This window comes from Candidatus Darwinibacter acetoxidans, assembly GCF_041936445.1.
Classification (GTDB): Bacteria; Bacillota; Limnochordia; order Darwinibacteriales; family Darwinibacteriaceae; genus DTU010.
Genome location: NZ_JBHGXH010000293.1, coordinates 1 through 43,172 on the forward strand (window position 1 = coordinate 1; position 43,172 = coordinate 43,172).

42 protein-coding genes and 1 other RNA gene are annotated in these 43,172 nt (G+C 59.9%); 35 read left to right on the forward strand and 8 right to left on the reverse strand.

What is annotated here, in order from left to right; translation table 11 throughout:
* Nucleotides 1-244 precede the first annotated feature (244 nt).
* Nucleotides 245-595, reverse strand: an RNA gene (rnpB, locus tag ACE4YL_RS11270) — RNase P RNA component class A.
* Nucleotides 596-734: 139 nt separating this feature from the next.
* Entirely contained in the window at nucleotides 735-2,159 is a 1,425-nt protein-coding gene (locus ACE4YL_RS11275) for an ISLre2 family transposase (RefSeq protein ID WP_461368734.1), read from the reverse strand.
* 390 nt (nucleotides 2,160-2,549) lie between these two features.
* Between ACE4YL_RS11275 and ACE4YL_RS11280 the strand changes: the two genes are divergently transcribed.
* Together ACE4YL_RS11280 and ACE4YL_RS11285 are read left to right on the forward strand one after the other, a co-directional pair.
* A complete protein-coding gene (locus ACE4YL_RS11280; protein WP_461358032.1) occupies nucleotides 2,550-4,058 on the forward strand; it encodes a DUF1538 domain-containing protein in 1,509 nt (502 codons plus the stop codon).
* Nucleotides 4,036-4,707 (forward strand): P-II family nitrogen regulator, encoded by a 672-nt coding sequence (locus ACE4YL_RS11285; protein WP_461358031.1) that lies wholly within the window; start codon nucleotides 4,036-4,038, stop codon nucleotides 4,705-4,707. Before ACE4YL_RS11280 ends, ACE4YL_RS11285 begins: the two co-directional genes overlap by 23 nt.
* 150 nt (nucleotides 4,708-4,857) lie before the next feature.
* Here ACE4YL_RS11285 and ACE4YL_RS11290 read toward each other — a convergent pair whose 3' ends face one another.
* Nucleotides 4,858-5,235 carry a hypothetical protein gene (locus ACE4YL_RS11290; RefSeq protein ID WP_461360537.1) on the reverse strand — a complete coding sequence of 126 codons (378 nt, stop codon included), beginning with the start codon at nucleotides 5,233-5,235 and terminating at the stop codon, nucleotides 4,858-4,860.
* Between the two features lie 150 nt (nucleotides 5,236-5,385).
* Between ACE4YL_RS11290 and ACE4YL_RS11295 the strand changes: the two genes are divergently transcribed.
* The 10 genes from ACE4YL_RS11295 (at nucleotide 5,386) to ACE4YL_RS11340 (ending at nucleotide 16,129) form a co-directional block, all read left to right on the forward strand.
* A complete protein-coding gene (locus ACE4YL_RS11295; protein ID WP_461358029.1) occupies nucleotides 5,386-5,679 on the forward strand; it encodes an iron-sulfur cluster repair di-iron protein, ric in 294 nt (97 codons plus the stop codon).
* 29 nt (nucleotides 5,680-5,708) lie between these two features.
* A complete protein-coding gene (locus ACE4YL_RS11300) occupies nucleotides 5,709-7,562 on the forward strand; it encodes a heavy metal translocating P-type ATPase (protein ID WP_461358028.1) in 1,854 nt (617 codons plus the stop codon).
* 82 nt (nucleotides 7,563-7,644) lie between these two features.
* Nucleotides 7,645-7,872 (forward strand): heavy-metal-associated domain-containing protein, encoded by a 228-nt coding sequence (locus ACE4YL_RS11305; RefSeq protein ID WP_461358027.1) that lies wholly within the window; start codon nucleotides 7,645-7,647, stop codon nucleotides 7,870-7,872.
* A gap of 177 nt (nucleotides 7,873-8,049) precedes the next feature.
* Complete coding sequence (locus ACE4YL_RS11310; RefSeq protein WP_461358026.1) at nucleotides 8,050-8,607, forward strand: NUDIX hydrolase; 558 nt, start codon at nucleotides 8,050-8,052, stop codon at nucleotides 8,605-8,607.
* Nucleotides 8,607-9,251: a hypothetical protein gene (locus ACE4YL_RS11315; protein ID WP_461358025.1), complete on the forward strand. Its 645-nt coding sequence runs from the start codon at nucleotides 8,607-8,609 to the stop codon at nucleotides 9,249-9,251. Before ACE4YL_RS11310 ends, ACE4YL_RS11315 begins: the two co-directional genes overlap by 1 nt.
* Before the next feature lie 98 nt (nucleotides 9,252-9,349).
* Nucleotides 9,350-10,555, forward strand: a complete 1,206-nt coding sequence (locus ACE4YL_RS11320; RefSeq protein ID WP_461358024.1) for an ROK family transcriptional regulator — start codon at nucleotides 9,350-9,352, stop codon at nucleotides 10,553-10,555.
* Nucleotides 10,556-10,610: 55 nt separating this feature from the next.
* On the forward strand, nucleotides 10,611-11,897 hold the full coding sequence (locus ACE4YL_RS11325) for a C4-dicarboxylate ABC transporter (RefSeq protein WP_461358023.1): 1,287 nt from the start codon (nucleotides 10,611-10,613) through the stop codon (nucleotides 11,895-11,897).
* A 56-nt stretch (nucleotides 11,898-11,953) separates the two neighbouring features.
* A complete protein-coding gene (locus tag ACE4YL_RS11330) occupies nucleotides 11,954-14,083 on the forward strand; it encodes a hydantoinase/oxoprolinase family protein (protein ID WP_461360538.1) in 2,130 nt (709 codons plus the stop codon).
* Between the two features lie 17 nt (nucleotides 14,084-14,100).
* Nucleotides 14,101-15,438, forward strand: coding sequence for an FAD-dependent oxidoreductase (locus ACE4YL_RS11335; RefSeq protein WP_461358021.1), 1,338 nt, complete (start codon nucleotides 14,101-14,103; stop codon nucleotides 15,436-15,438).
* Nucleotides 15,439-15,451: 13 nt separating this feature from the next.
* Nucleotides 15,452-16,129 (forward strand): hypothetical protein, encoded by a 678-nt coding sequence (locus ACE4YL_RS11340; RefSeq protein ID WP_461358020.1) that lies wholly within the window; start codon nucleotides 15,452-15,454, stop codon nucleotides 16,127-16,129.
* A gap of 271 nt (nucleotides 16,130-16,400) precedes the next feature.
* On the opposite strand, the gene ACE4YL_RS11345 is transcribed toward ACE4YL_RS11340, so the two are convergent.
* Nucleotides 16,401-16,766: a Na-translocating system protein MpsC family protein gene (locus tag ACE4YL_RS11345; protein WP_461358019.1), complete on the reverse strand. Its 366-nt coding sequence runs from the start codon at nucleotides 16,764-16,766 to the stop codon at nucleotides 16,401-16,403.
* A gap of 590 nt (nucleotides 16,767-17,356) precedes the next feature.
* Here ACE4YL_RS11345 and ACE4YL_RS11350 point away from each other — a divergent pair.
* From ACE4YL_RS11350 to ACE4YL_RS11435, 18 genes are all read left to right on the forward strand, one after another.
* On the forward strand, nucleotides 17,357-18,445 hold the full coding sequence (locus ACE4YL_RS11350) for a hypothetical protein (RefSeq protein WP_461365178.1): 1,089 nt from the start codon (nucleotides 17,357-17,359) through the stop codon (nucleotides 18,443-18,445).
* A gap of 45 nt (nucleotides 18,446-18,490) precedes the next feature.
* The gene (locus tag ACE4YL_RS11355; RefSeq protein WP_461358017.1) at nucleotides 18,491-18,955 is read left to right on the forward strand and encodes a molybdopterin-binding protein; all 465 of its coding nucleotides are present in this window, start codon (nucleotides 18,491-18,493) and stop codon (nucleotides 18,953-18,955) included.
* Nucleotides 18,952-19,506, forward strand: a complete 555-nt coding sequence (locus ACE4YL_RS11360) for an ECF transporter S component (RefSeq protein ID WP_461360539.1) — start codon at nucleotides 18,952-18,954, stop codon at nucleotides 19,504-19,506. Before ACE4YL_RS11355 ends, ACE4YL_RS11360 begins: the two co-directional genes overlap by 4 nt.
* On the forward strand, nucleotides 19,507-20,958 hold the full coding sequence (locus ACE4YL_RS11365) for an alkaline phosphatase family protein (RefSeq protein WP_461360540.1): 1,452 nt from the start codon (nucleotides 19,507-19,509) through the stop codon (nucleotides 20,956-20,958). It abuts the gene before it with no gap.
* Nucleotides 20,955-21,485, forward strand: coding sequence for a molybdopterin-dependent oxidoreductase (locus ACE4YL_RS11370; RefSeq protein WP_461358014.1), 531 nt, complete (start codon nucleotides 20,955-20,957; stop codon nucleotides 21,483-21,485). Before ACE4YL_RS11365 ends, ACE4YL_RS11370 begins: the two co-directional genes overlap by 4 nt.
* A complete protein-coding gene (locus tag ACE4YL_RS11375; RefSeq protein ID WP_461366827.1) occupies nucleotides 21,482-22,156 on the forward strand; it encodes an energy-coupling factor ABC transporter ATP-binding protein in 675 nt (224 codons plus the stop codon). The genes ACE4YL_RS11370 and ACE4YL_RS11375 overlap by 4 nt, the downstream gene beginning before the upstream one ends.
* On the forward strand, nucleotides 22,153-22,806 hold the full coding sequence (locus ACE4YL_RS11380; RefSeq protein ID WP_461358012.1) for an energy-coupling factor ABC transporter ATP-binding protein: 654 nt from the start codon (nucleotides 22,153-22,155) through the stop codon (nucleotides 22,804-22,806). The genes ACE4YL_RS11375 and ACE4YL_RS11380 overlap by 4 nt, the downstream gene beginning before the upstream one ends.
* On the forward strand, nucleotides 22,803-23,534 hold the full coding sequence (locus ACE4YL_RS11385; protein ID WP_461358011.1) for an energy-coupling factor transporter transmembrane component T family protein: 732 nt from the start codon (nucleotides 22,803-22,805) through the stop codon (nucleotides 23,532-23,534). The genes ACE4YL_RS11380 and ACE4YL_RS11385 overlap by 4 nt, the downstream gene beginning before the upstream one ends.
* A gap of 13 nt (nucleotides 23,535-23,547) precedes the next feature.
* Nucleotides 23,548-24,300, forward strand: a complete 753-nt coding sequence (locus tag ACE4YL_RS11390; protein ID WP_461358010.1) for a molybdopterin-guanine dinucleotide biosynthesis protein MobB — start codon at nucleotides 23,548-23,550, stop codon at nucleotides 24,298-24,300.
* A gap of 47 nt (nucleotides 24,301-24,347) precedes the next feature.
* The gene (locus ACE4YL_RS11395; RefSeq protein WP_461365181.1) at nucleotides 24,348-24,950 is read left to right on the forward strand and encodes an RIO1 family regulatory kinase/ATPase domain-containing protein; all 603 of its coding nucleotides are present in this window, start codon (nucleotides 24,348-24,350) and stop codon (nucleotides 24,948-24,950) included.
* Nucleotides 24,931-25,458, forward strand: coding sequence for an NADH-quinone oxidoreductase subunit NuoE family protein (locus ACE4YL_RS11400; protein ID WP_461360545.1), 528 nt, complete (start codon nucleotides 24,931-24,933; stop codon nucleotides 25,456-25,458). The genes ACE4YL_RS11395 and ACE4YL_RS11400 overlap by 20 nt, the downstream gene beginning before the upstream one ends.
* Nucleotides 25,459-25,461: 3 nt before the next feature.
* A complete protein-coding gene (locus ACE4YL_RS11405) occupies nucleotides 25,462-25,959 on the forward strand; it encodes a hypothetical protein (RefSeq protein WP_461360541.1) in 498 nt (165 codons plus the stop codon).
* A gap of 2 nt (nucleotides 25,960-25,961) precedes the next feature.
* Entirely contained in the window at nucleotides 25,962-26,357 is a 396-nt protein-coding gene (locus tag ACE4YL_RS11410; RefSeq protein ID WP_461360542.1) for a hypothetical protein, read from the forward strand.
* Between the two features lie 25 nt (nucleotides 26,358-26,382).
* Nucleotides 26,383-27,642, forward strand: a complete 1,260-nt coding sequence (locus ACE4YL_RS11415; protein WP_461359143.1) for a complex I 51 kDa subunit family protein — start codon at nucleotides 26,383-26,385, stop codon at nucleotides 27,640-27,642.
* Nucleotides 27,642-30,317 carry a formate dehydrogenase subunit alpha gene (gene fdhF / locus ACE4YL_RS11420; protein WP_461359144.1) on the forward strand — a complete coding sequence of 892 codons (2,676 nt, stop codon included), beginning with the start codon at nucleotides 27,642-27,644 and terminating at the stop codon, nucleotides 30,315-30,317. Before ACE4YL_RS11415 ends, fdhF begins: the two co-directional genes overlap by 1 nt.
* Nucleotides 30,318-30,326: 9 nt before the next feature.
* Nucleotides 30,327-30,926, forward strand: coding sequence for a molybdenum cofactor guanylyltransferase (gene mobA / locus ACE4YL_RS11425; protein WP_461359149.1), 600 nt, complete (start codon nucleotides 30,327-30,329; stop codon nucleotides 30,924-30,926).
* Nucleotides 30,913-31,605 (forward strand): formate dehydrogenase accessory sulfurtransferase FdhD, encoded by a 693-nt coding sequence (locus ACE4YL_RS11430; RefSeq protein WP_461359145.1) that lies wholly within the window; start codon nucleotides 30,913-30,915, stop codon nucleotides 31,603-31,605. Before mobA ends, ACE4YL_RS11430 begins: the two co-directional genes overlap by 14 nt.
* A 91-nt stretch (nucleotides 31,606-31,696) precedes the next feature.
* The gene (locus ACE4YL_RS11435) at nucleotides 31,697-32,731 is read left to right on the forward strand and encodes a threonine aldolase family protein (RefSeq protein ID WP_461359146.1); all 1,035 of its coding nucleotides are present in this window, start codon (nucleotides 31,697-31,699) and stop codon (nucleotides 32,729-32,731) included.
* Nucleotides 32,732-32,760: 29 nt separating this feature from the next.
* Here the strand turns inward: ACE4YL_RS11435 and ACE4YL_RS11440 are convergent, their stop codons facing one another.
* The 4 genes from ACE4YL_RS11440 to ACE4YL_RS11455 all read right to left on the reverse strand — a co-directional run bounded on the left by ACE4YL_RS11440 (nucleotide 32,761) and on the right by ACE4YL_RS11455 (nucleotide 37,165).
* A complete protein-coding gene (locus tag ACE4YL_RS11440) occupies nucleotides 32,761-34,383 on the reverse strand; it encodes an amidohydrolase (protein WP_461365184.1) in 1,623 nt (540 codons plus the stop codon).
* A 41-nt stretch (nucleotides 34,384-34,424) separates the two neighbouring features.
* Nucleotides 34,425-35,204 carry a polysaccharide deacetylase family protein gene (locus ACE4YL_RS11445; protein WP_461360544.1) on the reverse strand — a complete coding sequence of 260 codons (780 nt, stop codon included), beginning with the start codon at nucleotides 35,202-35,204 and terminating at the stop codon, nucleotides 34,425-34,427.
* Between the two features lie 190 nt (nucleotides 35,205-35,394).
* Nucleotides 35,395-36,588 (reverse strand): anaerobic nitric oxide reductase flavorubredoxin, encoded by a 1,194-nt coding sequence (locus ACE4YL_RS11450; protein WP_461359066.1) that lies wholly within the window; start codon nucleotides 36,586-36,588, stop codon nucleotides 35,395-35,397.
* Between the two features lie 70 nt (nucleotides 36,589-36,658).
* Nucleotides 36,659-37,165, reverse strand: coding sequence for a 2'-5' RNA ligase family protein (locus ACE4YL_RS11455; RefSeq protein ID WP_461359065.1), 507 nt, complete (start codon nucleotides 37,163-37,165; stop codon nucleotides 36,659-36,661).
* 139 nt (nucleotides 37,166-37,304) lie between these two features.
* Between ACE4YL_RS11455 and ACE4YL_RS11460 the strand changes: the two genes are divergently transcribed.
* From ACE4YL_RS11460 to ACE4YL_RS11480, 5 genes are all read left to right on the forward strand, one after another.
* Nucleotides 37,305-37,880 (forward strand): TetR/AcrR family transcriptional regulator, encoded by a 576-nt coding sequence (locus ACE4YL_RS11460; protein WP_461359064.1) that lies wholly within the window; start codon nucleotides 37,305-37,307, stop codon nucleotides 37,878-37,880.
* A gap of 5 nt (nucleotides 37,881-37,885) precedes the next feature.
* Nucleotides 37,886-40,171 (forward strand): efflux RND transporter permease subunit, encoded by a 2,286-nt coding sequence (locus ACE4YL_RS11465; protein ID WP_461369654.1) that lies wholly within the window; start codon nucleotides 37,886-37,888, stop codon nucleotides 40,169-40,171.
* A gap of 5 nt (nucleotides 40,172-40,176) precedes the next feature.
* The gene (locus ACE4YL_RS11470) at nucleotides 40,177-40,947 is read left to right on the forward strand and encodes an outer membrane lipoprotein-sorting protein (protein WP_461359062.1); all 771 of its coding nucleotides are present in this window, start codon (nucleotides 40,177-40,179) and stop codon (nucleotides 40,945-40,947) included.
* Nucleotides 40,948-40,980: 33 nt separating this feature from the next.
* Complete coding sequence (locus ACE4YL_RS11475) at nucleotides 40,981-42,252, forward strand: hypothetical protein (RefSeq protein WP_461359061.1); 1,272 nt, start codon at nucleotides 40,981-40,983, stop codon at nucleotides 42,250-42,252.
* Nucleotides 42,253-42,372: 120 nt separating this feature from the next.
* Nucleotides 42,373-43,020, forward strand: coding sequence for a bifunctional 4-hydroxy-2-oxoglutarate aldolase/2-dehydro-3-deoxy-phosphogluconate aldolase (locus ACE4YL_RS11480; RefSeq protein WP_461359060.1), 648 nt, complete (start codon nucleotides 42,373-42,375; stop codon nucleotides 43,018-43,020).
* Nucleotides 43,021-43,172: the final 152 nt, after the last annotated feature.

Here is a 43,172-nt window from a genome sequence, read left to right on the forward strand (position 1 = left end):
CAATATCAACAAGTTGCATGCCAAGATACAGAGCGGGCGAACCGGAATGGCGCTACACCCTTTGAACCAAGCTGCTTAAGGCACACCACTGACCCTAGGGAGTCTTTTTCGCGCGCCCAAAAACACTCGTATGTGTCTGCCATCTCAAGATCTGTCCAACTCTGGGCGCATTTTCAGGCCAAGAGACACAAAAAGGAGCGTTGCTCCTACTCAATCGAGTAGTTCTGCAACGCCCCCGCTCATCGGTCTGAGTGAACCTATAAGCCGAGTTCTGTCGAGGATGATCATCTATCTAGGGCTCTAGTTGCCTAAAGCCTCTTGCGGTCAACCCGAAAGTCAAGCGAGACGGGCCGCCTCTCCTTTCCTATTTGACCTTGCTCCGGATGGGGTTTACCTAGCCGGTTAGTCACCTAACCGCTGGTGAGCTCTTACCTCACCGTTTCACCCTTACCCTAGCTGAAAGCGTCAGCCAAGGCGGTATATTTCTGTGGCACTAGCCTTAGAGTCACCTCTACTGGGCGTTACCCAGCATCCTGCCCTGTGGAGCTCGGACTTTCCTCAAAGGGTATCCCTTCGCGATCATCCGGTTCACTCAGCATTCCCTCTATAGTATACCACGTTCAGCTGGAACTGCAAATCTGTCGCTGAAAACAGTAAGTGTCAACGTTTAGTAGGTTGAGACCTCGCAGTTGCTTGTTTCACGGACCCAAGACCAGGATGGGGCGGTTGCGCTTCTAGGTACTGGCCAGGCCAGCTAATGCCCGAAGCGCGATTTTCCACGGCCGAGTCGGCCCGTTCAAACTCGGAATACAAACGTGCCGCCAAGTCGGGTCCTGCAGCAGAGTTCTAGATGCGATTCTCTTCCGAATGGTGGCCTCTTTGACAGGATTCTGGATGTCTTCGTGGGATGTCTCCTCCAGCCACTGGTGCAGCTGACCGTTCGCTCTCAGCATAAGCAGGAGCGCCATGCACCAAGCACCCTCTCTGCTCCATCTCATCCCGCGCTTCTTCATTCGGTTGGCCAGCTTCTTGTCTACCATGGTCTCCGCAACGCCCAACCCGCTGAAGAAATAACCTTGTCTTTGCTCCTCACGCAACCGGCTCCTGTAGTCCACCAAATGGCTAGGATACTTCCGGCACTGCCTCAAAAGCTTGTTGAAAAGCTTTCGCTTCTTCTCTGGAACCTCGGGCTCCAATGACTCCAGAGTATCCATGAATACTTGAATGTCACCCGTCTCCAGAACAGACATGAGCTCCTTGGCTTTGTTTCTAAAAAGCAAGCGGAGATCTCGCATCAGATGGAACCTGTCCAGTTGAACTATGCAACCTTTAAAGTAGACTCCAGCCTGTTCTTGAATCCATCGTGCCCCATCGCCGTTGACGATCACCTGGATGACTGAAAAGTCATACCGCTCACTTAAGCAGGCGGAAAAGCTCTCCCAGAAATCATCTCCATTCTCGAAAGCTCCCATCATGACCGTAGCGTTCTGCAGCTTACGCTGTTTACCCTGGATTTCCCAACCCTCGTAAGCTACTCCAAGCTTGATCTCCTGTTTCCTACCATGTCCCCCCTGCAGCCCGACCAAAAGCCCATCGACTTCCAGAATCAAAAAAGGTACCTTTTTCTTACCGGTGGGCGAGGATAGCTCCTGCCCAAACTCAAACACTAGCCTGCGTTGATTCTCCAGCCGCTTCTTCACAAGCTCACCATAGCGGCGAACTTCCGCATGCACAGTAGCATGACTGACTCGAGGAAAGCCTGCTTCTTCCAAAACCTCAGCTGATTCGCGAAAGGAAAGCCTGGTACTCAGGGAAACCATCAGCCTAAGCAAGCCATGCGTAACTCTCCGCCTGGGCTGAATCTTGAGCGCCTCATCAAGGAGAAACCTACAACGGGCCTTCTTCCCGTTCGTGGCCTTCCTGTACAGTCTTCGCGTAATTCGGATTTCGCCTATCTTTGTGAGAATCGTCCTCGAACGTTTTCCCACACACACTAATCCTTCCGCACGGTGCTTCAGCAGCTCATCATCGAGCGTCTGGAGCACCACCATGAACAGCTCCCGAGCAAAGGCCAAACACGCCTCTTCAAGAGTATTGATATCTACTGTATCTTCAAGTAAACTAAGGATGAGAGCGGTGTTGCTAACATCGCTTCTCATGAGACCTCGCCTCCTAACTGCTACTGATTTGTGTGCGGGGTCTCTTTTTTTATGTCTACACCAGGAACTCCTTCCAAACCCCTACTAAAACCTTACACTAACACTTCAGGCCGTGTCCTCTAAACGACCGTCCCAGCTTGTCCCGGGGCAATTCCGGGATTAAGCCGAGAACTTTCCCAAAAATGTTGCGAAATTTTTAAGGGAAAGGCAGGAACTGGGCTTACTGTGGGAGAAAATATCCTGCAAAGCAGACAGCTAAAGCGTTCACCCCTTAGCTGATGCGGCGTTGAGATGCTTTAGGCGCCCCGGCGCTGTATGCGCTCGGGGCGCAATTTAGATCAGGGACCATAGATATAGAAGGGTGCAGGCACGGGGAAGGCAGGTGGTCGCTTGCATATACTCGGCAATCTCTTTAGGGACAACATTAAAACGGTGATTCCCATTGTAGCGGTGGTCTTAGTGCTCAACTTCACCCTGGTGCCCTTGGGGTTTACGGCGATGGCGAGGTTCGTGGTTGGTTCCGTTTTGATCGTCATCGGCCTGTCTCTCTTCCTCTTCGGGGTGGAAATCGGGATCACCCCCATGGGCAGCCTCACGGGTTCCTCCTTGGTGAAGACCAACAACCTCCCGGTGGTTCTTTTGGCCGGGCTCCTCCTTGGCTTTTTCATTTCCATCGCGGAACCCGGATTGATGGTCCTGGCCTATCAGGTGGATTTTGTAACCTTGTCGGCCATTTCTTCCTGGACGCTGCTCGTGGTGGTATCCACTGGCCTGGCCATCATGGTGTCCCTGGGCTTTCTGCGGGTCGTTGTGCACATGTCTTTGAAGCTCTTTTTGCTCATTTCCTACCTGATCATTTTTGTCCTGGCGTTGTTCACCCAGCCGGAGTTTTTGGCCATTGCCTTTGATTCCTCGGGGGCCACAACGGGCATTTTGGCTGTCCCCTTTCTCTTGGCCCTGGCTGTGGGCATCTCCCGCCTGCGCAAGGACAGCGTGGCCTCGGAGGCAGATAGTTTCGGCCTGGTGGCCATCGCCTCTGCCGGCGCGATCATGAGTGTGCTGGTTTTGAACATCATCATCGGCACCCAAGAGTACGCTGTGGCCAGTCTGGAGCCCATAGAACTGGGCAATGCAGCCATCCTCAAGCCCTTCTGGGATTTCATCCCCACCGCCCTGCGGGAAGGTTTTGTCAGCCTTTTGCCTTTGACCGTTTCCCTGTTTGTGCTGCAGAAGCTCCTCTTCCATCTGGAGCGGAAGCAGTTTGCCCGGATGGTCAAAGGGTTTGTTTACGCCTTCATCGGGTTGATTGTCTTCCTCACTGGTGTGTACGGCGGGTTTATGGAGATCGCCAGTGAGATCGGTCTGCGCTTGGCGGGGCTGGAGAACAAGGTGTGGCTGATCGTCACCGCATTTGCTTTGGGCTTTTTCACCATTTTGGCGGAGCCTGCGGTGTATGTGCTGACCCACACGATTGAAGATGTGACCAGCGGGTACGTTAAGCGTAAGGCCGTGGGCGCGGCCTTGTCCATCGGCGTGGGCTCAGCGGTGGCCATGGCTGTGATCAGGATTCTAACCCCCGCGATTCAACTGTGGCATATTCTGCTGCCCAGTTATATAATTGCAGTCAGCATGATGTACTACGCCCCTAACCTGTTTGTAGGCATCGCCTTTGATGCCGGTGGGGTAGCCACCGGGCCCATGACGGCCACTTTCATTTTGGCCTTTGTCCAGGGGGCGGCCAGTGCCTTCGAAGGAGCTAATCTGCTGCGGGACGGCTTTGGCATGATCGCCCTGGTGGCTACAGCTCCCATCATCACATTACAGATACTTGGCTTCATTTTCCAGGCCAGGTCGAGGAAACAAGGAGTTGATACTGGTGCAGAAGGAGAACTCGGCTGAGAAGCAATATGAGCTGATCTGTGTCATCGTGAACCACGGCTTGGGAAGCAAGGCGCTCAGCGCGGCGAAGAAAGCTGGAGTAGCCGGCGGCACGATTATGCTCGGCCGAGGGACTGCCGACAATCGTTGGCTGAAACTGCTGGAGTTAACCGATATTCGCAAAGAGGTAGTGCTCATGGTCTGCGAAGAATCGGTTGGGGAACGAGCCCTTGCCGAAATCGATCGCGTGGTCAAATTCAGCCGCCCCAAGCACGGGATAGCCTTTACCATGCCGGTGGGTGCCTTCATCGGGTCGGGCGGCACCTATGATTACAAGTTCAGTGTGCAAAACGGAGGCGGAGACAGCATGTATCGTGCAGTATTTGTCATAGTGGACAAGGGCAAGGGAGAAACGGTCATGGACGTGGCCAGAGAAGCGGGGGCCCGCGGAGGGACCATTGTCAACGCCCGCGGCTCGGGGATCCACGAGACGGCGGTCTTTTTGAACATGGAGATCGAGCCGGAGAAAGAGATCGTGCTGATGCTCACTCCGGTGGATCTAACGGAGCGCATCGTCACCGCGGTGCGGGAGGGTCTGCGCATCGATGAGCCGGGTAACGGCATCATCTGGGTGCAGCCGGTGAACGAAACCTACGGCATCCTCAGATAAAAGATGGGCGGCCCTCTGCCCTGGCGGTCGCCTAAAGCTGCAGGGAACAGAAAAAGTGAGCTCGAATACCTTGAGCTCACTTTTTTGCTCCCTTTCTGCCTGGCCGGGGACCGGGTTTACAGTTGGCAAGGGATTGTCAGTGATGGCCTGCTAGTTGGTTTTGAGACCCGTGAACTGGAAAACGTTCTCGCCTGCCCGCAAGGTCCGCCCCACTTCCTCCCGGATGGTTAAAACGCCGCCCCCTTGAGGGATCACCAGCTGCACCTTGACCGAGGCGAAGGCTACCGGCAGATCCGTGAAGGTAAACGGGTTCTCCAGAAGATCCACTGTCTTGGCCGTCCCAGAGTGGGTGAGGGTCACCTCCATGGGGCCGTACCGGCCATCGTAGAGTTCACCATCGAGATACACGTAGGAGACGATGTAAGCCTTGTCTCCCCCTCCACCGCCCCCAGGCGTACAGCCGATCACCAGCAAAGCTCCCACAAGCAGCGTCCACAGCAACAGTGACTTGCTCCAAGATCTGGTCATGGTCATCTTCCTTCGTATAAGTGGCATTATATAACAAATCCCCCCGGGGCGATAGTAGCCGGCGTAATTTGATCTAGATCATTTTTTCCCCGGGGGGTGCCATGCTAAAATGAAGCCGCAAACGATGAGATATCTAGGAAGGGGATAGAGATGACCAGATTTCAGGAAACCATGGAACGCACTTTTAAGCTTCTAGACACCTACGTGCCGGTGGTGGCCCGGGTGCACGGTGCACACCATCCCGAGTTCCACGAAGTGCGCAGGCTCTTTGAGGAGATCAAGGCCAAGGTGGAGGCAGCGGGAGGCGGTCAGGCGGATCTTGCCCGGGAGTTCGCCCAGCTGCGCGAGCTCACAGATAACTACAAGGTCCCCGGGGATGTCTGCGAAAGCTACGCCGCGGTGTACGAAATGCTGGCTGAACTGGATGCGGCCTACCAAGCTTAAGCGGGCAGTGCAGGGAAGGGGTGAAACACATGCAGAGATTGATCCTGGGTGCCAAAGATAAACTCGCGCTGGCGAGCGGGCTCCTCATCGCCCTGGCCTTTCTCAACCGCTGGACGGTGGGGAGCGGGCCCCTTTTTGAGTGGGCCCTGATCCTTGCTTCCATTATCGGCGCACTACCCATCGCCATCCAGGCTTTCCAGGCCCTGCGGGTTAAGGTGGTCACCATTGACCTGCTGGTGACCATCGCTGTCTTGGGCGCCTTTGCCATCCGCAACTTCGAAGAGTCGGCCATCGTCACTTTCCTCTTTCTTTTTGGCGCCTATCTGGAACAGCGCACGCTGAACAAGACCCGTTCAGCCATCAAGGAGCTGGTGGAGCTGGCTCCCGAGACTGCCCTGAAGCAGATGGAAGATGGCGAGTTTGTGGAAGTAGATGTGGAAGATGTGGAAGTGGGCGACATTCTCCTGGTGAAAACCGGCGCCAAAGTGCCGGTGGACGGCACGGTGGTTTCCGGCGAGGGGAGCGTCAACGAGGCCAGCATCACCGGGGAGTCCCTGCCTGTGGCTAAGGAGCAGGGCTCCACAGTCTATGCCGGCACCATTTTGGACAACGGGACGCTGCAGATCGCGGCTGATCGCGTCGGTGAAGATACCACCTTCGGCAAGATCATCGAGCTGGTGGAAGAGGCCCAGGATTCTAAGTCAGAGGCAGAGCGCTTCATCGACCGCTTCGCCAAGTACTACACTCCAGCCGTTTTGGTTATCGGTTTTGCAGTCTGGCTGTTCAGCAAAGATCTGGAACTGGCCATCACCATCTTAGTCCTGGGCTGCCCTGGGGCCTTGGTGATCGGGGTTCCCGTGTCCAATGTGGCCGGGATCGGCAACGGCGCGCGCCACGGGGTGCTCTTTAAGGGCAGTGAAGTGATCGGTGATTTCAGCAGGCTGGACACGGTGGTTTTCGACAAGACCGGGACCCTGACCGCGGGCGTCCCTGCGGTCACCGAGACCAAGTACTACGGGGAAGACAGCGCAGAAGCCTTGGGCTATCTGGCCAGCATCGAGCGGGAGTCTGATCACCCCCTGGCCAAGGCGGTCTTGGAGGCCATTGGGGACGTTCGGGTCTTTCCTGTGGAAGCAACTGAGGTGGTCAAGGGCGCGGGCGTTGTGGCCACGGTAAACGGCCGGCGGGTGGCCGTGGGCAATGCCGCCCTCATGGAGAGGGAAAACGTCAAGCTCAGCGCTGAGGCCGAAGATGACCTGGCCCGCTTGGAAGCACAGGGGAACTCCCTCGTGCTCACCGCGGTGGACGGGGAGCTCAAGATCCTCATGGGGGTGCGCGATCAAATCCGCCCCGGCGTTAAAGCCGTGCTGAACAAGCTCAAGAGACTGAAAGTGAAAAACCTGGTTATGCTCTCCGGCGACAACCAGGGTACGGTGGATGCGGTCAGCCGTGAGTTGGGCTTAACGGAAGCCCACGGGAACATGCTGCCGGAGGAAAAAGCCGGGTATATCAAATCCCTGCTGGAGCAGGGACGCATCGTGGCCTTTGTCGGCGATGGGGTGAACGACAGCCCCTCCCTGGCTTTGGCGCAGATCGGCATCGCCATGGGGGGCGGCACAGATGTGGCTGTGGAAACTTCCGATGTGGTCTTGATGAACTCCAACATCGGACGCCTGCCCCATGCCTTGGGCCTGGCCAAGGCCACCGCCAGGAACATGAAGCAGAATATCCTCATCGCGGTGGGCGTTGTTCTGGTCCTGCTGGCCAGCGTGCTGTGGAGCGATTGGATGAACATGTCCATCGGCATGCTGGTTCATGAGGGCAGCATTTTAGCGGTGATCCTCAACGGCATGCGGCTGCTCCGCTACCGTTTGAGGGACTGAAGCAAAGAACTTGATCTGGATCAAGGATGCCTGCAAAAATGACAGGTATGATCATCTTAGAACCAAGAGAGGGGAGAACGCCATGAGAACTGCCACCATCCAGCTAGAAAGCCTAACCTGCCCATCCTGCATGCAGAAAATCGAGGCTGCTGTGAAAGCCGTGCCGGGTGTGGATACCACCACGGTACAGGTACTGTTCAACTCCAGCAAGGTGAAGCTGGACTTCAACGAGGCGGAGGTTTCCGTGGAGGAGATCGAAAACGCCATCAGGCGGGTTGGCTATGAGGTGCAGAAAACCAGGGTGAAATAGGTTGAGTAAGTGAAAGAGCCTGGCAGCAGGCTCTTTTTTTGATCAATACTGACCGGCAAGGATTTGGGCCTTGACCGTTGAATACAGAAAAAAACCGGGGCGGGGTAACCGAGAACAGAGATGGAGTCCTCGCTTGCGCCGCTCAGTGGGGGCATGAGGTAGTGGGGGGGTAAACAGATGCGCTTGTTAGCGGAGATCGACCGTCACAAAGGAGTTAACCGCACAGGCAAGGCGGTAAAAAGGGAAGCGGTACGGGCCATCATCCTCCGTGGAGGCGAAATCCTCCTTCTTTATGCAAAGGCAACCGGAGATTACAAGTTTCCCGGTGGGGGCGTGTTCCTGGGGGAAAGCCACGAGGAGGCGCTCTCCAGGGAACTTAAGGAGGAGTGCGGCGCTGAGCTGCTGCAGATACACCGGCCCTTCGGGAAAGTGGTGGAGTATGCCTTTCCCCGGGAACCGGATTTCGAGGTCTTCCGCATGACCTCCTACTACTACTTCTGTGCCATAGGCGCGGAGCTGGGCCAGCAGCATCTGGAAAGGTATGAGCTGGATCTCGGTCTGGAACCCCACTGGACAACCATACCCGAGGCCATTGCCGCCAACAAAGAAGCTTTAGGCAATGGCCGGGCGCCCAACTGGACCAGGCGGGAGACCACTGTGCTGAAACTGCTCTGGGAAGCGCTCCAAAGGGGCAGCGGAGTGCCGGGGGGTGCGGCGAGGGGAGTTCAAGGCTGATGGACTGGGAACCAGCTAAGCAGCTTTTGCTCTCTAAAGCCGCTGAGGATCGGATCTGGGCCTACCTGGAACTCCAGCAAGACTTGGTGTTTCCCAAGCTGGCACGGGAGCAGCGCTGGGTCTATGCGGCCGGTGCCTTGGAACTCGGCGCCCAGTGGGCCGCGGACTTCAAGGGCGTAGACCTGCTGGCGGCTGTGGGCCGAAGGGGCCTGGTCCTAACCACCGGTGATCTGGGACAAAGACTGCGGGCCGCCTATGCCCCGGGCTCCATCACCATCAACCGTCGGGCTTTGGAGCGGATCTGTCAGGCGCTGCCTGCCCATTTCCTCACCTACCAGCAGCTGGAGCGGGCCACCATTGCCCACGAGTTCTTCCACGCCCTGGAGGAGGAGAGGGGTTGCGTGGACCGCTGTTTTCCCGCGGTGACCATCTGGAAGCTGGGCCCCTGGCGGGTCAGAACGGCTAGGGTGCGTGCGGTGCGGGAGATCGCCGCGCACCGTTTTGCCAAGGAACTAGCCGCCCTGCCCTGTCTGCCCATTTTTTTTGATTGGTTTCTCCTGGCCGAAAGCTCCCCGGATTTCCGCAGCTCGCTTCCCCAGTTGATTGGGGAAGTTGAGGATTTGTTAAAGAATTCCGCAACCTAAAGCAGGAATATTTTGCCTAACGTAGAATAACCTGTAGGGAATTATTTCACATACTAAATTTAGAAGATGAAATAACCGGAAAGGATATCAGAGTAGCGATGCTGCGAGACTTATCCCACTACGAACAGGTAAAGGTGGCGAATCAGAGCAAGCTGCTGCGCGTCCTGTGCCAGAAGCCCGCGACCCGCAGTGAGCTGGCCAGGCTCACGGGATTGAGCCCGGCGACGGTCACCAACCTCACCAAAGAACTGATCGCGCAGGGACTGGTCCAGGAATCCCGGACGCTGGAATCCGTGGGCGGCCGGCCCCCTGTGCTTCTGGAGTTCAACTCCATGGCGGGAAAGGTGATCGGCGTGCGCATCTCCCGGACGCGGGTCCAGGCTGCCCTGGTCAACCTGGGGGCGGACGCTTTGGCCTGGTCAGAAGAGCTCCTGCCGGACCACAGTCCCGAAGCTGTGCTGCAGGCCGCCTTGGCGGTGGTGGGCAGGCTCTGTGTGCGCAACCGGGTCAACCTGGAGGAGCTGGTGGGCGTGGGTGTGGCGGTGCCGGGGATCGTGCAGGAAGCCAGCGGAACCGTGCGCTTAAGCACCTTCCTCAACTGGCGGGAAGTTCCCCTGGGGAGCCTTCTCCAGGAGGCTCTAGGCGTGCCTGTTTTGGTGCAGCGCAATGGTAATGCTTCCGCCCTGGCCGAGTGTTACCTCAGCGGCGAAGGGACCGTAACCGATCTGCTCTATGTTCACCTGGGGGATGGCATCGGCGCTGGCCTGGTGCTGGATGGCCGCATTTACTCTGGACGCACAGGGCGGGCGGGGGAGATCGGCCACAACATCGTGGATCCCCACGGGCCTCCGTGCCTCTGCGGCAACCGGGGCTGCCTGGAAGCGCTGGTTTCCGGCAATGCCCTGGCCAAGCAGGGCCAGCAGCTCGCGGCCAGCGGGAAAAGCCCCTATCTGCAGGCGGCGGCCCAAGAGTCCCCCCTGACCGCCGGGCACCTCATCGCCGCGGCGCTGCAGGGGGATGCCGCCGCGGGGGAGCTTCTCGTTAACGCCGGACAGTACATAGGAAAAGCGGTGGCCGGCATAGTTAATCTACTGGACATGGATGAAGTGGTGTTGGGCGGGGATCTCCTGGAGGCTGGAGAGATCCTCTTGGATTCCCTGGAGCGGAGCTTCTACAGTGCTCTGCTGCCCTTTAGGGTTCCCGAAGTGAGGCTGCGGGTTTCCACCATCGGGCCGAAGGCCGGCGTGCTGGGCGCAGCCACCGTAGTGATTCAGCATTTCCTATCCAAAGGGGGTCGATATTAGGCTGCTGCAAGTAAGTTGGTGTTGGCGCTGAGAAAACTCGGAAAGGAGAAGAGAGATGTTTCAAGCAGTGCTGATGATCATCTTTTTCTTGGTGATCGCGGTGTTGATGATCACCCGCAAGCTGCCCAGTCTCATCGCTCTGCCCCTTCTGGCCATCGGCATCGCCCTCATTGCCGGCGTGCCCCTGAAGGGTGTGGATGAAACGGGCAAGGACATCGGCTTGATCTCGAACATCATTGAGGCAGGTTCCATCCGCCTGGCCTCGGCCTTCACCGCGGTGATGTTCGGCGCTTGGCTCGGTGTGGTCATGGAACAGACGGGGATCGCCCAGCGCATCATCAAAATCGCCGCTGAACTGGGTGGAGACCGTCCGTTTTGGATCGCCTTGGCCATTTTGGTGGCTCTGACCATTCTCTTCACATCCATGGGCGGCTTGGGCGCCGTGATTATGCTGGGTTCCATTGTCCTTCCTATCCTCATCTCCGTGGGCATCGCTCCCTTGGCGGCCGCCTGCATCTTCTTGTTCGGCATGGCGGGGGGCTTGGCCTTGAACGTTTCCAACTGGGCGTTCTTCCAGGCCACAACCGGAGTACCCCTGGAGACCATCAGGAACTTCGCCTTGATCATCATGGCCCTCACCTTCATCACCGCGGTGATCTTCCTCTCCATGGAACTGCGCCGCGGTAAGGCTAAGGCGTTTTGGGCAGTGAAGACGGTGCAGGTTCCGGAAAAAGAAGTGGGCCTTGTGGCCTTGATCACGCCGCTGCTGCCCCTGCTGCTGATCACCATCTTCAAATGGCCCATCATCCCCGCTCTGCTGGTGGGTATCCTCTACGGGCTGGCGGTGACCCAAAGGAGCTGGAGCAGCTTCATCAACCTGCTCACCAAATCCGCCTTTGAGGGCATCGGTCAAGGCGCTCCCGCCATTATCCTCATGGTGGGGATCGGCATGGTGCTCAATGCGGTCTTCCATCCCCAAGTGGCGCAGACCATCGGTCCCTTACTGGAGCGGGTGGTTCCCAAGGGCCCCGCATCCTACTTCCTCTTCTTTACCCTCCTGGCACCGCTGGCTTTGTATCGCGGTCCCCTGAACCTTTTTGGGCTGGGCAGCGGTGTAGCCGGCTTGATGATCGGCCTGGGGCTGCTTCCGGCCACCGCGGTCATGAGCGCCCTCTTGGCGGTGGAAAGGATGCAGGCCATTGCCGACCCGACGAACACCCACAACGTGTGGCTGGCTGGTTATGCTGATGTGGACGTGAACCAGATCACCGCTAAGCTCCTGCCCTACGTCTGGCTGCTGGTGGCCGCCGGTGTGCTGGTGGCAACAATCATGTTCGTTTAGCTTATCCCGAGGGGGTGCCCCCTCGGCGGACTTATACATTTCATGGGGTGTTGGTAGTGAGAGTAAGGATTGGCATTGATGTCGGCGGCACGTTCACCGATGCAGTTGTACTGGATAGCGAGAGCTACGAACTTCTGGGCCAGGTCAAAGTGCCCACCACCCACTCCGCACCGGAGGGAGTGGCCAAGGGAATTGTGGAGGCCCTGCACCGGGTGTTGGAGGAGCACCAGATCGATCCCGGAGAGGTGGAGTTCATCGCCCACGGAACCACGCAGGCCACCAATGCGCTTTTGGAGGGCGATGTGGTCAAAGTGGGAGTGGTGAGCTTCGGCCAGGGTATGGAAGGGCGCAAGGTGCGCCTGGACACCCAAATCGAACCCATTGAACTGGCCCAGGGCCGCTACCTAACCTCTGTCCAGCGCCACGTGGAGGAGCTCCAGGCGGCGGGCCAGGCCATTTGCGAGCTGCGGCAGGAAGGGGCAGAGGTCATCGTTGCCGCCGCGTCCTTTTCGGTAGATGATCCCAGCCAGGAACAGGCCATTATGGAGCAGGCGGTGCAGGCCGGTTTGCCGGCGGTGGGCACCCATGAGATCTCCAAACTCTACGGCTTGAAGACCCGGACCAAGACGGCGGTGATCAATGCCAGCATCCTCCCGAAGATGATGGAGGCTGCTTCCCTGACTGAGCAGTCGGTGAAAGAATCGGGGATCGCCGTTCCCCTCATGGTCATGCGCTGCGATGGGGGGGTCATGAACATTGACGAGGTGATGCGCAGGCCAATTCTAACCATGCTCTCCGGCCCCGCTGCGGGGGTGGCGGGAGCCCTCATGTACGAGAAGGTTTCCCACGGCCTGTTCCTGGAGGTGGGGGGCACTTCCACCGACATTTCCGCCGTGGTGAACGGGCGGGTGATGGTGGACTACGCCCAAGTGGGGGGACACAAAACCTACGTTAACTCCCTGGATGTGCGCACAGTGGCTGTGGCCGGCGGCAGCATGGTGAGGTTAGGGGACGGCAGGATCAAAGACGTGGGGCCCCGCAGCGCCCACATTGCCGGCTTTCCCTACGCCGTCTTTTCAGATCCGGAGAGGCTCACCAAATTGAACGTGGTCACGGTGCGGCCCCGCCCGGAAGATGCCCTGGACTACGCAGCGGTGGAAAACGAGTATGGTGAGAGGTTTGCCATCACGGTGGCCTGCGCCGCCAACTTCCTGGGCTTTGTTCCCGAGGGAGACTACGCCAGGGGCAATCGAGAGTCGGCCCGCCTGGCCTTGGAAGCTTTAGGGAAGGCTGTGGGCTTGAGCGCTGAACAGGCGGCAGAAAGGATCCTGGAGCTGGCCTCGGCCAAGTGCCTTCCCCTGGTCCGGCAGCTGCTCAAAGACTACGCTATGGACAAAGACCAGACTGTGCTGGTGGGTGGAGGAGGCGGCGCAGCCGCGGTGGTCCCGCACCTGGCAAAAACCCTGGGCATGAAGCACCGGATCGCCAAGAATGCCCAGGTCATCTCGCCCATAGGTGTGGCCCTGTCTTTAGTGCGGGATACGGTGGAACGCACCATCCCCAACCCCAGCCAGGAAGACATCCTCCGCATCCGGGAAGAAGCGGAGCGCCAAGTGATCAAAGCGGGTGCCAAGCCCGATACAGTGGAAGTCCATGTGGAGATCGATGCCCAGCGCAATTTGGTGCGGGCCGTGGCCACGGGAGCTACGGAGCTGAGGACTAAAGAGCGGGGAGTGCGGCTGGCCCGGGAAGAGCTCAGGCGGAAAGCGGCAGAAGCTGTGGGCCTGCCCCAGGAACTGCTCCGCTGGAAGGGCGGGACGGAACTTCTGGAAGTGTTCACCGGGGAGCAGGAAGTGAAAAAGCTCTTCGGATTAGTCCGCCGCAGCCGGCAACCCCTGGTGGTTTTAGATCGGGAAGGGGTTATCCGCCTGCAGCTGCCCCACGGCTTGGTTCTGGAAACCACCGCGGCCCAGGTGCAGGCAGATCTGCAGACGGCCCTGGAAAAGCATTCCCAGTACGGGGATGCGGGGATCGAAATGCCCAAGCCCTTTTTGCTGGTTGGAGGAAGGGTGATCGACCTCACGGGATTGGTCTCCCCTGAGCAGGTGGCTTCTCTGGCCGCAGCGGAACTGCAGCACCTGCCGGAAAAGGAGCGGGTGATCATCCTGCTGGGGAAGAGGGTTTAGATTGGAGGAGGGATCCAGTGTACAAGTTTGATGTAATTGTGGTGGGCGGCGGCCCCTCGGGAACCTGTGCGGCCATTGCTGCCGCACGGAACGGGGCGCGCACCCTGTTGATTGAACGTTATGGTTTCCTGGGCGGTATGGGCACAGCTGCCCTGGTGGGGCCCTGGATGACCTTTCACGATGAAGCTGGGAACCAAGTTATTCAAGGCCTCGGGCAAGAGATCGTGGAGAGGCTGCAAGAGCTGGGCGGCAGTCCGGGCCATGTCCGGGATACCACCGGTTATGTGCATACGGTGACGCCCTTCGATGCGGAGCTGGCCAAGATGGTCTACCTCGATCTCTGCCTGGAAAGCGGGGTTGAGCTGCTTTTGCATACCTGGGTAACCGCGGCCATCATGGAGGGCAGGTGCATCAAAGGCGTTCAGGTGTGGAACAAAGCCGAGCGGCAAGAGCTCTACGCCGATGTGGTGATCGACGCCACCGGAGATGGCGATGTGGCCGCCTTTGCTGGAGCCGAGTTTCAGGTGGGGCGCAGCTCCGACGGGCTCACCCAGCCCATGTCGCTCATGTTCGTGTTGGGCAATGTGGACTTGGGACGGGTTAGGCAGTACATGCGGGAACACCCCAACGAGTTCTACGAAAAAACCCACTTCGACTTGCTGGAGGGAGAACATCTCTCCGTGAACGGGTTTTACACCCTGCTGCGGCGGGCCAAAGAGCGGGGCGAGCTGCATCTGGACCGGGACATGGTGCTCTTTTTCCAGACGGCCCGTCCCGACCAGGTCACGGTCAACATGACCAGGGCCACCAAGATCGATGCCACGGACGCCTGGCAGCTCACCAAAGCAGAGATCGCCCTGCGCAGGCAGATGATGGAGCTTTGGAGGTTCTTCCAAAAGGAGATCCCCGGTTTTGAGCAGACTTACATCGTCACCTCCGGTCCCCAGGCAGGGGTGCGGGAGAGCCGCCGGATCGTGGGGGACTATGTGCTCCAGGCCAGTGACATCGTTGAAGGGGTTGAGTTTCCCGACACCATCAGCCGCAACGCCTACCCCATCGACATCCACGCCCCCGATGGCCAAGGGGTCCAGACCATCAATCTCCAGGCGCAGTCCTACTGCCTGCCCTACCGGGTCCTTTTGCCCAAGGGTATTGAAGGGCTCCTGGTGGTGGGCCGCTGCATCTCCTGTACCCATGAGACTCTGGCCGCGGTGCGCACGCAGCCGTCGGTTATGGCCCTGGGCCAGGCCGGGGGAACGGCCGCTGCCTTAGCTGTGCAGGCTGGGCAGAGCCCCCGGGAAATCAGCATTGAGGATCTGCAGCGCAGGCTGCGCAGCCAAAACGTGCTTATTTGAGAGGTGTCCAGTGATGAACTTGTTTCCAAAAAGCTTAAACCTGTGGGTGAGCCTGCCCCGCAACGATGTGGAACTGGCCCAGGCGGCCCTGGAAGCGGGGGCAGATGCACTGAAGGTGCACATTTCTGCGGATCACTTCGCTTCCGGGACCCGCTTTGGCACCCTGGAGGAAGAGGGAGAGAAGATCGCGCAGATCATCGCCGCGGCCAAGGATAAGCCGGTGGGCATAGTCCCCGGCGATTCCCTGGAAGCGCTGCCCGGCGACCTGGAGGTTCTGAGGGATTTGGGCTTGTCCTTTGTTTCCGTTTACGCCCACCACCTGCCGGCGGGCTGGCTGAGGCCCAGGCCTTTGCTCCCCATTGCCGCGGCGCCCAGCTTTCAGTTTCCCCGGGAGCTGATCCCCGCCCTTTCCCGCACGGGGGTGGCCATGATTGAGGCCGCGGTCATGCCCCGGGAAAGGTACGGGCAGCCGGTAACGGCCCAGGATCTAGCTGTCTACCACTATCTGCGGCGCCAAACGGGCCTGCCCATTATCGTACCGACACAGCTTAAGTGGGAGCCCGAGGACGTTCCCGCCCTGGCTGCCACCGGTGTCAATGCACTGATGATCGGTGCAGTGGTCACCGGCCACACCAGTGCAAGCCTCCACAAGGCCACAGAGAGCTTCAGAAAAGCCATTGATGCCCGTTAAAGGAAGAGCGCTGGCTAAGGGGCCCACGGAAGTTTGAGGAAAAAGACAATAGCCAGCGCTCTTCAAAATGTCTGCCCCTAAAGACTGCTTTAAGGGCGTTTTTCACCTGGGAGAGGGGCGGGGTATGGGATGATCGGCGACCTCGCCCCAAAAAAGAGACCAACTTTCCAACGCCCCTGCATATGTGGGGCTTGAAACATGGTCTATCTCAGGGCCGCTTTGTTTCCCCTCGATCTACCTTGCTATCTTGTCAGCATCTCATCAAAGACCATCACATGCATCCAAAAGTCCTTTTCAGCATCCACCAAAAAGGCTTCATGAATGACCTTAGCCTGGAATAGCTGTTCGAAATAGGGGACGTTGTCCCGGGAATGCCGCTTGGCCACATGCATGCGGCGGAGCTGACCAGTTCTTGGCCTTCCGCTGTGTTGACGATGTATTTCTCCGGCTCCGTGAGGAAGCCTTCGCCCCGGATCACCAGGAGATCTTCCCAGATGGTGACTTCGGTGTGGTCTACCCCTTTGCCCAGTTTGCTCTTGAAGTACTTCTCCATGTAGATCTTCAGCTCGTGCTGCAGCTGCCGCCTCTCGCGCTCGCCCAGCGGTCTGGTGACTCCGCTTTTGGCCACGGAAGCCATGGCGCTCCCTCCCGTTTTTGAGCTGGGAATCATGGAAAACAAAACCAGTATCCCGTGGGCCTGGATGGGCCGGCTGGACTTACTGGTCTGTCGCGGAGCGGTGAATGGCGTCTTGTGTAGTCCCCCAGATCCCGTGCGGTTTGTACCGCTGAAAGATCGTTGTAAAATTATCATATTCCGGGATGCCCTGCTTGTCAATATGGCTTTTCCACGGGAGAACGATTCCGCTCCGAGGTGGAGTATGCTGGAGGCGGAAGCTGCCGCGGTCCAGCTCAGGTCGGGGGCCTTTTGTGCGAATTTCGAACCAACGCGCACCTTTTGCCCTGCCGGGAGGGCAGAAACAACTGCTTAACCAATGTTGTGTCAGTGCGGGTGTTTGCGAAAAAATTATCATTGAATTTTCTAATTCCATAATGTATAATGAGGCAAACAGTGGAAACCACGGCTCTTAAGGTGCCGTAACAGCTGAATCTATCCCCATATTCTCCGCACCCCATCTAGCTCAACTATGACAAAACAAGTGCAAGCTGATGTCGAAAACAGGTACCTTGATCGGCCTGGATTTCCAGAGTCTCCGAGGGGGTATCGTGTTGAAAAGATCGAGGCTAGCTGCACTTGTTTTCTTGTTTTTAGCCGCCGCTGCCTGCTTTCTTGCCGCTGGAACCGCCTTAGCTCAACCCAGCTTGTCCCTGGCGCCCGATACCCAGCTGGAAATTGTCGGTGCAGGCCTCCAGCTGGTCCTCGATGGGAGTGGATTGCTGGAGCGTCCCTTGGAAACCTTCACCTGCTGGCATGTGAGCTCCTCTGGAGAAGTCTTTGAAACAGAGGTGACCGGGTTTTCCCTGGGCGGGCTGCTCGCGGAAAACGGGCTGGCTTTGGAGCACCTGGCTTCCCTCAATTTCATTGCTTCCGATGGATATGTCATGGCTGTCCCCGCGGAAATTTGGGCCGGCCACGGGGTTTACATCATGCTGGCCAGGGACGGGGAGGGTTTGGAGTATCCCCGGAGCTGCATCCCCGAGCAGCGCTCCATGTACTGGGTGAAGAACCTGACCAAAATTGAGCTGGTTCCCGCTGAAGAATTTGCCTCTCAGCTGCAGGTTCCCGTAAAGCGCCTCACGTTTTTCCGGGAAGCGGTGCAGCAGCTGGAGCCGGAGGTGCTGAACAACCGGGGCCAGATGGTAAGCGCCTACGGCATGGAAGCTTACTTCGCCGCCTTTGCCCGGGCCCTTCCCCAGGCACCTGTGATGATGCGCGCCAGGGATGGGCTGGAGAAGCTGGAAAAACCGGAGATCTTCTTGGGTAGCTACGTCACCCTGGAGTCCGAACCGGGGCGTGCAGAAGATGTCCCGCTCTACTTCGCGGAAGATCTGAGCCTGGGGATGCGGGTGAAGCAGCTGGATGTGGTCATTGCCGGCGAAGACGCCATCTACTTCGGCAGCGAAGCGCCCCTGGCCGAACTGTTTGCCCAGGTGGGCATGGTGGAGGCCGCCAGCTACACGTTCCGGGCCAGTGACGGCTTTGAGGTGCAGATCCCGGCGGAAGCCATACCCTATGGAGTTCTCTATCCCGATGAAAAGGCGGGTTATTTGAGGATCAAGTTTGAGGGCTATGATCTGAGCGGAGTCCAAGGCGGCGGGAAGGTCAAATACGTTATCGCCGTGGAAGCCGGGGAATAGCGCCGCGGGCAGCCCTTGCCAGCGGCGCATCAAAGGGGGAGCAGTGTGAAAAAAATAACTATAGTCTGTTTGGCAGTCCTAATTGGGCTCTCCTCAGCTGGTTTGTGCCAGGCTGCGGAAGGCGAGATTCTCCTCACCTTCGAAGGGGCAGCGGTGGACGCTCTGACCCTGGAGGAGTTTTTGAGCCTGCCGCAGATGACCGTCAAGCTCACCCGCACAAATTCCCGGGGCAAGACCACGACCGGCCACTACACCGGGGTGCACTGGAAGGTTTTGGCTGAAGCCATCGGCGTCCAGGGAGCCCGCAGTGTTCAGGTGATTGCCTCCGACGGCTTTGAGCAGGTTTATCCCCTGGAAGTTCTGGAGGCTGAAGACTCCGTCTTCGCCCTGTACAAAGATGGCCAGCCCATCACCGAAGAGGAAGGTAACGGCAAGGTTTGGTTTTGCGCCAGTGAAGCCTATACCGCGAATTTTTGGACCAAGTTCATCGTAAAGATCGTGATAAGATGAGGAGCCGCCATTTTAGCCTCGTGGACTACCTGGTCTTTGCCGTGCTGGCCGCCAGCGGCCTGGCCATTAAGACTGTGGTTGTTCCCCTGGCCCAGATGATTACCGGCCCTCTGCTGATACCCGGCGGGGTTGTGGCGGGCGGCTTCTACATGCTTTTTCTGGTTTTGGCCAGCGCAATTACGGGCAAAAGGGGCGCAGCCCTTGTGGTGTCTCTGCTGCAGGCTGTTTTGGTGACGATCACCGGGACACTGGGTTCCCATGGAGCAGCGAGCCTGTTCACCTATTCTCTGTCCGGCTTAGCGGTGGAGATCTGGCTGCTGATCAGCGGTCACCGGGGCTGCTGCGCCCTTTGCTGTTTTGGAGCGGGGTTGGCGGCCAATGTGGCGGGAAGTCTCGCCGTAAACCTGGCCCTGTTTAGGCTTCCTCCTGTCCCCCTGCTGCTCTCCCTTTCCGCGGCGGCGTTCTCGGGGGGTCTGGGGGGCCTGGTTGCCCATCTGGCCGCCCGCAGCCTCAAGAGGTCCGGGATTTTACGGTCCGCGGGGGGATTTTAGATGAAACGGAAAGGCACAAGCGTTCTAACTGCTTTACTGCTCTGCGCCTTAGCGCTGCTGGGGGCCCTTAACCCACCGCGGGCCCACGCCAGCGGGCTGCCTTCCCTAGTTGTCACCGGTGATGTGGTGCGGGAAGTGGTGCTCACCGGCTGCGAGGGCTGGGAAACAGTGAAGATCGAGTACCGCGGCGCGGTTTACGACGGGGTTCCACTTTTGTCCGTCCTTGCCCAGGCGGAAGTGTGTGGGGAGCAGGTTCAGATCCTCCTGGCCGCGCACGATGGCGTTGTCGCGGCGCTTTCCCTGGACGAAATCACCCAGGACTGCTGCCTGTTTTGGCATCCGGAAAACCGCTGGCAGTTCACGGCCCCGGACCATCCTCCCCAGGCCAGGGTGAAAGACCTGGAATATGTGGTGGTGATAGGCACAGGGCCAGAGGTGCCGGGAGTGCGCTTTATCCACGGCCTGGAGGAAAGCACGGTCACTTACGGCACACTGTTTACCGCGGACGCGCTCCAGCGTCTGATCAAGGAAGGGGAAGCCCGGCGCGGGGATTGTTCCGTCACCGCCTTCACCAAGCGCAGCCTCATTCCCCTGGGCCAGTTTGTGGGGGGAGCGGAGCTGCCGGCCGCCCTAGCCTATTTTGCCGACGGCAGCCAGCTGGAGGTTCCCCTCGATGGTTTTCTGGAGTGGCGCGGCCGCTCCGGGGATTACCTGGGGCCGGACGGGCGCACCCGCAGGCCAGATCTCAAGGGCCTCTGGCTGGACCCTCCCGAGCTTTCTGTCACCCAGCTTCTGCCCGCAGCACTGCAGGCCCTGGAGACAGGCCGGGTGCTCATTGTCCTCCTGGATGGTCTGGGGTACTACGAACTCATTCAGGTTCAGCCGCCCTTTCTCGGCAGCAAACAGGTGCAGAGGGCCCGTACAGTTTTCCCTTCCATCACCCCTGTGGCCCTGGCCTCACTGCTCACAGGCGAGCTGCCCCCCAGGCACGGGATCACCGCCCGGGGCCAGCGGGAGCTGCAGGTGCCCGATCTCTTTGCCCGCGCCGCTGAGCTGGGCAAAGATTCCGTTATGGTGGAAGGAACAACTAAAGTGGTGAATACCAGTATAAGCCCCGTGCTCAACGCCGATCTAGATGGCGATGGCACCACCGACGGCGAAATTTTCCGGGCAGCCCAGGAAGAGCTGGCCCGGGGGGCCGATCTGGTCTTCGTCCATTTCCACGGCTACGATGATGTGGCCCACAGCTGCGGGCCCTTCTCCCCCGAGGCCGCGGCGAAGCTCTTGGAACTAGATGCCTATGTTGAGGATCTCTGCCAGGGCTTTACGGGGACGGTTTTCGTCCTGGCTGATCACGGCCAGCACCCAGCGGCAGGGGATAAACTGGGAGATCACGGCCAGTTCTCCCTGCTGGATCTGACCATACCCTGGCTGAAGTGGGAGCAGCCATGAGCAGCGCCACCAAGCGGGGCAACCGCATTGTCGCGGGCAGCATCGTCTTCCTCTTGGCCTTAACAGGGGTGCTGGCCTACCTCAATGCAGGCGATCTGGCCCTGAAAAAGGAATTGGAAATGAATGCCGAGTTTGTGCTCACGGCGGGGGAAACCAGCCAGCGTATCACCATGTCCCAGATCCTGGCGCTGCAGCCGGTGGAATTCGAGGCCATCATGGATACCAGCATCACCGACCCCACGCCCGTCACCTTCACGGGGGTGGAGTTGAGTAATATCTGTGCCAGCTGCGGCATCCAGCTGGAGCCCCATTCCCTGGTGCAGGTGCATGCCCTGGACGGCTATGCCTCGGTGGTGACGGGGGCCGAGGCCCTGGAGCCCGGGAATGTGTATATCTGCATAGCTATGAACGGCGAAGTGTTGAAGCCCAAAGCCCAAGGGGGCTTTGGACCCTACATGCTGGTGATCAAAAACGTGGTGTTCGCCCAGCGCTGGTGCAAGTACGTAGAGGAGATTGTGGTCCGATGATGGCCCTTAAGGCGCGGCAGCTCACTTTTGGCCATCTGGAAGGTCCCCCTCTGCTGGAAAAAGGGGAGCTGGAGATCGGCAAAGGGGAGTGCGTGGCCGTCACCGGCCCCTCCGGTGCTGGGAAATCCACCCTCTGCCATGTGCTGGCGGGGGTTATACCCCGGTCTCTCCCCGGCAGGGTGTCTGGGGAAATCCTGCTCTTCGGGGATCGGCTTTGGGATCTGCCCCTCGCGGAAACGGTGCGCCGGGTGGGGGTGGTGTTTCAGGATCCCGATGCCCAGCTTTTCTTCCCCACGGTGGAAGCGGAGGTGGCTTTCGGACTGGAAAATCTGTGCTTTCCCGAAGAGGAGATGGCCAGGCGCATCGGAGCGTCCCTGGATCTCGTAGGCTTGAGCCGGTACCGCTGCCAGGCCACGCAAGACCTCTCCCAAGGCCAAAAGCAGCTGGTGGCCTTGGCGGCGGTGTTGGCTTTGGAACCGGGCCTGCTCATCTTAGACGAAATCTTCGCTTCCCTTGATCAGCAGGGAGCCGCGGTGGTCCAGGGAGTGATTGCAGATTACAAAGCAAAAGGCCGGGCGGTCCTTCTGGTGGAACATGACCCTGAAAATTTGCCGGTGGTGGACCGCATTTTGCACCTAGCCCAAGGGAAGCTGCGGGAGGTGGTCCCGTGACTGCCATTGCCCTTTCTGATGTCGTGTACCGCTACAGCCGGGGCGGATTCACTTTACGGTGCCCCGCCTTGGAGCTGGCTCCCGGCGAACTCACCTTGATTACCGGCCCCAATGGCAGCGGCAAGACCACCCTTTCCAAGCTCATGTGCGGCATCCTCCGCCCCCAAGAGGGTCAGGTGCGCATCTTTGGCCATCCCGCGGAGGAACTCTCCTTGGGGGAAATCGGAGGGCGGGTGGGCTACCTCTTTCAAAACCCATCCCGCCAGCTCTTTGCTTCCACCGTCTGGCAGGAGATGCTCTTTGTCCCGGAGCTGCTGGGGGAAGATCTGCCCCGGGCCTGCGGAAGGGCCCAGGAGCTTCTGGTCAGGTTTGGCCTAGGAGAGCTCAAGGAACGGCCCGTGCAGGTCCTCAGCCGCGGCGAGAAGCAGCGGCTGGCCATCTGCACCATGCTCATGGGGGGAGCGGAGTTTTTCATCCTGGATGAACCCACGGCCGGACTGGACCGGACCAGCCGGGAACAGCTCTACCGCCTCCTGGACGAGCTGCTCGCCCAGGGGAAGGGTCTGGCCGTGATTTCCCACAGCCAGGAGCTGGCCTCCCGCTGGAGGGCCCGGCGGGTGAGGCTGGCGGAAGGGCGGGTGGTGGCGTGAGCAGGGTGGATCCCAGGGTGAAGCTGCTCTGGGTGGTGCTTTGTACCAGCGGGGCGGTGCTCTTTGCCAGGCCCCTGTGGATGTTGGGGCTCACCCTCTTTACCCTTGGGGGAGCGCTGCTTCTTGGTGCAGACTTTTTGGGTTTGGGCCGGCGCCTCAGAAGATTCCTGCCGGTTTTGGCCATGCTCACCGCAGTGCAGATCCTGTTCGTGCGCACCGGAACTCCCCTGCTCACCCTGGGAGGGAGGGTCTTGGTGACCGGGGAGGGACTGTGGAAAGGGCTGGCGGCGGGCCTGCGCCTGGTGATTGTCTTCTGTGCCAGCGCTGTGATGATGCGGGAGGACAGCCGCCGGGTGATCAACTCCCTGATCCAGATGGGCGTACCGTACTTATTCTGCTTTAGTCTCTTTGCAGCCCTGTGCTTTCTGCCGCTGCTCAGCGAGGCCTTTGCCCAGGCCCTTACCGCCCTCCAGCTGCGGGGGGTGAACCTTAAGGCGGTCCCTTGGGGGCAGAAGCTGCGCCTGTATGCGGCCCTGATCGTACCTGTCTTAACCGAAGCGCTGGCCAGGGTGGAAAAACTGGCTGCGGTCATGGAGGCCAGGGGTTTTGGCGCTCTGCCCAGGCGGACGATTTACGGGCGGGCCAGCATGGGCGCTGCGGATTGGGCTGCGGTTTGTTTTCTGCTGGTCGCGGGCTTAACTGCCCTCCGGTTTTACCTGGCATCCTGAAGGAGTTGTCAAGATGAAAGCTGTAGCCGTTAACGGGCTGAGCAGGTCCGGCAAGACCACGGTCTGTGAAGCGCTCATCAGCGGCCTGCGCCGCAGGGGTTACAAGGTCGGGTCGGTGAAGGAGATCCATTTCCAAGGGTTCGCCATCGATCCGGATCCCGCCACCAACACCAGGCGGCACAGGGCGGCGGGGGCCGATCCGGTGACCGCGAGGGGCCTTTATGAAACCGATGTTCTTTACGGCACAAAGCTGCCCATAGAGGAGATCCTCCGCCACTACGACCATGACTTCGTTATCCTGGAAGGCGTTTCCGACTGCAATGTACTTTCCATCGTCACCGCCCACACCGTGGAGGAAGTGGAGCAGCACCTGGATGAAAGGACAGGGGCTGTTTCCGGTGTGGTGGCCAATCTCGGGGTAAAGGAGGTTTACGGCCTCCCTGTCTTTAATGCTCTCCAGGAGCCGGAAAGCCTGGTTGATTTCGTGGAGGAGCGGGCCTTTGCACCGCTGCCCTCCTTTGACCCGGAGTGCTGCTCGGCCTGCGGCCGCAGCTGCCGGGAGCTCACCGGGCTTGTGGTCCAGCAAAAAGCCAAGAGGGAAGACTGCCTGCTCTGGCGGCCGGAAGTGGAGCTTCTGGTGGATGGAGCGGCGGTGCCTATGGTGCCCTTTGTGCAGAACATTCTGCGCAACGCGGTGCTGGGTGTGGTCAAGGAGCTGCGGGGCTTTAAGGCGGGGAGCAGGATCGAGGTCCGGCTGAGGTCATGAGGTTCTTCTCCCGCAGAAATGATGTAAGGTTGGAAGCGGGCGTGGTGGTGAAGCGCAGTCAAGACCCCCTTGCCCTGGAGAGGGAAGCTGCCGCCCTGGTGGAGCTGCGCCAGGCTGGCCTGGCCGTTCCAAAGCTTTTGGGCAAAAACGAGCACGCCCTCTTTTTGGAGTACATCCCCGGCCCGGTCTATGCTGATCTGGTGGACTTCCTGGACTGGCCCCAGGCCCTAGAGCTGGCCCGCTGGCTGGCGGAGCACCACCGCCTGACGGGGCAGCTGAAAGGGGATCTCAACCTGCGCAACTTCCTCTGGACAGGTAAAAGGTGTGTGGGCTTAGACTTTGAAGATCCCCCCCTCCCTGGAGAGCTGGCCGTGGATTTCGGCCGGGCCGCCGCCTTTGCCGCCACCTATTACCCGGCCCTAAGCGAGGAAAAGGCCAGGTGTGTCCAGCTGCTGCTGGGGGCCTTTTTCCACCTAGGGGCGGAAGCGGAGCAGATCCGCGCCGGTTATCTTCAGGAAGTCGCGGCCATGCACAGGCGCAGAAGGCGGCCGGTTGGTTTGGGAGAGGCCGCAGCGTTTTTCGATAGCTGTCTAGAACGGGTGCGCTTAGAACAGAGAGGAGGTGCGTTTGATGCAAGGAGCAGCCCGTGAAGAGTTGAGACCGCAGATCGATGAGGAGGTTTTGAGGAAAGTAGCCGAGATCGCCGGCAGGTGGAAGGGCAGACCTGATATGCTCATCCCGGTCCTGCATGAAGTGCAGGAAGTGGCGGGTAACGGCATCCCCAAAGAGGTGGCTAAAACCGTATCTGAAGCCATGGGCGTTCCCCTGGCCCAGATCTACAGCGTCCAGACGTTTTACTCTTTCTTCTCCAAGGAACCCAGGGGCAAAATCCTCATCCGCCTCTGCAAGACGGCCCCCTGCCACATCAAGGGTACGAAAAGAATACTGGAGGCCTTTGAGAGGGCTCTGGGGATCCAGGCGGGGGAAACCACGGAGGATGGGCTGTTTACCCTGGAAACCTGTGAATGCATCGGGGCTTGCGACGTTTCACCGGCTGCCTTGGTGGACGATACCGTTTACGGGCACCTGACCGAGGAAAAAGTGGTGGAACTGGTCCAGGCGTTGCGAGAGCGTGCAAATTTGGATGGAGGCGCATAAGAAATGTGGTACCAACTTCTCATTTTCGTGCCGCTGGTGGCGGCGGTTTTGGACATCTTTAACCTGCTTTCCACCGCCTTTGGCCGCATCTTGGTTCTGGCGGTTTTGGTGGTGGGCGTGTTTGCGGCCTTAAGCCGCCCGTCCTTCAAGCTGACCACCGCGCTGGTGCGTTCGGCTGTGCTCAGCTGCCTGGCGGCGCTGCTCACCTTCCTGCTCAGCACCCGCCTGGGGCTGGGGGCCGTGGTGGCCTCGGCCTTGGTGGGTCTGGTGGGAGCCCAGGTGCTCAAGGGCAAGGACCAGCTGGTCATGTACATGGGCACCTTTGTGGGCATGAGCTCGGCCCTGCGTTTTCCCACCTTAGGCCCTCTGCTGGTCGCGGGGCTGTTGGGCGGCGTCCTCTTTGAGCTGACCGATGAATGCTGGGTGGGAGTGGGAGGCCGCCTGGGCACCATTGCGGCTGCCGCGGTGGTCGTGGTTTTGGCACTGATTGGAGGTATCTAGCGGTGACTCTCTTGCTGAACATTGTAATCGCATTAGTTTGCGGAGCAGCGGGTTTTTGGCTCAGGCAGAACACTAAACTGAGCGTGGTGGAGGTCTCGGCCATCCTGGCCCTCACGGCCGGCCTGGTACTGCCGCCCCTTTTGCAGGAAGGGGCTTTGTTTGCCCTGACCTGCACTGCCGTTTCCTATGCCGCCATGTGCAGCAGCGAGCGCTGCTGCAGCTACAGAGAAATGCTGATCATCAGCGCCATCTGTTCTTTGGTCATCTATTTTGGCCAGAGCGTCTTGGTGGGTATCGGGGGCAGGCTGGGCACCTCCGCCGCGGTCTCGGTGCTGCTCTGCCTCTTAGCTAAGCGGTTCTTGAGCCCGGACCAAGCCCAGAAGGCAGCCAAGGGCTAGCCTGCGGGCCGAAAGGAGTGGAAGCATGGAGGAAACCAGGGTGGTACTGGATAAAGCAGGCGAATTCCTACCCACCAGCGCCCGGGCCTACGAGGCGGTGGGCGGCTACACCGGGTTGAGGAAGGCCTTGGCCGATCCAGACCAGATCGTGGAGATCATCAAAGCTTCCGGCCTGCGGGGCCGGGGTGGAGCCGGGTTCCCCACGGGACTGAAAATGTCCTTCACCAAGGCCGCCGCTGCTGATCACAAGTATGTGGTGTGCAACGCGGACGAGGGAGAACCTGGAACCAACAAGGACAGGGTGATCATGGAGGAGGTTCCCCACCGGCTCATTGAGGGCATGATCATCGCCGCTTTGGCCGTGGGGGCAGATCAGGGTTATATCTACCTGCGGGCCGAGTATCCCCATGTGAAAAAGGTCCTGGAAAAGGCGCTGGAGGATGCCCGCCAGCATGGGTTTCTGGGCACTGACATCCTGGGCAGCGGCTTCGCCTTTGATATCCAGCTCTTTATCGGTGCCGGTGCCTACGTCTGCGGCGAGGAAACCGCCCTTTTGGACTCCTTAGAGGGAAAAAGGGGTGAGCCGCGGGTGAAGCCCCCCTATCCCGGCGTTGCCGGTCTGTGGGGGAAGCCCACTTTGGTAAACAATGTGGAGACCTTGGCTAACCTGCCGGCCATCATGGAGCACGGCCCGAAGTGGTATCGCCGCTTGGGTACGGAGCGCTTCCCAGGCACCAAGCTCTTTACCCTTTCGGGTAATATCACCAATCCCGGGGTTTACGAGTTTCCAGTGGGCGTCACCATCCGCCAGCTCTTTGAGGAAGTGGGAGGCGGCTGCCCCAACGGCAAGCGGCTCTACGCCATCCAAACCGGCGGTGCTTCCGGTAACATCATCCCCGCTTCGCTTTTGGACACCCCCTTGGATCCGGAAAGCTGCGATGGGGTGGGGGCCACCTTCGGCGCGGGCGATCTCATGTTTATGGATGAGACCTGCTGCCTGTTGGACGTTTTGGAAAACCTCACCGAGTTTTTCGTCAAGGAATCCTGCGGCAAGTGCTGTCCATGCCGGGAAGGCAATCCCCAGCTCCTGCACTTAGTGCGCAAGTTCAGGCACGGTACCGCCCAGGAGGGGGACCTGGATCTTTTAGTGGAGCTGGGCAAAGCCATGACCGTGGGCTGCCTGTGCGGACTGGGGCAGATGGCACCCAATCCCATCCTTTCTGTGGTGCGCTTCTTCCCGCAGGTCTTCGCCGTGAACAACGCCTACGCAAGGGAGGTTAGCTGATGCTGAAACTGACCATTGATGGACGGCCTGTGGAAGTGAGCGAAGGCACGACGATCCTGGAAGCCTGCCAGTTTTTGGGCATTGAGATCCCCACCCTCTGCCACTTGGAACAGCTCAAGGCGGAGGGTTCCTGCCGCATGTGCGTGGTGGAGGTGGAGGGGGTCAAAAACCTGCAGGTCTCCTGCGCCACGCCCTGCTGGGACGGGATGGTGGTGCAGACCAAGAGCGAGCGGGTGGTCTCCTTCCGCCGCTTGATTCTGGAGCTGCTTCTGGCCAACCACGACACGGACTGCTTCAACTGTCCGGCCACGGGCCGCTGCAAATTGTACCAGTATGCTATGGAATACGGGGTGGAGGGGAGCCGCTTCGTCCGGTTCAAAGAGCATCATCCCAAAGATGAGAGCAGCGAGTTTTTCAACTACGATCCCAGCAAGTGCATCCTCTGCCGGCGGTGTGTGCGGGTGTGCAATGACCTGCAGGTGAACCACACCCTGAGCCTGAAGAACCGGGGGCCGGACACCTGGGTGGGCCTGCCCTTTGACAAGCTGTTCAAGGACAGCAACTGCGTTTCCTGCGGGAACTGCGTCTCCGTGTGCCCCACGGGAGCGCTGACGGCCAAGGCCGCCAAGTCCTTCCGGATCTGGGAAGTGACCAAAACCCGCACCACCTGCCCCTACTGCGGCGTGGGCTGCCAGATGGACCTGCTGGTGAAAAACGGCGAGGTGGTGGGGGTCGAACCTGCCCACGGCCGGGCCAACCCCGGCATCCTCTGCGTCAAGGGCAAATGGGCCTACCATTTCATCAACCATCCCGACCGCCTGAAAACGCCCCTGATCCGCAAGGATGGCCAGCTGCAGCCGGTAAGCTGGGACGAGGCGCTGGATTATGTGGTGGAGGGCATCAAAAAGATCAAAGAGGAAAGCGGGCCAGATGCCATCGCCGGCTTTTCCTCGGCCCGGGTGACCAATGAAGAGAACTACCTGTTTATGAAGATGATGAGGGCGGTGGTGGGTACCAACAACGTGGACCACTGCGCCCGGCTTTGACACTCCTCTACTGTGGCTGGTCTAGCTACAACGTTAGGCAGTGGAGCCATGACCAACTCCATTGCAGAGGTAGTGGATGCCGATGTGGTTTTGGTGTTGGGTTCCAACACCACGGAAGCCCATCCTGTGATCGGCGCCCAGATCCGCCAGGCGGTCAAACGCGGTGCCAAGCTGGTAGTGGCGGAACCGCGGGAGATACCCCTGGTGGAAGATGCCCACATTTTCCTTAAGATCAAACCCGGCACGAACATCGCCCTCCTCAACGGCTTGATGCACGTGATCATCAGCGAGGGGCTCTACGATCGGGACTACGTGGAAAACCGCACGGAAGGTTTTGAGGACCTGTGGGAAGTTGTCCAGGACTATCCGCCGGAAAAGGTGGCGGAGATCTGCGGCGTAGATGTGGAAGATCTGAAAGAGGCCGCCAGGCTCTACGCCCAGGCGGACAAGGCGCCCATCTTCTACGCCATGGGCGTCACCCAGCATTCCACCGGGACGGCTGGGGTCATGTCCATTTCCAACCTGGCACTGCTCTGCGGCAAGGTGGGGAAATACGGGTGTGGTGTGAATCCCCTGCGGGGACAGAATAACGTGCAGGGAGCCTGCGACATGGGCTGCCTGCCCGGGGACTACACCGGCTACCAGAAGGTGGCTAACCCCGAGGCCCGGGCCAAGTTTGAACGGGCCTGGGGAGTCAAGCTCCCGGAAAAACCCGGCCTCACTGTGACTGAAGCGGTGAAGGCCATTGAAGATGGCCGGGTGCGCTGCCTCTTTGTCATGGGCGAGAATCCGCTGCTCAGCGACCCCAATTTGAACCACACGGAAGAAGCCTTTAGGAAGCTGGATCTTCTTATCGTGCAGGATATCTTCCTGACGGAAACGGCGGAACTGGCCCATGTGGTCCTGCCCGCGGCCTGCTTTGCCGAGAAGGAGGGTACCTTTACCAATACGGAGCGCCGGGTGCAGCGGATCAGGCGCGCGGTATCCCCTCCAGGGGAGGCCCGGACCGATTGGGAGATCCTCGATGAGCTCATGCGCCGCTTGGGCTACGAGAACAACCTCGGCTCCCCTGAGGAAACCCTCCGGGAGATCGCTTCCTTGACCCCTTCCTACGGCGGGTTCAGTTTTCAGCGCCTGGACAGGGAGCAGCCCCAGTGGCCGTGTCCCACGCCAGACCATCCGGGGACGCCCATTCTGCATGTGGGCAGGTTCTCCCGGGGAGAGAGGGCGCTCTTCAAACCAGCCCATTACGTTCCCCCGGCTGAACAGCCGGATGAAGAGTATCCACTGCTCCTGACCACCGGAAGGATACTCTACCACTACCACACCCGCACCATGACCGGGAGAAATGCGGAGCTGAACCGCATCGCAGGCCGTTCCTTCGTGGAGATCAACCCGGCTGATGCGGAAAGGCTCGGGCTCCAGCAGGGGGCCAGGGTGAAGGTGAAGTCCCGCCGGGGCGAGGTGGTGGTGGATGCTGTGGTCACCGACAGGGTGGACGAAGGGGTGATCTTTATACCCTTCCACTTTGCCGATGGCGCGGCCAACCGCTTGACCAACGATGCCCTGGATCCCATCGCCAAGATCCCCGAGTACAAGGTGTGTGCGGCCAGGGTGGAGAGGTGCTAAGTCTTGCAGATGTTCAAAAGTGCAGCAATCCTTGCGGGTGGCAAATCCACCCGCATGGGTTTTGACAAGCAGCTGCTGGAGGCCGGGGGGAGGACGGTTGTGGAACAGCTCATCGTTCAGCTGAAGGCGCGCTTTGCCGATGTGCTGGTGACCAGCCCCACCCCCCAGCTCTATGCCGCCAGCCAGGTCCGGGTGATCCAGGATGTTTACCGGGACAGCGGGCCCCTGGCTGGCATCCACGCGGCTTTGCTGCACGCCCAGAGCCGGTGGGTTTTTATCACCGCCTGCGATATGCCCTATCTGGAGCTTCCTTACATCGACTTCATGATCCAGCGCCTGCATGGAGCGGATTACGGGGCCTGCGTGACCGAAGTGCACGGCCGCCTGCAGCCGTTCCATGCCTTTTACAGCCGGGACGCCCTGCCTTTACTGGACACTCACCTCCAGCGCGGCCACTGCTCCGTAACCAGGTTTCTTCGGGAGATCAAAGCCCTTGTCATCCCGGAAGAGGAGGCCGCGCCCTTGGTCCCGGGTTGGCGGGCTTTCCTCAATTTGAACACGCCCCAGGAATACGCTCGGTTTAGAGGTGAAACCCATGGAAGTGGTTAAGCAGGTTGAGATCACCAGGATCGAAGGGGGCTGCCTGCACACTGTCCAGGATGCACTGGTCATCGACCACCAGCTCAAGGTCTATGTGAACGGCCGCCTGAGCGTAGAGTTCCTCTGCCTCCCGGCCAACTTGGAGGAGCTGGTGTGCGGCCATCTTTTCGCCCTGGGGGTCATCGGCAGCACAGCTGACCTGGAGCAGCTCACCATCAGCGGCAGCGCAGCCCATGTGGAACTGCGCCGCGGGGCTGCAGGCCGCGCGCCGCAGCAAAAAAGCTTTTTCCTCCAGGTCCAGGACCTGTTCCAGGCGATGGACTGGTTCGCGGGCCGCTCAGAGCTGTTCGCCGCCACTGGAGCGGTGCACAGCTGTGCCCTGTGGCATCAGGACGGCAGGCGCATTTTCATGGAGGATATCGGGAGGCACAATGCGGTGGATAAAGCGCTGGGCCGGGCCCTTTTGGCTGACTGGGATCTGGCGCAGTGTGCTTTGCTCACCAGCGGCCGCGTCCCCGGTGACCTGGTGGAGAAGGCGCTGCACACCGGGGTGCAGGTGATCGTTTCCCGCTCCGCACCCCTGGCCAGCGCGGTGGCCCTGGCCAGGCAGTACGGGATCACCCTCTGCGGTTTTGCCAGGGGGCAGCGCATCAACATTTACAGCGGCTCGGAGCGCATCGTGGCTTAAGCCGGAGCGCTCTTTTTTTCTGCAGGGACGGAGGGGTGCTGCGGAGAACACTTACGGCGGTTGAACTTCAAACTGAGTGGAGGCCTTCTCTATGTACAGATTTACCAACGACTACAGCGAAGGAGCACATCCCCGGATCCTGCAGGCCCTTTGGGAAACCAATCTGGAGCAGACCCTAGGTTACGGGGAAGATCCCTTCTGCCACGAAGCCGCAGAGTTGATCAAAGCCAGACTGGGCAGGCAGGATGTGGACATTCACTTTATCCCCGGTGGGACCCAGACCAACCTCATCGCCATCTCCGCCTTTTTGCGGCCCCATGAAGCGGTGATCGCGCCGGTGACGGGCCATGTGGAAGTGCACGAAGCGGGGGCGATTGAGGCCACTGGACACAAAGTGGTCACCGCCCCGGGCAAGGAGGGCAAGCTCCGGCCTGGAGACATCCAGGAAGTTCTGGATTTCCACATGGATGAGCACATGGTCAAGCCCAAACTGGTCTACATCTCCAACGCCACCGAACTGGGCTCCATCTACACCAAAGGCGAGCTCACGGAGCTGAGCAGGTTCTGCCGGGAGCATGATCTGCTCCTGTATGTGGATGGGGCCCGCCTGGGCTCGGCCCTCACGGCTCCGGGTAATGATTTGACCTTCCCTGAGCTGGCCGGTTTAGTGGACGCCTTTTACATCGGCGGCACCAAAAACGGGGCCCTGATCGGGGAAGCGCTGGTGATCTGCACTGATCACCTCAAGGAGGATTTCCGCTTCCACATCAAGCAGAAAGGAGCGCTCCTGGCCAAAGGGCGCCTTTTGGGCCTGCAGTTCAAGGAGCTTTTCCGGGACGACCTCTTTTTCCAGCTGGCTGAACGGGCCAACCGCCTGGCCGCCAGGATCCAGGGGGCCCTGGAGGAGCTGGGATGCCAGTTCCTGGTGCACTCGCCCACCAACCTGATTTTCCCCATTCTGCCCAACAGCATCATCGCCCAGCTGCAGAAGGACTATGATTTCCTGATCTGGCAGAAGGTGGATGGGGAGCATACAGCCGTGCGGCTGGCCACCTCCTGGGCCTGCCCGGAAGAGGTGGTGGACCGCTTTATCCTCCGGGTGAGGGAGCTCTTCCAGAATAGATAAACACAGCCCGGCCGCGGGGCCGGGCTTTTCTAGGGGCTAACTCTTTTTCCGCCCACATAGGTTGCCGTCACTTCCATGGTGAGCAGCTTCCAGGGGTCGGTTTCGGTGGGATCTGCGGGGAGCACCACGAAGTCCGCCAGCTTGCCGGGGCTGAGGGTGCCCCTATCCGCTTCTTCATGGGCGGCGTAGGCGGAACCTGTGGTAAAGAGCCGCAGGGCCTCCGCGCCCGTCAAACGCTCCTGGGGATGCCAGCCCCCTGGGGGATAGCCGGACCGATCCTGCCTGGTGCGCGCGGCATGGAGGCCAAGCAGGGGATTGCAGGGCTCCACGGGGCAGTCGGATCCCCCCGCGGTGGGGATGCCTAGGGTGCCCATGGTTTTCCAGGCGTAGGCGTAGCTGGCCTTTTCTGCCCCCACCCGCTCCTCGACGAAATGGAGATCGGTGGGTACGAAGATGGGCTGGATATCCGCGACGACGCCCAGCTGGGATAGGCGCACCAGCTGGTCGTAGCGGGTGATCTGGGCGTGGATTACCCGGGGCCGCTTGCTCCAGGCGGGATAGGTCGCCTTAGCCCGGGCAAAGCTATTGAGCACCAGGTCCAGGGCTCGATCGCCTATGGCATGCACCGCGACCTGCAGATCGTGCTGGGCCGCGGTGAGCACCAGCTGGTCCAGTTCTTCTTGGTTGTAGATGAGCATGCCGCGGGTATCTGGGGCATCCCCGTAGGGGCAGGTGAGGGCAGCTGTCCTGCCGCCCAGGGAGCCATCTGCGAAGAGCTTCAGCGGCCCCAGGGTCAGCTGCGCGCCCGGTGGGGTGGCTTTCCAGACCTCCAGGTAGGCGTGGAGCTCTTCCAGGGTGGGCATGCTGGCCTGGAGGATGATGCGGATGGGCAGCTCCCCAGCTTGGTCCAGCTCCAGATAGGCGCGGAGCCTCTTGTCCAGGGAGGCCGCCCCGTGCAGGTCGTTGCTCTGCACGGTGGTGAGCCCCAGGGCCGCGGCCCGGGCGCAGGCCCGGCGGAGAACCCGCTTGAGATCCTCCACCGTGGGGGAGGGAATCAGCTTGGTGACAAGCTCCACGGCGTTTTCCCGCAGCACCCCGGTGGGACGGCCCGTCGCGGTATCCCTGTCGATGCTGCCACCCGGCGGGTCTGGCGTGTGTTCGTTGATCCCCGCCAGTTCCAGGGCCCTGGAATTGGCTGTGCAGATATGCCCGCACACCCGGGTGAACACCACCGGCTGCATAGGGGAGATCTGATCCAGGTCTGCTCTAGTGGGCAGGCGGGCCTCGGTAAAGAGCTCGTCGTTGAATCCCCGGCCCAAGATCCACTGGCGGCCGGGGTTTTCCTGCACATACGCCCGGCCCAGTTCCACCAGCTCCTGAACGGAGCGGGCCTTTGAAAGCTGCACACCGTCCATGGTCAGGCCCCAGCTGAGCAGGTGCAGATGGCTGTCGTGGAAGCCGGGGACTGCTACCTGCCCGCCCAGGTCTTCCCGGTGCGTGGCGGGCCCGGCCAGGCGCAGGATTTCTTCCTTACCGCCCACGGCCAGGATCCTGCCGTCCCGCACCGCCAGGGCCTCCACTTCCGGCAGGGAGGGATCTAGGGTGAGAAATCTAGCGTTGAAGAAAACTGCTGTGGGCTGTGCTTTGTCCATGGGTTGTCCTCCAGTTTGTGCATGATCAAAGGGCAGCGGGCCTAGAGCTGATCCACGGTGACGAAATGGTAACCCAGATCCCGCAGGAAGCGGATGATCTCCGGCAGAGCCTGGATGGTGGTGGGACCGTTGCAGTGCATAAGCACGATGGCCCCGTTGTGGTGGTCTGTCTTGATGCGCCCGATGATCTCTTCCGGGGAGTTGCGGCTGCTGTCCCAGTCGAAGGTATCCAAGGACCAGCGCACAATCTGCCAGCCCCGCTCCCGCAGATACGTTACCGAGTCTTGGCGCAGAGAGCCGTAGGGGGGCCGCATGATCATGGGGTAATAGCCGGTGATCCTTTCCACTGCCTTGGAGGTGGGATCCAGCTCCAGGGCCAGGATTTCTTCATTGGACAGCTCGGCGAAATCCGGATGGGTGCGGGAGTGGTTGGCCACCAGGTGCCCCTCTAGAGAAATGCGGCGGGTCATCTCCGGATAGCGTTCCACTTTCTGCCCCAGGACAAAGAAGGTGGCAGACACCTGCTCATCCCGGAGGATGTCCAAGATCTGCGGGGTGTTGATCAAATCAGGACCGTCATCGAAGGTAAGGGCGATCCTCTTCTGGGGAAGAGGAGCCGGGGCAGTTTGGGGCTCAGCTGGCTTGCCCAGCTTCAGTTCGACTGTGCGCATAACCTGACCTTCCTTCATCACTTGTATATGGGGAGTTGACTCCAACAGCTCATTGAGGAAGAGCTGGGTGGCTTGAACTTGTTGAGCTGAGAAAAGATGCCAAAACAACGCCAGGGCCAAAAGAAGCCCCGCTTTCCGTTTTCTTCCCAATGTACTGGCCTCCAACATGTTAATCCCACAAGCAGTGATTTCTGCACCAGGCAGGTTTTTCCTGCCCGTTGCTAAGGATTATCAATTGCATTTAAGGGGATCTTTCCGGCAGTCCCGCGGCGATCCTTCTTAGGGTCTGCCCAGAAAAAAGCCGCAGGTGACCCCGCGGCTGAGGCGTGTTCTGTGCTGGTTAGAGGCTGCGCACGAAACTGCGTCCAAACTCCCGGCAGGCCTGAAGCGCCGCTTCATCGGGCACCCACAACACCCGCTGGCCTTCGCCGACGACGGTAAAGCCCGCGGCGGCCAGATCTTCGCTGAGCAGCTTCACCGCTTCGCCGCTCCAGCCGTAGCTGCCAAAGGCCGCGGCCTTTTTCTTCTTGAAGCGCAGGCCCTTGACCATCTCCAGCAAGCCGCCCATGGCGGATAGGTAGCGGTTGTTCACGGTGGAAGAGCCCGCCAGGATGGCCTTGGACTTGAAGATCTCCGTGACGATATCGTTTTTGTCGTACTTGGCGGCGTGGAGCACCTTTACCGTCACCTCGGGGTCCTCATCCTGGATGCCCGCGGCGATGGCTTCCGCCATGAGCCTGGTGGAGTTCCACATGGTGTCGTAGATGATGGTGATTTGGTTCTCCTGGTAGTCATCGGCCCACTCCAGGTACTTGTGGATGATCTGGGAGGGGTTATCCCGCCAGATCACACCGTGGCTGGTGCAGATCAGGTCCACAGGCAGCTCCATGGCCAGAACCTCGTTGATCTTCTTTTTCACCAGGGCGCTGAAGGGTGTGAGGATGTTGGCGTAATACTTCATGGCCTCGGCGAAGAGCTCGCACTGGTCCACCGCGTCGTTGTAAAGGGATTCGGTGGCATAGTGCTGGCCAAAGGCGTCGTTGCTGAAAAGGATGTTCTCCCCGGTCATGTAGGTGAACATGGTGTCCGGCCAGTGCAGCATGGGCGCTTCCACAAAGACCAGCTGGGACTGGCCGATATCCAGAGTGTCCCCCGTTTTCACCGTGACGAAGTTCCAGTCCTGGTGGAAGTGGCCCCGGATGATCCGTTCGCCGTTTTTCGTACAGTAGATGGGCGTATCCGGTATTTCCCTCATCAGCTCCAAGAGCGCGCCCCCATGGTCGATCTCCGCATGCTGGATCACTATGTAGTCGATGGCCTTCAGGTCGATTTCGTCCCTCAGATGCTCCACGAATTCCCGGTCGTAGGGCAGCCAGACCGTGTCGATGAGCACCACCTTTTCATCGCGGATCAGGTAGGAGTTGTAGGAGGAGCCCCTCCTGGTGGAAAACTCGTGGCCGTGGAAGGTCTGCAGCTCCCAGTCCACTTTACCGACCCAGGTGACTTTGTCCGTCAGTTTCTTCGAAGTTCGCACAGAAACACCCCGTTTCTTGTGGTTTAGGGAAATGATACCAAACTATTAAGCCAAACACAAGGAGGCAGAATCAGCCGTTCAAGCCAATTTTTGTCTGTTCCCGCCAGCGCCCATCTACGGTGAACTCAAAGAGGCTGATGGCGTCGCAGCGGAAGGAATAATCCGGGGCAAAGCCCTCCAGTTCCCTTTGATAGCGGGCAAACTGGCCGGGGGTGAGCCTGGTGGCCAGGGTGATGTGGGGATGGTAGGGCCTTCTGTCCACCTTGACACCGGCCTGCCTGAGCTGCCTGGCCAGGGCTCGGTGCAGCTGCTCCAGTTCGCTGGTGAGATCCACGTTGACAAAAAGGACCCGCGTGCCGAAGGAGCCTAAGCCGGAGCCGCTGATTCTAAAGGGGGCCAGGGGCTGGAGAGCCTCTTTAAGCAGCTCCTGCAGGGTTTCCGCGCCTTCTTCCCAGGCAAAGGGGGCGATCACCGTAATGTGGGCCACGGTGCGGGGAGCCCTAAAGGCCCGCCGGTAGCCTTCACACACCTCTTCCAGCTCCTTGGGCAGGCGGATACCGATGAAGAAATCGTACACAAGATCACCTCCTGTCCTTAGTTTCTCGTCCTCTGCCTTTGATCCTTTTTTCTGCCAGTAGTGGCATTTCTTGCGGGGAAGCGGTATAATATGATCACGGATCGAACGGTCGTCCGATTGAATAGGGAGGAGTGGGGCCGTGCTGGAGAAATCGCAGGAGGAGAAGATCCTCGATGCTGCCTACAACGTCCTGGCTAGGGAGGGCTATGCCCAAACGTCTCTGCGGCAAATCGCCGAGGAGGCGCAGGTGGCCTTAAGCCAGATCAGCTATCACTACCACAACAAGGAGGGCCTGCTGCTGGCGGTGGTCAGGCGGGTCGCCGAACGGTATTCCGAGTTTGCCCAGGAGCTAAATCCCGAAATGTCTCCCTGGGAAAAAGGGGCCTGCTTTATCAAGCTGTACCAAGATGTGTTGACCAAGGAGCCGGAACTCTTCTGCGTGCTCTATGACCTGGTTGGGCTCGCCCTCCGGTCGGAAACCCTGCGGGAGCAGGTCAGGGAGATCTTCCAGGTGATCATCGAGCAATTTGCCACAGAGATCTTCACGGAAAAACTCCTGGAGGAGTTCGGCCACGCCTATTCGCCGGAGGTGTTATCCGGCCTGTTTTTGGGGAGTATCTTCGGAATTGCCGTCCAGATCCTGCTGGAGCCTAAGGAAACGGCCTACTTGAGCCTGGATGCACTCAACCTGATCTTCCAACTGAGAAAGAGGTGAATTCATTGCAGCGCTGGTTCAAGCTGGTTTTAGATCATCCCTGGGTGGTGATGGGGGTTGTGGTGGTGCTCACCGCCTTTGCCGCGAGTTTCCTGCCCCGCATCACCTTCGACGCCAGTATCGATGCCATGATCCCCGAGGACGATCCAGTTTTACTGGAACTGATGGAAGTTGTGGACGACTTTGGTACGCAGGACCTTTTCCTCATCGCGGTGCAGAGCGATAACGTGTTCAACCCCGCGGTCTTGAAGAAGATCCACGATTTAGCTGCAGAACTGGAGGCCCTGCCCGGTGTGGCGGAAGTGCAGAGCCCTTTTAACGCCCAGAAAGTGACCAGCGGTTTTTGGGGCATCGAGATCGCGCCCATGACTGCCGAGCTGCCCCAGAGCCCCGAGGAAATTGAGGATTTCAAGAAGGACATCCTGGACAGTCCCTACGCGGGTCGGCTGGTCACCGCGGATGGGCGGGGGGCAGCCCTGTTTTTGGAGCTGGAGAGCCTGAGCTTAATTCCCGATCTCAGCGAGCTCATGGGCCAGATTGAGGAAATCGCGGCCCGCTACGCAGGCCCCGAGGAGATCCATGTGGTGGGCGACGCCTACATCCTCTACTACACCGAGCGGGCCATGAAGCAGGATCTCTTGAAGTTGGTGCCCTTTGTGGTGGTGATCGTGGGAGCGGTCTTGTACGCCACCCTGCGCTCCGCCTTGGGCATCGTCCTCCCCCTGGTTACGGTGGGGACGAGCGTGATCTGGACGGTGGCCCTCATGATCTGGCAGGGCATCCCCGTATCCATCATCTCCATGGTCATGCCGGTGATTCTGGTCACCATCGGCATCGCCTCCAGCATCCACATTTTGAACAAGTACCAGGAGGCGCTATCGGGCGGACTGCCTAAGCGGCAGGCCCTGGAGCAGACCTTTGGGGCCATCACTTCCCCCGTGGTCATGGCGGCCTTGACCACCGCCGCGGGCTTCGCCGCCCTGATCACCGCCTTTGTAGAGCCAATTCGGCAATTCGGCGTGCTCACCGCGGTGGGCGTGATACTGGCCATGGCCCTATCCTTGAGCCTGGTGCCGGCCATTCTCATGCTGGTAAAGGAACCCAAGGTGCGGCTGGCCGAAGACAAGCCCGCGCGGGAAGGGCTGCTCACCCGCATCCTCCTGTCTTTCGTCCACTGGGCCGTGTACCGCCCGAAAAGGCTGGTGGCTGTGGTGGTCGCGCTCTTGATCGTCTTTGCCCTGGGTGCAGGTTTGATCACTTTGGAGAGCAACATCGTCAACTACTTCGGTGCTTCCAGCCCCGTGAAGCGGGCCACCATGGTCATTGAGGAAGTGTTCGGGGGCAGCATGCAGATCGCGGTGGTGCTGGATACAGGTGAACCCGATGGCATCAAGGACCCCGCGGTATTGGCGGAGCTTGTAACTATTCAGGAATACCTGAACTCCTTTGACACCATCAACCACGCCACGTCTGTGGCCGATGTGATCCGGGAGCTCAACCAAGCCATGTGGGACGGGGATCCTGAGTTTTACACCCTGCCTGACAGCCCGGAAGCCGTGGCCCAGCTGCTGCTGCTTTTCAGCATGCAGGGAGGTTCTGGCCTCGATTCCCTGGTTACCTACGATTACAGCAGGGCTCTCGTCACCGCCCAGATGAAAACGCTGGATGCGGAAGCGATGGGCCAGGTGATCAGCCAGGTGGAAAGCTTCCTGAAGGAGCGCTACGGAGCAGAATCGGGCCTTCAGGCCTACCTTTCCGGCACGCCCAAGGTGATGCAGCGCCTCATGAACCGCTACGTGCAGACCCAGGTCTCCAGCCTGGTCAGCTCCGGGATCATGGTGGGCCTCATTGTCAGCCTGCTGATGAAATCGGTGGTTTTGGGCCTGTTCAGCTTGATTCCCCTGGCCTTCACCGTGGTGGTCAACTTCGGCATCATGGGCTTTGCGGGACTGCCGTTGGATGCGGTCACCAGCATGATTTCCAGCGTGGCCATTGGCATCGGCGTTGACTACGCGATTCATTATATCAGCCGCTACCGCTGGGAGGCCGCTAGCGGCCAGGGGACAGCCGCCGCCCTGGAGCGCACCGGCACCAGCGCAGGCCGGGCCATCATCTTCAATGCTCTGGCCTTGATTGCGGGCTTCTTGGTCCTGGTTTTCTCCCATTTCCGAGCCATTGCCGTCTTCGGTCTGCTCATTTCCGCAGCCATGATCGTCAGTTCCCTGGCGGCGCTGTTGGTTGTCCCGCTCTTATTGAACTTTTCTGCCAAACGACAATTGAGAAAGGGGTAAGAAGGATGAAGAAAATGTCTTTGCTTGTACTGGCCGCGCTGCTGGTCCTCAGCTGGACCGCCTTGGCGCAGGGCCCAACTGGCCAGGAAATCCTGGACGAGCTCAGTTTCCGCACCATTTTAAGCGGTTCGGGAAGCGCAGAGCTGACCATGATCACCGAAAACGCCAAGGGCGCCCAGCGCAGCTACGAGCTGCAGGTTTACGTGCGGATGGATGAGGAAGGGGACGCCCAGTTTTTGGAATACCTCGCCCCCGGGGACGTGCGGGGCACCAAGTTCCTGTCCCTGAAGCCCAAAGACGGGGAAAGCCAGATGTGGCTGTACCTGCCGGCCCTGGGCCGGGAACGGAGGATCGCCTCCCACATGACCGGCGATTCCTTCATGGGCACCGATTTCACCTATGAGGAGATCGGCGGCAGCTTTGATTACGAAGAAGACTACGCGGTGCAGAGGCTCCAGGACCAGGTGGAGCAGGGGGTGGACTGCTACCTTCTGGAACTCACCGCCCAGGGGTCGGCAGCAGCCTATGACCGGGTGCTGATCTGGGTGTGGAAGGACAAGATGGTCCCCGTGAAAATCGAGTTCTACGGTTCCGGGAATGTTTTAACCAAGACCCTCACCTTAAGCGATTTCCAGCTGGTTTCCGGCGAGCTCATTCCCCATCGCGTGGTCATGGCCAACAACATGGAGGGGACCAGGACCATTTTGGAGCTGACCAAGGTCAGCCAGGAAGAGGTCAGCCCCGACATCTTTACCGTGCGCAACCTGCGGCGCTAAGCGCGGGAGAACACTGGAGGAGGGTGAACAGCAGTGAAAAAGCGTGTGCAGATTCTCGCAGCCATCCTGGTGATGCTCTGGGCGGTGCCCGTGTGGGCCGCCGCACCCACAGGCGAACTCTACGGGGGCCTGGCCTATGAGTGGGACCGCGTAGAGGAAAAGCCTGTGCTGGCTTCCATCCCCCTGGGCTTCCGCCTGGCCCTGGAAGATGAGCTGGACAGCCTGGGCAAGCTGCATTTTTCCACCAAGGGCTGGTGGGACTGGAAGCTCAAGGACGGTAAGCTCGAGCTGGATCAGCTTTGGCTCAAAGGGTATTACGGCGATTTCGATTACCAGCTGGGCAAGCAGCTGATCAGCTGGGGCACGGCGGATGGCTTTAACCCCACCAACTATTTCACCCGCATGAGCAGCAGCGCTCTCTTGGGCGGCGATCTGCGGGGCGAAGCGGTCTGGGCCGGCCGGGTTGAATACTACGCCCGGGCCTGGTCGGGGACGGCGGTGGTGATCCCGGTCTTCGCACCCCAAAAGATCGATGCCTTCATGGAGAAGCTCATGCTGGAGGCCGGCCCCCAGGGCGCCCAGCTGCTGGAGGCCATCGAAGGGGCCAAAAAGCCGGGCTTGGGCCACCCTGAACTGGCGCTCCGCTTGGAGACCCAGCTCGCCGGCTTCGATCTGCAGGCCAGCTATTTCTGGGGCTACGAGCCCCTGCCAGGTATAGAGCTGGTGCTGGGGCCCACTGTGCCCGGGGGCATGGCCTTGGAAGGGACCTACCGCCGGCAGCACTTCTTGGGCCTGGCCCTGGCGGGAACCCTCGGGCCCGCGGGGGTGTGGGCTGAGGCGAGTTACGGAGGGCCGGAGAAGTTCGCCGAGCCGGAGAATCCCTACGAGGTGCGCATCCCCATGTCCATCAACGAAAGGTATTTCCAAGCGGTGGTGGGCGGGGACTACACAGTTGATGTGGGCAGCGGCCTTTTGGTGCAGGCCCAGTACATCTACCGGGGGCAGGGTTCCCTTCTGGAGCCCTACGTGCAGCCTGATCTGACCGCATTCCCCCCGGCACCGGGGGAAATCCAAGGGGCCCACTACCTCTACGGGCGCCTGGCCTACGATTTCAACCCGGATGCCAGTGCGGATCTGGTGATCCTCTACGGGACCCAGGAAAAGGGCGGCATCATCCGTCCCTCCTACACCCACCGCCTGGGGGAAGGCCTGCAGCTGGAGCTGAGCCTGGTGCAGCCCTTCGGCGAAGGGAAGTTCGACTCCATTTCCACCCGGGCCGCGCTGACGGTGAAATACCAGTTTTAGCAGGAAGAGCCGGAGGGCAGCCGCCCTCCGGCTCTGCACATTTGGCCCCTTCCAGGCAGGAATTGGGCGGTGGCGGTGTAGAAGGATTCCCCCACCGAGGCAGCAGGGGAGGAATGCACAGTGACCAAAGGGGAGCAGCTCAGGCTGATGGAAGAAACTGGAGTCGTTGCGGTCATCCGTACCCAGGATGGCGGGGAGCTGGTGTCCATCTGCGAGGCGCTGGTGGCGGGAGGGGTACTGGCGGTGGAGATCACCATGACTTCCCCCGGGGCGCTGGAGGCCATCTACCAGGCTTCCAAGGTACTTGGGGGGAAGGCCATCATCGGTGCCGGGTCCGTCCTGGATGGGGAGACCGCCCGCGCCGCTTTGCTGGCCGGGGCCGATTTCCTAGTCTCGCCCGTCCTCAGGCAGGATGTGATCACCATGGCCAAGCGCTACGGCAAGATCGTGATCCCGGGGGCCTTCAGCCCCACCGAGATCCTCACCGCCTGGGAGGCGGGGGCGGATGTGGTGAAGGTGTTCCCCGCAACGAAGCTGGGGCCGGAGTTCTTCAAGGATATCCGGGGCCCGCTGCCCCAGGTCAAGCTCACTCCCACCGGGGGAGTGAACCTGGGCAACTTGGGGCAGTTCCTCCAGGCGGGTGCCGTGTTCGTGGGCGTGGGCTCGGCCCTGGTCAACAGGGACATCGTGGCCCGCCGAGACTGGGCGGCCTTAAGCGTTTTGGCCGCGCAGTACATCGCAGCAGTAAAACAGGCACGGGCCGTTTAAGCCCGTGCCTGCGCGGTGCGCCCGGCATGTCTACCGAGCCGATGGGTTGAGAGAAACCCTACCGCCCAACCAGCGGGAAGGTAACCAGCAGGCAAGGGCGCCACTGGCAACAGTGGGGTCTGGAGGAAGCCGAGGGGGTGCCTTGGAACATA

Coding starts and splice junctions, on each gene's coding strand:
- ACE4YL_RS11275 (WP_461368734.1), bottom strand. CDS start 2,159: ATGAGAAGCGATGTTAGCAACACCGCTCTCATCCTTAGTTTACTTGAA.
- ACE4YL_RS11290 (WP_461360537.1), bottom strand. CDS start 5,235: ATGACCAGATCTTGGAGCAAGTCACTGTTGCTGTGGACGCTGCTTGTG.
- ACE4YL_RS11295 (WP_461358029.1), top strand. CDS start 5,386: ATGACCAGATTTCAGGAAACCATGGAACGCACTTTTAAGCTTCTAGAC.
- ACE4YL_RS11300 (WP_461358028.1), top strand. CDS start 5,709: ATGCAGAGATTGATCCTGGGTGCCAAAGATAAACTCGCGCTGGCGAGC.
- ACE4YL_RS11305 (WP_461358027.1), top strand. CDS start 7,645: ATGAGAACTGCCACCATCCAGCTAGAAAGCCTAACCTGCCCATCCTGC.
- ACE4YL_RS11310 (WP_461358026.1), top strand. CDS start 8,050: ATGCGCTTGTTAGCGGAGATCGACCGTCACAAAGGAGTTAACCGCACA.
- ACE4YL_RS11315 (WP_461358025.1), top strand. CDS start 8,607: ATGGACTGGGAACCAGCTAAGCAGCTTTTGCTCTCTAAAGCCGCTGAG.
- ACE4YL_RS11320 (WP_461358024.1), top strand. CDS start 9,350: ATGCTGCGAGACTTATCCCACTACGAACAGGTAAAGGTGGCGAATCAG.
- ACE4YL_RS11325 (WP_461358023.1), top strand. CDS start 10,611: ATGTTTCAAGCAGTGCTGATGATCATCTTTTTCTTGGTGATCGCGGTG.
- ACE4YL_RS11340 (WP_461358020.1), top strand. CDS start 15,452: ATGAACTTGTTTCCAAAAAGCTTAAACCTGTGGGTGAGCCTGCCCCGC.
- ACE4YL_RS11345 (WP_461358019.1), bottom strand. CDS start 16,766: ATGGCTTCCGTGGCCAAAAGCGGAGTCACCAGACCGCTGGGCGAGCGC.
- ACE4YL_RS11360 (WP_461360539.1), top strand. CDS start 18,952: ATGAGGAGCCGCCATTTTAGCCTCGTGGACTACCTGGTCTTTGCCGTG.
- ACE4YL_RS11365 (WP_461360540.1), top strand. CDS start 19,507: ATGAAACGGAAAGGCACAAGCGTTCTAACTGCTTTACTGCTCTGCGCC.
- ACE4YL_RS11370 (WP_461358014.1), top strand. CDS start 20,955: ATGAGCAGCGCCACCAAGCGGGGCAACCGCATTGTCGCGGGCAGCATC.
- ACE4YL_RS11375 (WP_461366827.1), top strand. CDS start 21,482: ATGATGGCCCTTAAGGCGCGGCAGCTCACTTTTGGCCATCTGGAAGGT.
- ACE4YL_RS11390 (WP_461358010.1), top strand. CDS start 23,548: ATGAAAGCTGTAGCCGTTAACGGGCTGAGCAGGTCCGGCAAGACCACG.
- ACE4YL_RS11400 (WP_461360545.1), top strand. CDS start 24,931: ATGCAAGGAGCAGCCCGTGAAGAGTTGAGACCGCAGATCGATGAGGAG.
- ACE4YL_RS11405 (WP_461360541.1), top strand. CDS start 25,462: ATGTGGTACCAACTTCTCATTTTCGTGCCGCTGGTGGCGGCGGTTTTG.
- ACE4YL_RS11415 (WP_461359143.1), top strand. CDS start 26,383: ATGGAGGAAACCAGGGTGGTACTGGATAAAGCAGGCGAATTCCTACCC.
- mobA (WP_461359149.1), top strand. CDS start 30,327: ATGTTCAAAAGTGCAGCAATCCTTGCGGGTGGCAAATCCACCCGCATG.
- ACE4YL_RS11430 (WP_461359145.1), top strand. CDS start 30,913: ATGGAAGTGGTTAAGCAGGTTGAGATCACCAGGATCGAAGGGGGCTGC.
- ACE4YL_RS11435 (WP_461359146.1), top strand. CDS start 31,697: ATGTACAGATTTACCAACGACTACAGCGAAGGAGCACATCCCCGGATC.
- ACE4YL_RS11440 (WP_461365184.1), bottom strand. CDS start 34,383: ATGGACAAAGCACAGCCCACAGCAGTTTTCTTCAACGCTAGATTTCTC.
- ACE4YL_RS11470 (WP_461359062.1), top strand. CDS start 40,177: ATGAAGAAAATGTCTTTGCTTGTACTGGCCGCGCTGCTGGTCCTCAGC.